The 56,561-nt window shown below is 71.6% G+C and carries 55 protein-coding genes, 1 tRNA gene and 1 riboswitch (1 of these 57 running past the window's edge); of the genes, 33 read left to right on the plus strand and 23 right to left on the minus strand.

All coding sequences use genetic code 11. The annotated features are described in order from the left end of the window. Positions 1 to 212 precede the first annotated feature (212 nt). From JK359_RS00005 to dapE, 4 genes are all read left to right on the plus strand, one after another. Positions 213 to 1,649 carry an MFS transporter gene (locus tag JK359_RS00005; RefSeq protein WP_236677104.1) on the plus strand — a complete coding sequence of 479 codons (1,437 nt, stop codon included), beginning with the start codon at positions 213 to 215 and terminating at the stop codon, positions 1,647 to 1,649. Between the two features lie 169 nt (positions 1,650 to 1,818). Next, the gene (locus tag JK359_RS00010; protein WP_201830244.1) at positions 1,819 to 3,618 is read left to right on the plus strand and encodes a DEAD/DEAH box helicase; all 1,800 of its coding nucleotides are present in this window, start codon (positions 1,819 to 1,821) and stop codon (positions 3,616 to 3,618) included. Positions 3,619 to 4,056: 438 nt separating this feature from the next. Next, positions 4,057 to 4,698, plus strand: a complete 642-nt coding sequence (locus tag JK359_RS00015) for an IclR family transcriptional regulator (RefSeq protein WP_201830246.1) — start codon at positions 4,057 to 4,059, stop codon at positions 4,696 to 4,698. A gap of 444 nt (positions 4,699 to 5,142) precedes the next feature. Continuing rightward, positions 5,143 to 6,198, plus strand: a complete 1,056-nt coding sequence (dapE, locus tag JK359_RS00020) for a succinyl-diaminopimelate desuccinylase (protein ID WP_201830251.1) — start codon at positions 5,143 to 5,145, stop codon at positions 6,196 to 6,198. On the opposite strand, the gene JK359_RS00025 is transcribed toward dapE, so the two are convergent. Next, a complete protein-coding gene (locus tag JK359_RS00025) occupies positions 6,179 to 7,729 on the minus strand; it encodes a PucR family transcriptional regulator (protein WP_201830254.1) in 1,551 nt (516 codons plus the stop codon). The genes dapE and JK359_RS00025 overlap by 20 nt on opposite strands. A gap of 101 nt (positions 7,730 to 7,830) precedes the next feature. Here JK359_RS00025 and JK359_RS00030 point away from each other — a divergent pair, with 101 nt between their 5' ends. The 3 genes from JK359_RS00030 to JK359_RS00040 are packed head-to-tail and all read left to right on the plus strand — an operon-like array spanning position 7,831 to position 10,526. Further along, a complete protein-coding gene (locus tag JK359_RS00030; RefSeq protein ID WP_201830256.1) occupies positions 7,831 to 8,595 on the plus strand; it encodes a chorismate synthase in 765 nt (254 codons plus the stop codon). Continuing rightward, positions 8,592 to 9,701 (plus strand): o-succinylbenzoate synthase, encoded by a 1,110-nt coding sequence (gene menC / locus JK359_RS00035; RefSeq protein ID WP_201830264.1) that lies wholly within the window; start codon positions 8,592 to 8,594, stop codon positions 9,699 to 9,701. Before JK359_RS00030 ends, menC begins: the two co-directional genes overlap by 4 nt. A 33-nt stretch (positions 9,702 to 9,734) precedes the next feature. Continuing rightward, complete coding sequence (locus tag JK359_RS00040) at positions 9,735 to 10,526, plus strand: S16 family serine protease (protein ID WP_201830266.1); 792 nt, start codon at positions 9,735 to 9,737, stop codon at positions 10,524 to 10,526. A 7-nt stretch (positions 10,527 to 10,533) separates the two neighbouring features. Here JK359_RS00040 and JK359_RS00045 read toward each other — a convergent pair whose 3' ends face one another. Genes JK359_RS00045 through JK359_RS00065 form a run of 5 tightly spaced genes read right to left on the minus strand, consistent with a single transcriptional unit; the run spans position 10,534 to position 14,779 of the window. Next, on the minus strand, positions 10,534 to 11,532 hold the full coding sequence (locus tag JK359_RS00045) for a glycine betaine ABC transporter substrate-binding protein (protein WP_201830268.1): 999 nt from the start codon (positions 11,530 to 11,532) through the stop codon (positions 10,534 to 10,536). Continuing rightward, positions 11,529 to 12,377, minus strand: coding sequence for an ABC transporter permease (locus tag JK359_RS00050; protein WP_201830269.1), 849 nt, complete (start codon positions 12,375 to 12,377; stop codon positions 11,529 to 11,531). The genes JK359_RS00045 and JK359_RS00050 overlap by 4 nt, the downstream gene beginning before the upstream one ends. Further along, positions 12,374 to 13,621, minus strand: a complete 1,248-nt coding sequence (locus JK359_RS00055) for a betaine/proline/choline family ABC transporter ATP-binding protein (RefSeq protein ID WP_201830271.1) — start codon at positions 13,619 to 13,621, stop codon at positions 12,374 to 12,376. Before JK359_RS00055 ends, JK359_RS00050 begins: the two co-directional genes overlap by 4 nt. Further along, a complete protein-coding gene (locus tag JK359_RS00060; RefSeq protein ID WP_201830272.1) occupies positions 13,614 to 14,261 on the minus strand; it encodes an ABC transporter permease in 648 nt (215 codons plus the stop codon). The genes JK359_RS00055 and JK359_RS00060 overlap by 8 nt, the downstream gene beginning before the upstream one ends. Before the next feature lie 38 nt (positions 14,262 to 14,299). Beyond that, complete coding sequence (locus tag JK359_RS00065) at positions 14,300 to 14,779, minus strand: Lrp/AsnC family transcriptional regulator (RefSeq protein WP_201830273.1); 480 nt, start codon at positions 14,777 to 14,779, stop codon at positions 14,300 to 14,302. A 122-nt stretch (positions 14,780 to 14,901) separates the two neighbouring features. Between JK359_RS00065 and hppD the strand changes: the two genes are divergently transcribed. Both hppD and JK359_RS00075 read left to right on the plus strand, forming a co-directional pair. Then, entirely contained in the window at positions 14,902 to 16,050 is a 1,149-nt protein-coding gene (gene hppD / locus JK359_RS00070) for a 4-hydroxyphenylpyruvate dioxygenase (protein ID WP_201830274.1), read from the plus strand. Between the two features lie 35 nt (positions 16,051 to 16,085). Beyond that, the gene (locus tag JK359_RS00075) at positions 16,086 to 16,934 is read left to right on the plus strand and encodes a phage baseplate protein (RefSeq protein WP_201830276.1); all 849 of its coding nucleotides are present in this window, start codon (positions 16,086 to 16,088) and stop codon (positions 16,932 to 16,934) included. Positions 16,935 to 17,051: 117 nt separating this feature from the next. Here the strand turns inward: JK359_RS00075 and JK359_RS00080 are convergent, their stop codons facing one another. Beyond that, positions 17,052 to 18,521 (minus strand): tetratricopeptide repeat protein, encoded by a 1,470-nt coding sequence (locus JK359_RS00080; RefSeq protein WP_201830277.1) that lies wholly within the window; start codon positions 18,519 to 18,521, stop codon positions 17,052 to 17,054. Positions 18,522 to 18,613: 92 nt separating this feature from the next. Here JK359_RS00080 and JK359_RS00085 point away from each other — a divergent pair, with 92 nt between their 5' ends. Next, complete coding sequence (locus JK359_RS00085; protein ID WP_201830283.1) at positions 18,614 to 20,020, plus strand: FAD-binding oxidoreductase; 1,407 nt, start codon at positions 18,614 to 18,616, stop codon at positions 20,018 to 20,020. Between the two features lie 14 nt (positions 20,021 to 20,034). On the opposite strand, the gene JK359_RS00090 is transcribed toward JK359_RS00085, so the two are convergent. Further along, a complete protein-coding gene (locus JK359_RS00090; RefSeq protein WP_201830285.1) occupies positions 20,035 to 20,448 on the minus strand; it encodes an SsgA family sporulation/cell division regulator in 414 nt (137 codons plus the stop codon). Between the two features lie 235 nt (positions 20,449 to 20,683). On the opposite strand from JK359_RS00090, the gene JK359_RS00095 reads away from it, so the two are divergent. Further along, positions 20,684 to 22,324 carry an RDD family protein gene (locus JK359_RS00095; protein WP_201830287.1) on the plus strand — a complete coding sequence of 547 codons (1,641 nt, stop codon included), beginning with the start codon at positions 20,684 to 20,686 and terminating at the stop codon, positions 22,322 to 22,324. 101 nt (positions 22,325 to 22,425) lie between these two features. Next, positions 22,426 to 23,214 (plus strand): RDD family protein, encoded by a 789-nt coding sequence (locus JK359_RS00100; RefSeq protein WP_201830289.1) that lies wholly within the window; start codon positions 22,426 to 22,428, stop codon positions 23,212 to 23,214. Positions 23,215 to 23,274: 60 nt separating this feature from the next. Here the strand turns inward: JK359_RS00100 and JK359_RS00105 are convergent, their stop codons facing one another. Further along, positions 23,275 to 23,511, minus strand: coding sequence for a hypothetical protein (locus JK359_RS00105; protein WP_201830291.1), 237 nt, complete (start codon positions 23,509 to 23,511; stop codon positions 23,275 to 23,277). Positions 23,512 to 23,876: 365 nt separating this feature from the next. On the opposite strand from JK359_RS00105, the gene JK359_RS00110 reads away from it, so the two are divergent. Beyond that, positions 23,877 to 26,234, plus strand: coding sequence for an immune inhibitor A domain-containing protein (locus JK359_RS00110; RefSeq protein WP_201830292.1), 2,358 nt, complete (start codon positions 23,877 to 23,879; stop codon positions 26,232 to 26,234). Between the two features lie 121 nt (positions 26,235 to 26,355). After that, entirely contained in the window at positions 26,356 to 26,688 is a 333-nt protein-coding gene (locus JK359_RS00115; RefSeq protein ID WP_201830296.1) for a hypothetical protein, read from the plus strand. A 72-nt stretch (positions 26,689 to 26,760) separates the two neighbouring features. Here JK359_RS00115 and JK359_RS00120 read toward each other — a convergent pair whose 3' ends face one another. Together JK359_RS00120 and JK359_RS00125 are read right to left on the minus strand one after the other, a co-directional pair. Further along, positions 26,761 to 27,354, minus strand: a complete 594-nt coding sequence (locus JK359_RS00120) for an isochorismatase family protein (RefSeq protein ID WP_201830300.1) — start codon at positions 27,352 to 27,354, stop codon at positions 26,761 to 26,763. A gap of 95 nt (positions 27,355 to 27,449) precedes the next feature. Beyond that, positions 27,450 to 28,796: a nicotinate phosphoribosyltransferase gene (locus JK359_RS00125; protein WP_201830304.1), complete on the minus strand. Its 1,347-nt coding sequence runs from the start codon at positions 28,794 to 28,796 to the stop codon at positions 27,450 to 27,452. A gap of 147 nt (positions 28,797 to 28,943) precedes the next feature. Between JK359_RS00125 and clpS the strand changes: the two genes are divergently transcribed. The 8 genes from clpS (at position 28,944) to JK359_RS00160 (ending at position 34,442) form a co-directional block, all read left to right on the plus strand. Next, positions 28,944 to 29,252, plus strand: coding sequence for an ATP-dependent Clp protease adapter ClpS (gene clpS / locus JK359_RS00130; RefSeq protein WP_201830306.1), 309 nt, complete (start codon positions 28,944 to 28,946; stop codon positions 29,250 to 29,252). A 12-nt stretch (positions 29,253 to 29,264) separates the two neighbouring features. Continuing rightward, the gene (locus tag JK359_RS00135; RefSeq protein WP_201830308.1) at positions 29,265 to 29,870 is read left to right on the plus strand and encodes a DUF2017 domain-containing protein; all 606 of its coding nucleotides are present in this window, start codon (positions 29,265 to 29,267) and stop codon (positions 29,868 to 29,870) included. A 395-nt stretch (positions 29,871 to 30,265) separates the two neighbouring features. Next, the gene (locus tag JK359_RS00140; protein WP_201830309.1) at positions 30,266 to 31,684 is read left to right on the plus strand and encodes an amino acid permease; all 1,419 of its coding nucleotides are present in this window, start codon (positions 30,266 to 30,268) and stop codon (positions 31,682 to 31,684) included. 133 nt (positions 31,685 to 31,817) lie between these two features. Further along, positions 31,818 to 32,240 (plus strand): M67 family metallopeptidase, encoded by a 423-nt coding sequence (locus JK359_RS00145; protein WP_201830310.1) that lies wholly within the window; start codon positions 31,818 to 31,820, stop codon positions 32,238 to 32,240. 91 nt (positions 32,241 to 32,331) lie between these two features. Next, the gene (locus JK359_RS40325) at positions 32,332 to 32,427 is read left to right on the plus strand and encodes a putative leader peptide (protein WP_350896351.1); all 96 of its coding nucleotides are present in this window, start codon (positions 32,332 to 32,334) and stop codon (positions 32,425 to 32,427) included. A gap of 124 nt (positions 32,428 to 32,551) precedes the next feature. Further along, positions 32,552 to 32,830 carry a MoaD/ThiS family protein gene (locus JK359_RS00150; RefSeq protein ID WP_201830312.1) on the plus strand — a complete coding sequence of 93 codons (279 nt, stop codon included), beginning with the start codon at positions 32,552 to 32,554 and terminating at the stop codon, positions 32,828 to 32,830. A gap of 17 nt (positions 32,831 to 32,847) precedes the next feature. Further along, positions 32,848 to 33,798: a PLP-dependent cysteine synthase family protein gene (locus JK359_RS00155; RefSeq protein WP_201830313.1), complete on the plus strand. Its 951-nt coding sequence runs from the start codon at positions 32,848 to 32,850 to the stop codon at positions 33,796 to 33,798. A gap of 182 nt (positions 33,799 to 33,980) precedes the next feature. Next, entirely contained in the window at positions 33,981 to 34,442 is a 462-nt protein-coding gene (locus JK359_RS00160) for a hypothetical protein (protein WP_201830314.1), read from the plus strand. A gap of 76 nt (positions 34,443 to 34,518) precedes the next feature. Here the strand turns inward: JK359_RS00160 and JK359_RS00165 are convergent, their stop codons facing one another. Next, entirely contained in the window at positions 34,519 to 34,977 is a 459-nt protein-coding gene (locus tag JK359_RS00165; protein WP_201830323.1) for a type II toxin-antitoxin system PemK/MazF family toxin, read from the minus strand. Between the two features lie 238 nt (positions 34,978 to 35,215). Between JK359_RS00165 and JK359_RS00170 the strand changes: the two genes are divergently transcribed. Beyond that, a complete protein-coding gene (locus JK359_RS00170) occupies positions 35,216 to 35,968 on the plus strand; it encodes an MBL fold metallo-hydrolase (RefSeq protein ID WP_201830325.1) in 753 nt (250 codons plus the stop codon). A 141-nt stretch (positions 35,969 to 36,109) separates the two neighbouring features. Here JK359_RS00170 and JK359_RS00175 read toward each other — a convergent pair whose 3' ends face one another. Together JK359_RS00175 and JK359_RS00180 are read right to left on the minus strand one after the other, a co-directional pair. Next, positions 36,110 to 37,375, minus strand: a complete 1,266-nt coding sequence (locus JK359_RS00175) for a PTS transporter subunit EIIC (RefSeq protein WP_201830329.1) — start codon at positions 37,373 to 37,375, stop codon at positions 36,110 to 36,112. 183 nt (positions 37,376 to 37,558) lie between these two features. Beyond that, positions 37,559 to 38,887 (minus strand): PTS transporter subunit EIIC, encoded by a 1,329-nt coding sequence (locus JK359_RS00180; RefSeq protein ID WP_201830330.1) that lies wholly within the window; start codon positions 38,885 to 38,887, stop codon positions 37,559 to 37,561. A gap of 184 nt (positions 38,888 to 39,071) precedes the next feature. On the opposite strand from JK359_RS00180, the gene JK359_RS00185 reads away from it, so the two are divergent. From JK359_RS00185 to JK359_RS00195, 3 genes are all read left to right on the plus strand, one after another. Further along, positions 39,072 to 39,305 carry a PTS sugar transporter subunit IIB gene (locus JK359_RS00185; protein WP_189538369.1) on the plus strand — a complete coding sequence of 78 codons (234 nt, stop codon included), beginning with the start codon at positions 39,072 to 39,074 and terminating at the stop codon, positions 39,303 to 39,305. A 77-nt stretch (positions 39,306 to 39,382) separates the two neighbouring features. Further along, positions 39,383 to 40,117, plus strand: a complete 735-nt coding sequence (gene rph, locus JK359_RS00190; protein ID WP_201830331.1) for a ribonuclease PH — start codon at positions 39,383 to 39,385, stop codon at positions 40,115 to 40,117. Between the two features lie 114 nt (positions 40,118 to 40,231). Beyond that, on the plus strand, positions 40,232 to 40,639 hold the full coding sequence (locus tag JK359_RS00195; protein ID WP_201830333.1) for a prefoldin domain-containing protein: 408 nt from the start codon (positions 40,232 to 40,234) through the stop codon (positions 40,637 to 40,639). A gap of 327 nt (positions 40,640 to 40,966) precedes the next feature. Here the strand turns inward: JK359_RS00195 and JK359_RS00200 are convergent, their stop codons facing one another. From JK359_RS00200 to JK359_RS00215, 4 genes are all read right to left on the minus strand, one after another. Continuing rightward, positions 40,967 to 41,686 (minus strand): DUF1707 SHOCT-like domain-containing protein, encoded by a 720-nt coding sequence (locus JK359_RS00200; RefSeq protein WP_201830334.1) that lies wholly within the window; start codon positions 41,684 to 41,686, stop codon positions 40,967 to 40,969. Positions 41,687 to 41,695: 9 nt separating this feature from the next. Continuing rightward, positions 41,696 to 42,658, minus strand: a complete 963-nt coding sequence (locus JK359_RS00205; protein WP_201830336.1) for an ABC transporter ATP-binding protein — start codon at positions 42,656 to 42,658, stop codon at positions 41,696 to 41,698. Between the two features lies 1 nt (position 42,659). After that, positions 42,660 to 43,481 carry an ABC transporter permease gene (locus tag JK359_RS00210; RefSeq protein ID WP_307787944.1) on the minus strand — a complete coding sequence of 274 codons (822 nt, stop codon included), beginning with the start codon at positions 43,479 to 43,481 and terminating at the stop codon, positions 42,660 to 42,662. Between the two features lie 73 nt (positions 43,482 to 43,554). Next, entirely contained in the window at positions 43,555 to 44,355 is an 801-nt protein-coding gene (locus tag JK359_RS00215; protein ID WP_201830339.1) for an ABC transporter permease, read from the minus strand. A gap of 1,407 nt (positions 44,356 to 45,762) precedes the next feature. Here JK359_RS00215 and JK359_RS00220 point away from each other — a divergent pair. Beyond that, the gene (locus JK359_RS00220; RefSeq protein ID WP_307787945.1) at positions 45,763 to 48,654 is read left to right on the plus strand and encodes a transglycosylase domain-containing protein; all 2,892 of its coding nucleotides are present in this window, start codon (positions 45,763 to 45,765) and stop codon (positions 48,652 to 48,654) included. 17 nt (positions 48,655 to 48,671) lie between these two features. Here the strand turns inward: JK359_RS00220 and JK359_RS00225 are convergent, their stop codons facing one another. The 3 genes from JK359_RS00225 to JK359_RS00235 form a co-directional block, all read right to left on the minus strand. After that, on the minus strand, positions 48,672 to 48,992 hold the full coding sequence (locus JK359_RS00225; RefSeq protein ID WP_201830341.1) for a DMT family transporter: 321 nt from the start codon (positions 48,990 to 48,992) through the stop codon (positions 48,672 to 48,674). 34 nt (positions 48,993 to 49,026) lie between these two features. Further along, a riboswitch (guanidine-III (ykkC-III) riboswitch) is annotated at positions 49,027 to 49,095 on the minus strand. 90 nt (positions 49,096 to 49,185) lie between these two features. Continuing rightward, entirely contained in the window at positions 49,186 to 49,545 is a 360-nt protein-coding gene (locus JK359_RS00230; protein ID WP_201830343.1) for a GroES family chaperonin, read from the minus strand. Between the two features lie 22 nt (positions 49,546 to 49,567). Then, complete coding sequence (locus JK359_RS00235; protein ID WP_201830345.1) at positions 49,568 to 49,897, minus strand: DUF3618 domain-containing protein; 330 nt, start codon at positions 49,895 to 49,897, stop codon at positions 49,568 to 49,570. Between the two features lie 102 nt (positions 49,898 to 49,999). Here JK359_RS00235 and bcp point away from each other — a divergent pair, with 102 nt between their 5' ends. The 4 genes from bcp to JK359_RS00255 all read left to right on the plus strand — a co-directional run bounded on the left by bcp (position 50,000) and on the right by JK359_RS00255 (position 52,025). After that, positions 50,000 to 50,467 carry a thioredoxin-dependent thiol peroxidase gene (bcp, locus tag JK359_RS00240; protein WP_201830347.1) on the plus strand — a complete coding sequence of 156 codons (468 nt, stop codon included), beginning with the start codon at positions 50,000 to 50,002 and terminating at the stop codon, positions 50,465 to 50,467. Positions 50,468 to 50,607: 140 nt separating this feature from the next. Then, positions 50,608 to 51,270, plus strand: coding sequence for an HNH endonuclease signature motif containing protein (locus JK359_RS00245; protein WP_201830349.1), 663 nt, complete (start codon positions 50,608 to 50,610; stop codon positions 51,268 to 51,270). After that, positions 51,267 to 51,935: an HNH endonuclease signature motif containing protein gene (locus tag JK359_RS00250; RefSeq protein ID WP_201830350.1), complete on the plus strand. Its 669-nt coding sequence runs from the start codon at positions 51,267 to 51,269 to the stop codon at positions 51,933 to 51,935. Before JK359_RS00245 ends, JK359_RS00250 begins: the two co-directional genes overlap by 4 nt. 15 nt (positions 51,936 to 51,950) lie before the next feature. Beyond that, positions 51,951 to 52,025: transfer RNA gene (locus JK359_RS00255), tRNA-Leu, on the plus strand. 55 nt (positions 52,026 to 52,080) lie between these two features. Here the strand turns inward: JK359_RS00255 and rdgB are convergent. Both rdgB and JK359_RS00265 read right to left on the minus strand, forming a co-directional pair. Further along, positions 52,081 to 52,683 (minus strand): RdgB/HAM1 family non-canonical purine NTP pyrophosphatase, encoded by a 603-nt coding sequence (rdgB, locus tag JK359_RS00260; protein ID WP_201830352.1) that lies wholly within the window; start codon positions 52,681 to 52,683, stop codon positions 52,081 to 52,083. 133 nt (positions 52,684 to 52,816) lie between these two features. Further along, on the minus strand, positions 52,817 to 54,244 hold the full coding sequence (locus JK359_RS00265) for an SGNH/GDSL hydrolase family protein (RefSeq protein ID WP_372445326.1): 1,428 nt from the start codon (positions 54,242 to 54,244) through the stop codon (positions 52,817 to 52,819). Between the two features lie 196 nt (positions 54,245 to 54,440). Between JK359_RS00265 and JK359_RS00270 the strand changes: the two genes are divergently transcribed. Next, a complete protein-coding gene (locus JK359_RS00270) occupies positions 54,441 to 55,754 on the plus strand; it encodes a DUF445 domain-containing protein (RefSeq protein WP_201830353.1) in 1,314 nt (437 codons plus the stop codon). Between the two features lie 88 nt (positions 55,755 to 55,842). Then, positions 55,843 to 56,561: the 5' portion of an MFS transporter gene (locus JK359_RS00275; RefSeq protein WP_201830355.1), read on the plus strand. The gene runs 823 nt beyond the window's last position; the window shows 719 of its 1,542 coding nt (coding positions 1–719); it begins with the start codon at positions 55,843 to 55,845; its stop codon lies off the right edge, out of view.

Genomic DNA, 56,561 nt, shown 5'->3' on the forward strand with positions numbered 1-56,561 from the left:
TGCAGGCGAGCCCCTGAACCACTCGGGCACACGGCCGTGTTCGTGGGACGAACGTACGGGGCCGGCGGCGAGTGGCTCAAGGGGATCGGGCGGGCTGCAACGGGACTGCCATGCGGCGTTCACGAAGGGGCCGGGGGCGTACGACCAAGGGACCAGGGGAGGTCGGACTCCTGACAGGGGTCAATGCCGGTTGCGGGCCTTACCCTGACCGCATGAGTGCCCTCGAGTCCCGTGATCCCGCCGTCCTCGCCCCACCCGCCGAGCAGGACGGCGGCGTGCTGAGCCGCTCGTACCGGGCGCTCAGCATCGGCATCGTCTCCGTCGTGCTGCTCATCGCGTTCGAGGCGACCGCCGTCGGCACGGCGATGCCCGTCGCGGCGCGGGAACTGGACGGGCTGGCGCTGTACGCGTTCGCCTTCTCCGGGTACTTCACGACCAGCCTGTTCGGGATGGTGCTCGCCGGACAGTGGTCCGACCGGCGGGGCCCGCTGGGGGCGCTCACCGCCGGCATCGGTGCCTTCGCGGCGGGCCTCGTCGTCGCCGGGACCGCACAGGTCATGTGGGTGTTCATCCTCGGGCGGGCGGTACAGGGACTGGGCGGCGGACTGGTCATCGTGGCGTTGTACGTCGTCGTCGGCCGGGCCTACCCGGAGCGGCTGCGGCCCGCGATCATGGCGGCGTTCGCGGCCGGCTGGGTCGTACCGTCCATCGTCGGCCCCCTCGCCTCCGGCGCCGTCACCGAGCACCTCGGCTGGCGCTGGGTCTTCCTCGGCATCCCGGCCCTCGTCGTCTTCCCGCTCGCCCTCGCCCTGCCGCAGATACGGCGGCGGGCCTCGGGCCCGGTGGACGAGGAGACCGGCGCCGGCACCTTCGACCGGCGGCGGATCCGGCTCGCCCTCGCGATCTCCCTCGGCGCCGGGCTGCTCCAGTACGCCGCCCAGGACCTGCGCCCCCTCTCCCTTCTCCCGGGGCTGGCCGGTGCCGCGCTGCTCGTGCCCGCCGTCCTCGGACTGCTGCCGCCCGGCACCTACCGGGCCGCCCGCGGTCTGCCCTCCGTCGTGCTGCTGCGTGGGCTGTCCGCCGGTTCCTTCATCGCCGCCGAGTCCTTCGTGCCGCTGATGCTGGTCACCCAGCGCGGGATGTCGCCCACCCTCGCCGGGTTCTCGCTGGCGGCGGGCGGCGGCACCTGGGCGCTGGGGTCGTTCGTGCAGTCCCGGCCGCGCGTGGCGCCGTACCGGGAACGGCTGATGACCACGGGCATGCTGCTGGTCGCCGCCGCGATCGTCACCGCGCCGAGCGTGCTCGTGCACTCCGTGCCGGTGTGGACCGTCGCCGTGGCCTGGGGCGTCGGCTGCTTCGGGATGGGGCTGGTGCTCTCCTCCACCAGCGTGTTGCTGCTGCAGTTGTCCGCCCCCGAGGAGGCCGGTACCAACTCGGCCGCCCTCCAGATCTCCGACGCGCTCTCCAACGTCGTCCTGCTGGCGGCGGCCGGCGCCGCCTTCGCGGCTCTGGGCGGCGGCAGCACGGCGGCCGGCACCGCCGCCACGGCCGACGGCAGCCGTCCCGCCGCCTATGCCGCCGTCTTCCTGCCGATGGCGGTGGTCGCGCTGGCGGGAGCCTGGGTGACGCGGCGACTGCGCCGGCCGTGAGGACGCCGGAGCGAGGCCGCGGTGCTGGCGGGACGGCGGCGGCTGCTGTGACGTGGGTCCCACCCGCGGGCGACCCGGGGTCGTTCGCGGGTTGACCGCGGGACTGCGCCGGTAGGGTGGCCCGGTTGTCATACGTAGCCGAGCCGCCCGACCCTGATCCACGGAGACCGTGACTACCACCGCCGCTTCCTCCGCTCACTCCCACCACCTCTCGCCCGCGTTCCCGGGCCGTGCCCCCTGGGGTACCGCCAGCAAGCTGCGTGCCTGGCAGCAGGGGGCGATGGAGAAGTACATCCAGGAACAGCCGCGTGACTTCCTCGCCGTCGCCACGCCCGGCGCCGGCAAGACGACCTTCGCGCTGACGCTGGCCTCCTGGCTGCTGCACCACCATGTCGTGCAGCAGGTGACGGTGGTCGCGCCCACCGAGCACCTGAAGAAGCAGTGGGCGGAAGCGGCCGCCCGGATAGGGATCAAGCTGGATCCCGAGTACAGCGCGGGACCGCTCGGCAGGGAGTACGACGGGGTCGCCGTGACGTACGCCGGTGTCGGTGTACGGCCCATGCTGCACCGCAACCGCGTGGAGCAGCGCAAGACCCTCGTGATCCTGGACGAGATCCACCACGCCGGTGACTCCAAGTCCTGGGGCGAGGCGTGTCTGGAGGCCTTCGAGCCGGCGACGCGGCGGCTGGCGCTGACCGGTACGCCGTTCCGGTCCGACACCAACCCCATCCCCTTCGTGACGTACGAGGAGGACAACGCCGGCATCCGCCGCTCCGCCGCCGACTACACGTACGGCTACGGGTCCGCGCTCGGCGACGGCGTCGTCCGGCCCGTCATCTTCCTCTCCTACAGCGGCAACATGCGCTGGCGCACCAAGGCCGGTGACGAGATCGCCGCCCGGCTCGGCGAGCCGATGACCAAGGACGCGGTCAGCCAGGCCTGGCGTACGGCCCTCGACCCGCGCGGCGAGTGGATGCCGAGCGTGCTGCGCGCAGCCGACCAGCGGCTGACCGAGGTCAGGAAGGCCATCCCGGACGCGGGTGCGCTCGTCATCGCCTCCGACCAGGATTCCGCGCGCGCGTACGCCAAGCTGATCCGGGAGATCACGGGGACGAAGGCGACGCTCGTGCTCTCCGACGACGCCGGTGCGTCGAAGAAGATCGACGAGTTCAGTGACAGCGACGACCGGTGGATGGTCGCCGTGCGGATGGTGTCCGAGGGCGTCGACGTGCCGCGGCTCGCGGTCGGCGTCTACGCGACCACCATTTCGACCCCGCTGTTCTTCGCGCAGGCCGTCGGGCGTTTCGTGCGGTCCCGGCGGCGCGGCGAGACCGCGTCGGTGTTCCTGCCGACCGTGCCCGATCTGCTGACCTTCGCCAACGAGATGGAGGTGGAGCGGGACCACGCCCTCGACAAGCCGAAGAAGGAGGGCGAGGAGGACCCGTACGCCGAATCCGAGAAGGAGATGGAGGAGGCGAACCAGCAGCAGGACGAGGACACCGGTGAGCAGGACATGCTGCCCTTCGAGGCGCTGGAGTCCGACGCCGTGTTCGACCGGGTGCTTTACGACGGCGCCGAGTTCGGCATGCAGGCCCACCCCGGGAGCGAGGAGGAGCAGGACTACCTGGGGATTCCGGGGCTGCTGGAGCCCGAGCAGGTGCAGTTGCTGCTGCAGAAGCGGCAGGCTCGGCAGATCGCGCACAGCCGGAAGAAGCCGGACAGTGAGGCGGACCTGCTGGAGCTGCCGGCCGAGCGGCGGCCGGTGGTCACGCACAAGGAGCTGATGGAGCTGCGGAAGCAGCTGAACACGTTGGTCAGCGCGTACGTGCATCAGAGCGGTAAGCCGCACGGGGTGATCCACACCGAGCTGCGGCGGCTGTGCGGGGGGCCGCCGAGTGCGGAGGCCACGGCGGGGCAGTTGCGGCAGCGGATCGACAAGGTGCGGGAGTGGGCCACGCGCATGCGGTGACCCCGCCTGTGCCCACCCACCCACCGACTCGGCCGGTCGACAGGCGCCCCCCACGGGGCTTCGCCCCGGACCCCGACGACGGCTTCGCCCCGGCCCGGGCGTGACTGCGGCTTCGCTCCGGGCCAACGGAAAGTCGGGCTGTTCGCTTTGGTTCGGGTGTTTGTTCGGTGTGCGTATCCGGACGAATGGAGGCAGGCCGGATCTGGCCTTGCCCGGATTCTGGACGAAGACTTCCGCTCAGCGAACCGGCTTCGCTACTGTCCCGCTACGCACACGCCCCGTGGCAGCGCCGCCGCGGAGCGCAGCCGTGAAGCGACTAGGCCCGCAGCCGCCGGGCCGTTCTGCCGATCGGCGGCCTCTGAAGCGCGTCGCCGACGGGACTCGGTGACGCATCGCCGCTCGGGGTCCGCCGACCTCACCACCAAAGGAGTGGGCGTCGTGACCGCGGAGACCTCTCAGACGCTCGACCGGGGACTGCGTGTCCTCAAACTGCTGGCCGACACGGACCACGGGCTGACCGTCACCGAGTTGTCCACCAAACTGGGTGTGAACCGGACCGTGGTGTACCGGTTGCTGGCCACGCTGGAGCAGCACGCGCTCGTACGCCGGGACCTGGGCGGCCGGGCCCGCGTCGGACTCGGGGTGCTGCGGCTCGGGCGGCAGGTGCATCCGCTGGTACGGGAGGCTGCGCTGCCCGCGCTGCGGTCGCTGGCCGAGGACATAGGGGCGACGGCACACCTGACGCTCGTCGACGGGAGCGAGGCGCTGGCCGTTGCGGTGGTGGAGCCGACGTGGACCGACTATCACGTGGCCTACCGGGCCGGGTTCCGGCATCCGCTGGACCGGGGCGCGGCGGGCAAGGCGATCCTCGCCGCGCGGCAGTCGCCGTCCGCCGATCCCGGGTTCACGCTGACGCACGGTGAGCTGGAGGCCGGCGCGAGCGGGGCTGCCGCCCCGTTGGTCGGGGTCACCGGGGTCGAGGGCAGCGTGGGTGTGGTGATGCTGGCGGACGCGGTGCCGGAGCGGGTGGGGGCGCGCGTGGTCGAGGCGGCACGAGAGGTCGCGGAAGCCCTCCGCTGACCCAGACGCCCGGCACGCCCACGACAGTGAGCGGCCGGGCAGCGCCCCGAAGGGTCGCGGGGAACTGCGCGACCAGCCACCCCCGACCCGCACCCGGCCACGCCGCGCCGTCCACGACAGTAAGCCCCCGAAGGGGCGCGGGGAACTGCGCGCCCGGCCACCCCCGACCCGCACCCGGCAACGGCGTCACGTCACCACCTGCTCGCCCGCCCGGCCATCCCCGACCGCACCCGGCAACGGCGTCACGTCACCACCCCCCTTGGCCGCCCAGCCAACCCCATCCCCCACTCTTTGGCCGATCGGCACACCCCCTCGGTCTTCCCGGTTGCGCATCATCAAAGGCACGCCCGGATGCTCGCCGGACTACAGCGTCCGCGGCCTCCACGGTCCGCCGTGCCCGGTGCGTCAGTTCGCCGTACGCCCAGCCCGAGGAAGACCACCGGTATGGCCCCTCTCGATCTCACCGCCGACGTCGTCAGCCTGACCCGGGCCCTCGTCGACCTGCCCTCCGAGAGCGGGCAGGAGGGTCGTATCGCGGACGCCGTCGAAGAGGCCCTCGGTGCCCTGGCCCACCTCACCGTGGACCGCGTCGGCAACTCCGTCATCGCCCGCACCGACCTCGGCCGGCCCGAACGCGTGTTGCTGGCGGGGCACTTGGACACCGTGCCGGCCGCCGGGAACCTGCCCTCCCGGCTCGCCGGCGGCCGGGTGTACGGGCTCGGTGCCTGTGACATGAAAGGCGGGGTCGCGGTCGGCCTGCGCCTCGCCGCGACCCTGCCGGAGACCGCCCGTGACGTCACCTACGTGTTCTACGAGTGCGAGGAGGTCGAGGGGGAGCGCAACGGGCTGGGGCGGATCGCCGCCGCCCGGCCGGGGCTGCTGGAGGAGGCCGGCCTCGCCGTCCTCATGGAACCGTCCGACGCCGGTGTCGAGGCCGGCTGTCAGGGCATCCTCACCGCGGACATCGTGATCGAGGGCGCCCGCGCGCACACCGCCCGCGCCTGGCAGGGCGTCAACGCCGCGCACAGGGCGGGACGGGTGCTGCAGCGGCTCGACGCGCACGTCCCGGAGCGGGTCGTGGTCGACGGCCTGGAGTACCGGGAGGGGCTCGGCGCCGTCGCCGTACGCGCCGGGGTCGCCGGGAACGTCGTGCCCGACGAGTGTGTCGTGACCGTCAACTGCCGCTTCGCCCCCAGCCGTTCGGCCGCGGAGGCGGAGGCGTACGTGCGCGGGCTCTTCCCGGAGTACGAGGTCCGGGTCACCGAGGTCGTCGCCGGTGCGCTGCCCCACCTGGACCGGGTCGGCGGCCTCGTCGCGGCGCTGGGCGCCGAGCCGCGCCCCAAGCTCGGGTGGACGGACGTGGCGCGGTTCGCGGCGTTGGGTGTGCCCGCCCTCAACTACGGTCCCGGTGATCCCTCGCTGGCGCACACGGCGGGCGAGTACGTGCCCGTCGGCCATCTCGGACGGTGTGAGGCCGGGCTCAGGGCGTGGCTCCGCTGAGCCCTGCCAGCACCCGCAGCTGGAGCCAGAGCACCAGGCTCTCGTCGGGGTCGTCCAGGTCGATCCCGGTGTGCTGCTGGACCTGCCGGAGACGGTAGCGGCAGGTGTTGGGGTGCACGGCCAGCAGCCTGGCCGCGCCCGCCATGTCACAGCCCGCGTCGAACCAGCACACCAGCGTGCGGGCGTACTCGGTGCCGTGCCGGGCGTCGTACGCCAGCACCCGCCGCCAGCCGCCCGCGCTCAACTCCCGCCGCTCGGACATCACCTCGGACAGGCGCAGCAGGGTCACCCGGGCCCGGACCTCGTCCACCTCGGCCACCGGCAGGTCCGCGTCCAGCACGCGCAGCACCAGGTCCGCGTCCGCCCGGGAGTCCGCGAGCCCCTCCGCGCCCGGCACCATCTCGCCCAGCGCCGCCCGCACCGGCACCCGCAGCGCGAGTCCCGCCCGGCCCACGATGTCCTCGGCGAGCCCGCGGTGCCGCTCGCCGGGGCCGGGCAGCACCGCGTACACGACTCCGTCCACCAGCACGCACGCGTGCCGGCCGTACCGGGCCTCGCACTGCAGGCGTACGACGTCCAGCAGGCGCAGCGCGGTGCGTTCGGCGTCCGGGACGCTCGCGGCGGAGCCCGGCACGAAGGCCGCCACCCGGGCGGGACCGCCGACACCCAGGCGCGCGGCGGCCGTCGCGGCGTCATCGGCCGTGCCGTCCAGCAGCCGGTGCAGCAGCTCGCTGCCCCGGTGCCGGACCAGCTCCCGCGCGGCACGCGCCCGCAGGAGCAGCAGCGCGGCGGTGGAGGCACCCTGGGCGAGGGTGTCCTCGGCGTCCGGGACGAGCGAGCCGCCGTCGACGACCCAGATCGAGCCGAGGGTCTCCCCGCCGGCCCGTACCGCCGTCGCCAGCCGGGGCAGGTCCGCATCGGTCAGGGCGGGCAGCCGCACCGGCCGGTCGGCCGCGAACATGCGCCGGTACTGCTCGGTGTTCATGGCGCTGACCGGCACCTGCCGGCCGAGGATGCCCTGCCGGCGGTCCTCGTCCACCGGCTGGCCGGGGACCGTGGAGTAGGCGAGGATCCGCTGCCGGGCGTCCTCGATCGCGGTGGCCCCGCCGGTCGCCGTGGCGATCGCGTCGGCCAGCGCGAACAGGTCGCCCAGCCCGGTGTCGGCGCCCGCGGCGGGCCGGGCGGCGATGGCCGAGGCCAGCAGCAGATGGACGTGGTGCCAGGCCGCGTCCTCGGCGACCGACAGCAGGGCCACGCCGTGCGCCTCCGCCTGGGCGGCCGGGGCGCCCTCGCCCCGCACCACCACCCCGGTCAGCCCGGCCTGCGCCGCCGCCCGCAGCAGCGGCCCCGCCTCCGCCGCCCGCACCCCGACCGCCAGCAGCAGCGCCCCGGGCATCCGGGGCAACGGGTCCCGGCCGTCGTACAGCACCGCCTCGGTGACCGGCGCCGCGGGGCCGGCCGGGGCCGCGTGCACGCGCAGGGCGGGACCGCCGACGACGTCCAGGAGGTCGCCGAGGGTGCAGGTGTCCATGAGTGCCCCCAGTCGGTGGTTGGCGGATGGTGCAACGAACCTTGGCATCCGTTGGCCGGATGCACAACACGTATGCCCGCGGGGCCTCACAGACTCGTGCCATGGCAGCAGGAACGACGACCGACCGGGTCACCGTACGTACCGTCCACGACGTCGCGGGGCTCGCGGCCGTCGCCGACCACTTCAGCGACGTCTGGCGCACCCCCCGCTCCGCACCGCCGTACCCGGCCGAGGTGCTGCACAGCCTGGTGCACGCCGGCGGCGCGGTGCACGCGGTCTACTCCGGCCGGCGGCTGGCCGGAGCCGCGGTGGCCGTCCTCGGCGCGGAGCACAGTACGTACTCGCTGGTGGCCGCCGCCGAGCGGGGACTCGGGCATCCACTGAAGCTGGCCCAGCGGGACTGGGCCGCCGGCCTCGGCGCCCGCACCATGCGCTGGACCTTCGATCCGCTGGTCGGCCGCAACGCCCGCTTCAACCTGGACAAGCTCGGCGCCGCCGGCACCGACTACCTGGTCGATTTCTACGGCCCCATGACCGACGGCGTGAACGACGGCGACGAGAGCGACCGGCTGGCGGTGACCTGGGACCTGACGGCGCCGGCCGCGCCGTACAGCGCCGCACCTCAGGGGCCCGTGGTGTGCAGCGCGCCCGACGGCGGGCCCCTCGCCCGGCGCCACGGCCGGCACCTGTGGTGCCGGGTCCCGCAGGACGTCGTCGCGCTGCGCGCCGCCGACCCGGCGCTGGCGCTGCGCTGGCGGCGGGAGGTGCGCCACGTGTTCCTGGACGCCTTCCTGGAGGACTTCCGGGTCACCGGGATGTCCCGCGACGGCTGGTACACCCTGCACCGGACGGAGGAGGCCGCGTGAAGCTGGAGCGCGTGGAGATCGTGCACGTGGCGATCCCCCTGGTCACCCCGTTCCGTACGTCCTTCGGGACCATGACGGCCAAGGACACCTTCCTGCTGCACGTCGTGACGGACGAGGCCGAGGGCTGGTCGGAGTTCGCGGCAGACCCCGAACCGCTGTACTGCCCGGAGTTCGTCGCCGGCGCCGAGATCGTGCTGCGCGACTTCCTGCTGCCGCGCGCGGCAGCGCTGCCGCGGCTCACCACGGCCGCGCTCGGCCCGGCGGTGGCGAAGATCAAGGGGCACGAGCTGGCGAAGGCGGCCCTGGAGACGGCCGTGCTGGACGCCGAGCTGCGGGCGCACGGCATGTCGCTCGCGACGTACCTCGGCGCCGTGCACGACCGGGTCCCCGCCGGGGTCTCGATCGGGATCAGGAACTCGGTCGCCGAACTGCTGGACGACGTCGAGCGCCATCTCGACGAGGGGTACGTGCGCATCAAGCTGAAGATCGAACCCGGCTGGGACGTCGAGCCGGTACGGGCCGTCCGTGAGCGCTTCGGCGACGACCTCCCCCTCCAGGTCGACGCCAACACCGCCTACACCCTCGCCGACGCCGAGCACCTGCGGCACCTGGACGCGTTCGGACTGCTCCTGATCGAGGAGCCGCTGGAGGAGAACAACCTGCACGCGCACGCCCGGCTCCAGCAGCGCCTGGCCACCCCCGTCTGCCTGGACGAGTCCCTGCACCATGCCCGCGACACCGCCGCCGCGATCGCCATGGACGCCTGCCGGGTGGTGAACGTCAAGCCCGCCCGGGTCGGCGGCTACCTGGAGGCCCGCCGGGTCCACGACGTGGCCCACGCCCACGGGGTGCCGGTGTGGTGCGGCGGCATGCTGGAGACCGGTGTCGGCCGGGCCCCGAACCTGGCGCTCGCGGCCCTGCCCGGCTGCACCCTCCCCGGGGACACCTCCGCCTCCGCCCGGTACTTCGCCGAGGACATCACCGAGCCGTTCGTCCTGCAGGACGGCCACCTCCCGGTGCCGGCCGGGCCCGGCATCGGCGTCGAGCCCCTGCCGGAGGCCCTGCGCCGGTTCACGCGGGAGCGGCGGGACCTGTACGCGGCATAAGGGCACCACCGGTGGTCACGTTAGATTGATGACGTGCTCTCTCGTCTCACGCGTCCCCAGGCCGTAGCCGTCTGCGCGGTGCCCGTCGTGGCCCTGCTGGCCACCGCGGCGCTCGCGCCGCTGCCGTTCTCGGTGGCCCAGCCCGGAACGACGGCGAACGTGCTCGGCGCCGACAAGGGCACCCAGGTGATCACCGTCTCCGGGGCGCCGGTCCGCAGGACCAGCGGCCAGCTGCGCATGGTCACGATCGTGGCCACCGGCCCGGAGGCCACGGTGACCCTCGGTGACGTCGTCGGCAACTGGTTCCGCAGCGACCGGGCCGTCATGCCGCGCGACGCGGTCTACCCCAGCGGCGACGACGTCAAGGAGATCGAGAAGTACAACCTGGCCCAGATGGACGAGTCCCAGCACAACGCCACCCAGGCGGCGCTGAAGTACCTCGGGCTCAGCGCCGGCAAGGTCAAGGTCGATCTGAAGCTCGCCGACGTCGGGGGTCCCAGTGCGGGACTGCTGTTCACCCTCGGCATCATCGACAAGCTGGACGGCGACGGCAGCGGCGGCGACCTCACTGGGGGCCGCACCATCGCCGGTACGGGCACCATCGACCCCTCCGGCAAGGTCGGCGCGGTCGGCGGGGTGGCCTTGAAGACGCAGGCCGCGCGCCGGGACGGGGCCACCGTGTTCCTGGTCCCGAAGGCGGAGTGCGCGGACGCCCAGTCGGAACTGCCCAAGGGCCTGCGGCTGGTGCCGGTGACCACCGTGAAGAGCGCGGTCGACGCCCTGGTGGCGCTGGAGAAGGGCAAGGGGCCGGTGCCGAGCTGCTGAGGCCGGCCTACTTCACGAAGCCCTCCTGCTTCATCCAGTCCAGCGCCACCTGGTGCGGGTCCTCGCCGTCGACGTCCACCTCGGCGTTGAGGGTCTGCGCGACCGTGTTGTCCAGCTTCCTGGTGACGGGCTCGATCACGCTCGCGATGGCCGGCCACCGCCGGAGCACCTCGGTGTTGACCACGGGCGTCGCGTTGTAGTTGGGGAAGAACTTCTTGTCGTCCTCCATCAGCACCAGGTGCATCGACTTGATGCGGCCGTCGGTGGTGAACACCTCCCCGTAGGTGCAACTGCCCTTGGCCACCTGGGTGTAGATGATCCCGGTGTCCATCTGTGTGACGTTCCGGGCCGGCAGGCTCATGCCGTACGCCTTCTCCAGGCCGGGCAGCCCGTCGGCCCGGTTCGCGAACTCGCCCTCCACGCACAGGGTGACGGCGCCCGGGTCCTTCTTCGACAGCTCGGCGACCTCGGACAGCGTCCGCGTGCGGTACTTCCGGAAGCCGGCCCGGTTCATGGCGAGGGCGTAGGTGTTGTCGAGCCGCGACGGCGGCAGCCAGGTCAGCCCGTTCTTCCGGTCGGCGTCCCGCACGGCCCGCCACTGCTCCTGCGGATCGGGAATGGGCCTGCTGTTGCCCAGATAGGTGATCCAGCCGGTGCCCGTGTACTCGAACAGGGCGTCCGCGTCACCCTTCCTGACCGCCTCCCGGGACCCGATGGAGCCCTGGATCCCGGTCCGGTCGAGGACGTCCGCGCCGGCCGCCTGCAAGGCGATCCCCATGATCGCGCCGAGGATCAGCTGCTCGGTGAACTCCTTGGAGGTAACCGTGAGGTGGGCGCCCTTCAACGGCAGACCCTGCCCGATCGTGCCCGGTCCGACGTCGTCGACCATGGGGGAGCCGCTGGTCAGCCCGCAGCCGGACGGTACGACGAGCAGCCCGGCCAGCAGCAGGCGGGTACGGCGCCTGCGCCGTGCCGAGGAGGCCCGGCGGGCCGGGGCGCCTGTCATGTGTCCACCTCCAGGCCACGCGGCCGCAGCAGCACTTCCGCCAGCGAGGCCAGCCAGTCCACCAGCAGCGCCAGCGCCACGGTCAGGACCGAGCCGAGCACCAGCACCGGCATGCGCTGGGTGGTGATGCCGGTGGTGATCAGCGTGCCGAGGCCGCCGCCCCCGCCGAAGGTGGCCAGCGTCGCCGTACCGACGTTGAGGACCAGCGCCGTGCGGACGCCGGCGAGGATCAGCGGGACGGCGAGGGGGAGTTCGATCCGGCCGAGCACACCCAGCGGGGACATGCCGATGCCGCGGGCCGCCTCCAGCAGGAGCGGGTCGTTGGCCTTCAGACCGGTGATCGTGTTGGAGAGCACCGGGAGGACGGCGTAGACGACGATGCCGATCAGGGCCGCCTTCGTACCGGTGCCCAGCCAGATGACCAGCAGCGCCAGCAGGCCGATCGCCGGGGTCGCCTGGCCCATGTTGGCGACCGTCATGGCAGCCGGGGTGGCCCAGCGGAACGCCCGCCGGGTCAGGACGATACCCAGCGGGATGGCGATGATCAGCACGAAGAAGGTGGAGATCACCGTCAGCTGCACGTGCTGCCACAGCGCCTCGGAGACCTGGCCGCCCGACAGCGCGTTCGCGGAGATCGTGTCCAGCTGCGCCTGCCGGAACCACAGCCAGGTCGCGAGGAGCAGGGCGATCAGGAACGCGGGCAGCACGGTCAGCCGCTGCCAGGACAGCCGGCGTCCGGGCGGGCGCTGCGGCGGGGGCGGCGCCTCCTGCTCGGCCTCGCCCTCGTCACGGAAGGCGAGCCCCTTCACCTCGTGCTCGCCCTCCGGGCGCCGGGCGGTGCTCACGCCTTCTTCTCCCCGGCGTCGCCCTCCTGCTCGAAGTGGGTCTGCCGGGACCGGGCCTCCTCCAGCTCGTGCTGGTGCTCCATGGCCTCGAGCCGGTCGGCCTCCAGCAGCTCGTGCACGGAGTTCATCAGCGTCTCCATGTCGACCACCCCGATGAACTCGCCGCGCCGCCCGGTCACCGCGACCCGGCCGGCGTTGTCGGTGAGGACGGCCTCCAGCGCGTCCCGGAGGGTGGCGTCCCGGGTCACCGTGTCGTGCACCAGCGTGCCCGCGCGGGCGAGCGAGCCGCGGGCCCGCATCAGGTCGCCGCGCCGCAGCCACTTGTAGGGGCGGCGGCGCCGGTCGAGGAGCAGGATCTCGTTGGTGCCGCCGTCACGCAGGTACCCGAAGATCTGCTGGAGCGGGGTGTCCACGGTCACCGTCGGGTAGCCCCGCATCTCCACGTCCCGCACCCGGGTCAGGTTGAGCCGCTTCAGGGCCGCGCCGGCGCCCACGAAACCGGAGACGAAGTCGTCGGCGGGATTGGTGAGGATCGCCTCGGGGGTGTCGAACTGGGCGATGTGCGAGCGTTCGCGCAGCACCGCGATCCGGTCGCCCAGTTTGATCGCCTCGTCGAAGTCATGGGTGACGAACACGATCGTCTTGTGCAGTTCGCGCTGGAGCCGGATCAGCTCGTCCTGGAGGTGGTCGCGGGTGATCGGGTCGACCGCGCCGAACGGCTCGTCCATGAGCAGCACCGGCGGGTCGGCGGCGAGCGCCCGGGCCACGCCGACGCGCTGCTGCTGGCCGCCGGAGAGCTGACGCGGATAGCGGCCGTGGAACTCGCCGGGGTCGAGGCCGACCAGGTCCAGCATCTCCTCCACCCGCTGCCGGAGCCGGGACTTCGGCCACCCGGTCATCCTGGGCACGAGCGCGATGTTCTGGGCGACGGTCATGTGCGGGAAGAGCCCCGAGGACTGGATGGCGTACCCGACCTTGCGGCGCAGCTTCACCGGGTCGATGCCGGTGACGTCCTCACCGCCGATCCGGATGCGCCCGCCGGTCGGTTCGATCAGCCGGTTGATCATCTTGAGCGTGGTGGACTTCCCGCAGCCGGACGGGCCGACGAAGACGACCGTCTCGCCCGCCTTGATCTCCATGTTCACCCGGTCCACGGCCGGCTGCGCACTGCCCGGGTACCGCTTGGTCAGGCCCTCCAGCTCGATCGTGGCGCCGTGCGTGGCGGTGGGGGCCGGCTCAGCCACGGATCCCCCTCGGAATGGTCAGCCGTCCGATCAGCACGTACGCGGCGTCGAACAGCAGGGCGAGGATGACGATCCCGAGCGTGCCGGCGAGCACCTGGTTCAGTGCGTTCCTGCTGCCCAGGGAGGCGAGCCCGCGGAAGATCTCGTTGCCGAGTCCGGGGCCGGAGGCGTAGGCGGCGACCGCGGCGATGCCCATCAGCATCTGGGTGGAGACGCGGATGCCCGTCAGGATCGGCGGCCAGGCCAGCGGCAGCTCCACCCGCGCCAGCCGCATCGGGCCGGACATGCCGATCCCGCGGGCCGCGTCCACCAGTGCCGGGTCCACTCCGCGCAGGCCGACGATCGCGTTGCGCACGATCGGCAGCAGCCCGTACAGGGTCAGGGCGATCACCGTGGGCGGCACGCCCAGACCGACGACCGGGATGAGCAGACCGATGAACGCGAGCGAGGGGACGGTGAGGATGCTGGAGGTGGCGGTGGTGGCGAGATTGCCGGCCCATGCGGAGCGATAGGTGGCGATTCCGGTGAGCACACCGGTGACGGTCGCCAGGACCATGCACTGGAAGACCGCACTGGCGTGCTGGAAGGCGTCCGTGAGCAGCTGCTGGTGACGGCTGCCCAGGTACTCCCAGAAGCTCACCCGCGCTCACCCCCAGGTTCGGCTGCGTCCGGCGTCGGCTAGGTCCCTGCGCTGTCCGCGGCCGCCTGTTCCACCAGCGGGATGATCCGCAGCGGAACGGGGTTCTCCATGACGATCGTCGTGGAGGCCCGGACGATGCCATCAAAGCCGACGACCCGGTCGATCACCCGCTGGAGATCGGCGTTCGAGCGGGCCACCAGCCGGCACAGCATGTCGCCGCTGCCGGTGGTGGTCAGCAGCTCCAGCACCTCCGGCACGGTCGCCAAGTGGGCCCGCACGTCGGCCCCTTGACCCTGCCGGATCTGGAGCGTGGCGAAGGCGGTGACCGGGTAGCCGAGGGCCGCCGGGTCCACCTGGGGTCCGAAGCCGCGGATGACTCCGTTCGACTGAAGCCGGTCCAGCCGCGCCTGTACGGTCCCGCGCGCCACACCGAGCCGCCGGGACATCTCCAGCACCCCGATGCGCGGCTCCCGGGCGAGCAGCACGATGATGCGCCCGTCCAGATGATCGATCGCCATGAGACCCCCTGAGATGGTCACCCTGTACAGAAAGGCTGTCGATACGGCCGTATCACTGGTCACATTGCCCAGTGAATGTGGAAACTATTGCGCACCTTGCAGAGCAGAGCGAGTCTTCCGCTATGACGCAGACCACAGACCACACTCCCGACGCGACCGCCCGGCAGGCCGACCCCTTCCCGGTCAAGGGAATGGACGCGGTCGTCTTCGCCGTGGGCAACGCCAAGCAGGCGGCGCACTACTACTCCACCGCCTTCGGCATGCGACTGGTCGCCTACTCCGGACCGGAGAACGGCAGCCGCGAGACCGCGAGCTACGTGCTGGAGAACGGCTCCGCCCGCTTCGTCCTCACCTCGGTGATCAAGCCGGCCAGCACCTGGGGCCACTTCCTCGCAAAGCACGTCGCCGAGCACGGCGACGGCGTCATCGACCTGGCCATCGAGGTGCCGGACGCCCGCCGCGCGTACGCCTACGCGATCGAGCACGGCGCCCGCTCGGTCGCCGAGCCGTACGAGGTGAAGGACGAGCACGGCACGGTCGTCCTCGCCGCCATCGCCACCTACGGCGACACCCGCCACACCCTGGTCGACCGCTCCGGCTACGACGGCCCCTACCTCCCCGGCTACACCGCCGCGAAGCCGCTCGTCGAACCGCCCGCCCAGCGCACCTTCCAGGCCGTCGACCACTGCGTCGGCAACGTCGAACTCGGCCGGATGAACGAGTGGGTCGCGTTCTACAACAAGGTCATGGGCTTCACGAACATGAAGGAGTTCGTGGGCGACGACATCGCCACCGAGTACAGCGCGCTGATGTCGAAGGTCGTCGCGGACGGCACCCTGAAGGTGAAGTTCCCGATCAACGAGCCCGCGATCGCCAAGAAGAAGTCCCAGATCGACGAGTACCTGGAGTTCTACGGCGGCGCCGGTGTCCAGCACATCGCGCTCAACACCAACGACATCGTGCAGACGGTCCGCACGATGCGCGCGGCCGGTGTCGAGTTCCTGGACACCCCCGACTCGTACTACGACACCCTCGGCGAGTGGGTCGGCGACACGCGCGTGCCGATCGAGACCCTGCGCGAGCTGAAGATCCTGGCCGACCGCGACGAGGACGGCTACCTGCTGCAGATCTTCACCAAGCCGGTCCAGGACCGGCCGACGGTGTTCTTCGAACTCATCGAGCGGCACGGTTCGATGGGCTTCGGCAAGGGCAACTTCAAGGCACTGTTCGAGGCGATCGAACGCGAGCAGGCCAAGCGGGGCAACCTGTAACCGACGGTCCCCCCGCCGGACGCCCAGGGGGGACCGTGGAGCAGCGCATCGACCTCGCCGCACCGGCCGTCCGCTGGCTGCGGCAGCTGGACACCCTGCGCGAACCCACGGTCCTCCAGTCCTTCGCCTTCGACGAGGTCCACCACCACCTCTACGTCCTGCAGCTCGTCCGGGGCGGCCGGGACGCCGGCGACCTGTGCCTCAACCGCCTGGACCACGCGGGCAGACGCCTCGGCCACATGTACCTGAAGGGCTTCGGGCACGGCGTGAGCATGGGCGTCCAGCACGACGCCGACGGCACGGTGTGGATCTGGACCGAGGCGGACGCCGCGGGCGGATACGGCCGGGGCGTCACCCGCTTCCGGTTCGCCGGCGGCGCCACCCGCACACCGCGGGACGTCCGGGTCCGCCACCCGATAGCCGGCTCACACGCCAACCAGCCCGGCATCTGCCCGGCCACCGGACGCATCGCCGTCCGCCACCGGACGGGTGGCACCCCGCGCTACCGCGTCTGGGACCTGGCCGCGTTCACCGCCCGCGAGTACGGCTCCCCGCTCGCCGACTTCCCGCAGACCGGTGCCCACCCCGACCCGGACGTCCCCTTCCAGGGGTTCGCCCTGCACGGCGACCATCTCTACCAGCTCGCCGGATCCGCCTACGACCCGCGGACCAACCCGCCCGCCGGCCACGGCAACACGTACCTGTCCTGTCTGGACATCCGCACCGGCGAACTCATCGCCCGCCACCGCACGCAAGCGGCACGCTCCCTCGACCTCCGGGAACCGGAGGGCCTCGCCGTCCGCCACACCGGCACCCCGCGCCTGTACGTGGGCTTCGCGTCCGGGCGGGCGGGGGCACGGAAGTTCTCGATCTACTACAAGTGACCCTCACCCGCCCCGAGAGGGCCCCGGCCGTTCCGAACGGTGATCGGCCGCCCCGACGGCCCCGACGGCCTCGGCGACTGCGATTGGGCCGGGGCCGCTCCGAACGGTCCCCGGCCGCTACAAGTGGTCCTCGGGCAGCTCGTCCTCCGGCGGTTCGCCCAGCGCCCGCAGTGCCGCCCGCGCCGCCGGTACCCGCAGCGGCGAGAAGTACGGGTTGATCCGCAGCGCCTCCTGGAGATGCCGCCGCGCGGGGCCGTCCTGCTCCAGCTCCGCCTCGATCACACCCCGGTGGAACGCGTACAGCGCGCTGCGCACCCCGCCGCCCTTCGCCTTGTCCGTCGCGACGGACGCGTAGGTCAGCGCCTCCTGGTCCTCCCCGGCCCGGTGCAGCGCCCAGCCCAGCGCGTCGGCCACCTCGATGCCCGGCTGGCGCTGCCACTCCTCCCGCAACCGCTCCACACCGTCCACCGGCTCCCCGTGGTCCGCCTCGAACCGGCCGATCAGCAGCTCCTCGTCGACCCCGGCCGCCACCTGCCGCCGCACCTCGGCCTTCATCCGGGTGTACTGCTCCTCGGCGAGCTGTTCCTGCCCCAGCGACTCGTACAGCTCGCCCAGCTCCATGAGGTCCGCCGGGTCCGGCTGCTTCGCCAGTGCGGTCCGGTACGCGGCCAGCGCCTCCGTCGTGCGCCCCAGCGCGGCCAGCGTCCGCGCCCGCCCGGCCGGCGCCGCCCGCTGGTCGGGGTCGAGGCGTACCGCGGCCTCGAAGTGCCGCAGCGCCTCCGGCAGGTCACCTCGGTCCCAGGCCAGTTGGCCGACCCCGGTCAGCCAGGCGGCCTGCTCGGCCGGAGTGCGGGCGGCGGCCGCCGCGTCCGTCAGCTGGGCCACCGCGTCCTCGCGCCAGCCCCGGTCCTGGTACACCGCCGCGGCCCGCGCCATCACGGCCGGCCGCGCCGCCGCGTCGGTGCGCAGCCCCATCAGCTTGTCCAGTGTGGAGCGGGCGTTCTTGTAGTCGCCCAGCCCGGTGTAGGCGTCGATCAGCGGCGCGTACGCCGTCCACCGCTTCGGCGCCGCCTTCAGTGCCTGCTCGCCGTACTGTTTCGCCGCCGGAAAGTCCCGGCGGGCGAGCGCCAGCGCGGTCAGGCCGTCCAGCGCCTCGGTGTTCCGTTCCCCGCGCACGTCCAGCGAGGTGCGCAGCGCCCGGTCGGCCCGCGGATAGTCGGTCGCGTCGCCGGTGCGGCGCCCGCGCTCCACGTATGCCGAACCCAGCACCGCCCACGCGCGGGCGTCCCGCGGCTGGGCCCGCACCCGCTGCTCCTGCCGTCCGATGAGCGTCGTGAGGCCCGGCAGGCCGGCCGGTACCCCGTACGTCACCGCCGTCAGCGTCTGCGGCTGTGCCCGCGGACCCGGGGCGGGTGGCGGGGCCAGGCGTTCCTGCCGCTCCTGCGGCAGCAGCATCAGCACCGCGCCGGCGACGACTCCGCCCGCCAGCGCGCTGACCAGCACCCGGCGCAGCAGCCGCCGGCGCTGCCGCGGGGCGGGCGGCTCGGGGAGCAGCGACGCACCCGGCGCCCGGAGTCGGTTGTCCATGGGGCTCACTGTGCGTCAATACGACGAGCACATCCGGGTGGCCCAAGGGCGGCGCGGGCGGGGTTCACACCGATGGCCGCGAGTGCGAACCTGTGATCATGAGCCGTATCGAAGCGCCGCGCGACGAGGCAGCAGGCAACCTCACCGACCGGCTCCTGGCCGGCCTGCCGGCCGAGGCCGTCCTGACCGACCCCGACGTCACCGCCTCCTACGCCAATGACATGGCGAGCTTCTGCCCGGCGGGCGCCCCCGCCGTCGTCGTGCTGCCCCGCACGGTCGGACAGGTGCAGCACGTCATGCGCACCGCCACCGAACTGCGGGTGCCGGTGGTCCCGCAGGGCGCCCGCACCGGTCTGTCCGGCGGCGCCAACGCCAGCGACGGCTGCATCGTGCTGTCCCTGACCCGGATGGACCGCATCCTGGAGATCAGCCCCGTCGACCGGATCGCCGTGGTCGAACCGGGCGTCGTCAACGCGGCCCTCTCCCGCGCCGTCGAGGAGCACGGCCTGTACTACCCGCCGGACCCCTCCAGCTGGGAGACCTGCACCATCGGCGGCAACATCGGCACGGCCTCCGGCGGCCTGTGCTGCGTCAAGTACGGCGTGACCGCCGAGTACGTGCTCGGCCTGGACGTCGTACTCGCCGACGGCCGCCTGATGTCCACCGGCCGCCGCACGGCCAAGGGCGTCGCGGGCTACGACCTCACCCGGCTCTTCGTGGGCTCCGAGGGCTCGCTCGGCATCGTGGTCCGGGCGGTGCTGGCGCTGAAGCCCAAGCCGCCGCAGCAGCTGGTCGTGGCCGCCGAGTTCGCCTCCGCTGCCGCCGCCTGCGACGCCGTCTGCCGCATCATGGCGGGGGGACACGTCCCCTCCCTCCTCGAACTGATGGACCGTACGACCGTCAAGGCCGTCAACGACCTCGCCCGCATGGGTCTGCCGGAGACCACCGAGGCGCTGCTGCTGGCCGCCTTCGACACCCCGGACCCCGCCGCCGACCTCGCCGCGGTCGGCGCCCTGTGCGAGGCGGCCGGTGCCACCCAGGTCGTGCCCGCCGAGGACGCCGCCGAGTCCGAACTGCTCCTCCAGGCCCGGCGGCTCTCGCTGACCGCGCTGGAGGCGGTCAAGGGCACGACGATGATCGACGACGTGTGCGTGCCCCGGTCGCAGCTCGGCGCCATGCTGGAGGGCGTCGAGCGGATCGCCGCCAAGTACGACCTCACCATCGGCCTGTGCGCGCACGCCGGGGACGGCAACACCCACCCCACGGTGTGCTTCGACGCGCACGACCCCGACGAGTCCCGGCGGGCCCGCGAGTCCTTCGACGAGATCATGGCCCTCGGCCTGGAACTCGGCGGCACCATCACCGGCGAACACGGTGTCGGCGTGCTGAAGAAGGAGTGGCTGGCCCGCGAGATCGGCCCGGTCGGGGTGGAGATGCAGCGGGCGGTGAAGCAGGTCTTCGACCCGCTGGGCATCCTCAACCCCGGCAAGCTCTTCTGAGTGCCCGGCCGGGGTCACCGGGCGAGCAGCTGGTCGAGCGCGTCGTCGATGCCCAGCTGCCCGCCCTCCGTCCCCGGCGGCACCAGACGCAGCGTGCGCTCCAGCCAGGCCGAGACCTGCGGCACCGGCGCCTCCAGCAGCGCGTCGCCCTCGGGTGAACTCAGCGCCATCAGTACGACGCCGTGCCCCTCGGCCTTGGCCGGCCACACCCGCACGTCCCCGTTCCCGCACGGCCGGAACACCCCCTCCACCAGCAGCTCGCGGGCGAACGTCCAGTCGACGGGGTGCTCGGAGTTGATGTGGAAGGAGATGTGGACGGCGTAGGGGTCGTCGGAGCGGTAGCCGAGCCGGGCCGGGACCGGGACGCTGCGCTCCGGCGACAGAATCAGCCTCAGCTCCAGTTCCCGCTCCACCACGGTGTGCTGCATGACCTGTGTCTCCCTTCGGTTCGGGGCCGCTCGGAACGGGCCCGCACGGGTGGAGAGCGGGCCGGGGCCGTGCCATTACGCGGGTTCGGGGATTTTCTTTTCGCGGGCCCGTGACACCGTGGTGCCGTGTTGCCCGGAAAGGGGCGGGTCCGGCGGGACTGGCGGTGGGGCATGCCCGCGTCTGATAGATGTGGAGGCCCCCATCCCACCCCCGAGCAGATACGGGACGACGGACATGAGCGCCCCAACCCCGGCCCCAGGTGACGACCGGCCCCGCGAGGGCTACTACCCGGACCCGTCCATCCCCGGTTACGTCCGGTACTGGAACGGCGCCTCCTGGGTGCCCGGCACCAGCCGCCCGGCGCCGCAGGACGGCGAGCCGCTCACCCCGCCCCCGGGCGTCCGGCCCGCGCCCCCGTCCGTGGAGGAGACGGGCCCCCACTTCTTCGACGAGGACCCGGCCGACCCGCTCCGGCAGGACCCTGCCGCCCAGCAGGGGCACCCCGGCCGGTCCGGCGAGTGGGCGCAGCAGGGCCGTTCCGCCCAGGCGGCCCAGGGCGGCCAGGGTGCGCAGTGGGCTCCGGCGGGCGGGGCCTGGCCGGCCGACCCCCGGGTGCCGGCGGACTCGCCGGGCCACTCCGAGGGCCGTGCCACCAGCCGCACCGACGGCACCGCGACGATCCCCCCGGCGGAGAGCGACGCCCCGGACCCCGGCACCTTCATCTTCCGGCGGCCGATCCCGGGCCCCGCGGCCCGCACCGACGACGGCACGATGACCTTCCGGCCGGTTCCGCCCGGGCCGTCCGGCGGGGGCGGCCCCTCCGGTGCCGAGGGCACTCCGCCCGGCGGGTCCGGCCCGGCCGGCTTCGGCGCGCAGGGACCGGTCGGCGCGCCCTCCCCGTCGTCCGCGGGTCCGTCGGCCGCCGCCCCGCCGTCCTCCGCCCCGGCCGGGAACCCCGGCTTCGGTGCCGGCAAGGCGGCCGCGGCCCGCGCCACCACGCCGGCTCCCCGGGCTCCCGAGGCACCGGCCGACGCTGCGGGGACGCCCCACGTACCGAAGCCCGCGCCGGCCCCGCACGGCGGACAGCCCTCACCGGCCGCCGCCACCCCGTCCGTGCCCCAGCAGGCGGGACCCCAGCAGGCGGGACCGCGGCCGGCCGGATTCCAGCAGCCGGGACTTCCGCAGCCGGGACTTCAGCAGCCGGGACTTCAGCAGGCCGGAGCCCAGCAGGCCGCTGCTTCCGCCACCCCCTTGACCAGCGGCCCCGGTGGCGGCCAGGCCTCGTGGGCGCAGCAGGTGCACCGGCTGGCCGGCGGCGGCGACGAGCAGCCGGTGGCGCCGTGGAAGCCACCGGTGGAGGACCCGTTCCAGGCCGCGGCACGCCGGCAGGCCGCCGCCAGGCCCGCCGGACTCGGCAGGCGGCTCGCGGCCCGGCTGATCGACGTGCTCGCCGTGGGCGCGCTGACCGCCGCCGCTGCCGTCCCGCTCGGCATCCGCGCCGTGGACCACGTCCAGGAGAAGATCGACGCGGCCCGGCTGTCCGGCCGCGAGGTCACCGTCTGGCTGCTCGACGGCACCACCGGCACCAGCCTCGGCATCGTCCTCGCCGTCCTGCTCCTGGCCGGCGTGCTCTGCGAGGTGCTGCCCACCGTCAAGTGGGGCCGGACCCTCGGCAAGAAGCTGTGCGGCCTGGAGGTCCGCGACATCGAGGCGCACGAGCCGCCGACGTTCGGCCCGGCGCTGCGCCGCTGGCTGGTGTTCAGCGTGCCGGGGCTGCTCGGCATCGGGCTCGTGGGCGTGCTGTGGTGCCTGTTCGACCGGCCCTGGCGTCAGTGCTGGCACGACAAGGCGGCCCACACGTTCGTCGCGGGCTGACGCCGGGCGCCGCGGCGCCGGGCTGACGCCGGGCGCTGCGGCGTACTCCGTACGGCCGCCCGCGGGATGCGGAACCGGGGTACCCGGGTTCCACTCGGGCCATGAGCAGCGAACCGCCCCCCGGCTCCGGAGAGCAGCCACCGGAGGACGACCCGTTCCGGAAGCGGCCCCCGTCGGAGCAGGGGCCGGGCTCGCCGTACGACACCCCGACCGGCGGCACCGAACCGCCCCCGACCGGCGGCACCGAACCGCCCCCGCCCGGCGGCACCGAACCGCCCCGGTACGGCGGCGGTCCGTACGGTGGCGGTGGCCCACCGGGCGGTTCGCCGTACGGTGATTCCCCGTACGGCGGGGGTCCCGGCGCCCCCTATCCGGGCGGCCCGTACGGGGCCGGCGGTCCCCAGGGCGGTGGTTATCCCGGTGACCCGCTGGCCGGCATGCCGCCGCTCGCCGACACCGGCCGGCGCATCGTCGCCCGGCTCATCGACCTGATCCTGGTCGGCATCGTCGCGTTCCTGGTCCTCGTGCCGCTGTGGCTGTCGGTGAGCGAATCCGACACCGACCTGGTCGTGACCGGGAAGGGCTTCGTGGTCACGGTGGTGAGCACGGTGCTCTACGTCGCCTACGACACCCTCACCACCGCCAAGTGGGGGCGGACGCTGGGCAAGAAGCTGCTGAGCCTGCGGGTGGCCAACCTGACCGACGGTTCCACCCCCACCGCGCGGACCTCGTTCGTGCGCGCCCTCGTGCTGTGGGGCCCGTCCGTCGTGCCCTGCTGCTTCTTCAGCCTGTGGTGGATCGTCTCGTCGGCCTGGAGCTTCTTCGACAAGCCGTACAAGCAAGGCATCCACGACAAGGCTGCCAGGACGGTCGTGGTCAGTACGGGTTGACCCCGTGCTCGAGCGGCGGGCCCGTCACGGTCACGGGCCCGCCGCTCACGCACGAGCCGTTCACAGGGTGGTGGGGACCCGTTCGTTCTCCTGGGCGGTCCCGGCCGGCGCCTCGGCCGCGCGTGGCTTCGGGACCGGCACCGTCATGGCCACCAGCAGCCCGAGTGCGAGTGCGGCGACGGCGATGACGGCGATCCCGGTGCCCGAACTCGTCTGGGACAGCAGCAGCATGGCGAGCGTCGAGAAGATCACGGTGCAGGAACCGTAGGCGAGCTGTGCGGCGGTCGGACGAGGCATGGCAATCGTGTCCTCGGCAGTCTTCGGGTGTGGGATGTGCCGTGGGGCTCTCTTGGCCTGCATGCCCGAGCGGGACGCCGGGTAAGCGTGACCTAACCCACCGTACCGGGTGCACGGGGGGCGCACGGAGTCACCGCCCCCTCAAGGGGGAGGGCTCCAGCGCCCGTTGAGGACGCGGCTACCTGTTCGTAAAACGAACGCCACCTCCGCATAGTGCACTTGTCCTGCTCAAGTCAAGGTCTGTCTTTTCTGCTAAACCTCTAGTCAAATGTCGTCACTTGATTACACGCGTTGATCGTGCGCGCACGGATCCTCCATGACCCGGAACCCCCTGTCCGTGTGCGCGGCGCGGGGGAGGAACTCAAGTGACCAGTAGATCCTGGACGTTCAGATCCGCGGCCATCGGTGTCGCGCTCGCGGCGGCCTCCGCCACGTTCGCCACCTTCGCCGTCGCGGAGGCGAGCCCCCAGTCCCGGTCCGCGGCCGTCAACCGGCACGACCCGGCCGGGGTGAAGCAGCAGAAGCACGACCTCGACGGCCCGCTGAGCAAGACGCAGGACGCCCAGCGCGAGGAGGCCCTGAACCAGCTCATAGCCGGCAAGGCCACCGCGCAGGACCGCAACGGCTCCAAGGTCGTCAAGCTCAAGAGCCGCAAGGGCGAGAGCAAGTACGTCGAGCTGAGCCGGGAGAAGACCGACAAGATCTTCACGATCCTGGTGGAGTTCGGGAACCAGACCGACCCGAAGTACGGGGGCACGGCCGGCCCGCTGCACAACAAGATAGCCAAGCCGGACCGCAAGAAGGACAACTCCACGGCCTGGCAGAAGGACTACGGCAAGAAGCACTACCAGGACCTCTACTTCGGGACCGGTAAGAAGACCGAGTCGCTGAAGAAGTACTACGAGAAGCAGTCCTCGGGCCGCTACTCGGTCTCCGGCGAGGTCACCGACTGGGTCAAGGTCCCGTACAACGAGGCGCGCTACGGCAACAACGCCTGCGGTCAGACCAACTGCCCGAGCGTGTGGAACGTCGTCAGCGACGGCCTCAGCTCCTGGGTCGCCCAGCAGAAGAAGGCCGGCAAGTCCGACGCCGACATCAAGAAGACCCTGGCCAAGTACGACCAGTGGGACCGTTACGACTTCGACGGCGACGGCAACTTCAACGAGCCCGACGGATACGTCGACCACTTCCAGATCGTGCACGCCGGTGAGGACGAGTCCGCGGGCGGCGGCGCCCAGGGCAAGGACGCGATCTGGGCCCACCGCTGGTACGCCTTCGGCACGGACGCCGGCGCCACCGGCCCCGAGAACAACAAGCTCGGTGGCACCCAGGTCGGCAACACCGGCGTCTGGGTCGGCGACTACACCATCCAGCCGGAGAACGGCGGCCTCGGCGTCTTCGCCCACGAGTACGGCCACGACCTCGGTCTGCCGGACGAGTACGACACCGCCGGCGGCGACAACTCCACCGGTTTCTGGACCCTGATGTCGTCCGGTTCCTGGCTCGGCACGGGCAAGGAGTCCATCGGCGACCTGCCCGGCGACATGAACGCCTGGGACAAGCTGCAGCTGGGCTGGCTGAACTACGACACCGCCAAGGCCGGCAAGCAGTCCACGCACAAGCTGGGCCCCGCCGAGTACAACACCTGGGACAAGCAGGCCCTCCTGGTGACCCTGCCGGACAAGGCCGTCACCACCACCATCACCCAGCCCGCCGAGGGCGCGAACCAGTGGTGGAGCGGCAGCGGCAACGACCTGAAGAACACGCTGACCCGCTCGGTCGACCTGACCGGCAAGTCGTCGGCGAAGCTGGACCTCGACGGCTGGTGGGCCACCGAGGAAGGCTACGACTACGTCTACACCGAGGTGTCGACGGACGGCGGCGCCAACTGGACCGCCCTGGACGGCACCGCGGACGGCCAGGCCATCCCGCGTGACGCCAGCGGCAAGCCGGCGCTGACCGGCTTCTCGCAGACGCACAAGAAGCTGTCGTTCCCGCTGGACGCCTACGCGGGCAAGAAGGTCGACCTGCGCTTCCGTTACGCCACCGACGGCGGTGTCGCGGAGAACGGCTTCACGGCCGACCAGATCACCGTGACCGCCGACGGCACCCCGGTCTTCTCGGACAACGCCGAGACGCCGGACGCCGCTTGGACCGCGAACGGCTTCTCCCGCATCGGCGCGTCCTTCACCAAGGACTACAAGCAGTACTACATCGCCGAGAACCGCCAGTACCAGTCGTACGACAAGACCCTCAAGGTCGGCCCGTACAACTTCGGTTTCGCCTCGCGCCCGGACTGGGTGGAGCACTACCCGTACCAGAACGGCCTGCTGATCTGGAAGTGGGACACCTCCCAGGCGGACGACAACACCAACGAGACCAACGGCCACCCGGGCACCGGTCTGATCCTGCCGGTCGACTCGCACTGGAAGGCGCTGAAGTGGGCCGACGGCACGCTGCTGCGCAACCGCGTCCAGGCGTACGACTCCCCGTTCAGCCTCTACGGCACGGACGGCATCACCCTGCACAAGGCCGACGTCGCGCTGAAGATCAAGGGCTCGAAGGGTGTCTCGGTCTTCAACGACCACACCAGCACCTACTACGACCCGTCGAACCCGACGGGCGGGGTGAAGGTCACTGACACCAACACCAAGATCACGATCGTCAAGGAGGCCAAGGACGGCTCGACGATCTCGCTCAAGGTCGGTCCCGCGGTCAAGTAGTTCTTAAAACCGCAGGTCAGAAGCGTATCGGCGGCAACCCCTTGGCGGGTTGCCGCCGATCGTGTTTAGGTGCGTCCTGTGGACCGCTTATTGACACCGACCGGAACGGGGATGTGACCGCATGGCCGCAGGAGGCTTCTGCAAGCTGCCGAACGGCACGGTGGTGGTGGCGTTGAACCTGCCGAGTCCGGCCGGCGGACCGGCCGGGGTGCGGGTGCTCGTGCACGCCCAGAACCGGGCCCGTGCCCTGACCCGGCTGCGCAACCTGGGGCTGCGCGCGGTGTACCTGCGGGGCAACGCGGAGCCTCCGACGCCGGACGAGATCACGGCGGTGCTGCACCATCCCGACGGGCTGATATGGCGCACGGCCCCGGACAACGGTGTCACCGTGACGGAGCTGTGGCATCCCATCCGGGCGCTCCTGCGCAGACCGCCGGTGGTGCAGCAGGGGTGACGTGCCGGCGAGGGCCGGAGGCGCGGGTACGCCGGCCGCGCCCCCGGGCCGGCCTCGCCTCCGGGGGTTCCGCTAGCCGCTGACGACGGGCTTGCCCGTCACTTCCACGCCGGCTGCCCTCAGCTCCTCCAGGGCCCGCTCGGTGGTCCCTGCCGCCACTCCGGCCGTCAGGTCGAGCAGCACGTGGGTGCGGAAGCCCTCCCTCGCCGCGTCCAGGGCCGTGGCCCGCACACAGTGGTCCGTGGCGATCCCGACGATGTCCACCTCGCTGATCTCCCGGGCGCGGAGCCATTCGGCCAGCGGGGTGCCGTTCTCGTCGCTGCCCTCGAAGCCGCTGTACGCCGCCGAGTACTCGCCCTTGGAGAACACCGCGTCCACCGCGCCGGAGGCGACCGCGGGGGCGAAGTTCGGGTGGAAGCCCACGCCCTCCGTGCCCGCGACGCAGTGCGCGGGCCAGGAGCGGACGTAGTCGGGGTTGTCCGCGAAGTGGCCGCCGGGCGCGATGTGGTGGTCGCGGGTGGCCACCACGTGCCGGTACCCCGTGCCCGCCGCCTGACCGATCAGCTCGGTGACGGCCGCGGCGACGTCCGCACCGCCGGCCACCGCGAGGCTGCCCCCCTCGCAGAAGTCGTTCTGCACGTCTACGACGATCAAGGCGCGGCGCATGGTGAGTGTCCTTCGACTGAGGGTCAAGTAACTGAGCCTAGAGAATTCCGGGCTCCCGCGGGAGGGGGCGTCGAGGGGCGGACGGTGGTCCCGCTCTAGCTACCCGAGCGCCCGTGGACGTACTCCGTCGGGAGCACGGGTTCTCCCCGGGACAGCTGGGTCGCCGAGAGCGGCAGGTTCGCGCGGGCCGCGATGTGCCGGTCCCGGGGCACGTCCAGCGGCTCCCGGGCGACCACCTCGCCGCCCTCGACCAGCCGGACCAGCAGCTGCCGGTCGGACAGTGCGGCCGGCACCGGTCCGGTGCCGATGACCTCGGCCTCCGCGAAGCCCTCCGCGTCCAGCCGGCGCGCGGCCCACTTGCGCCCCCCGACGGACGTCTTGCCGCCGGTCGACTTCTTCGCGACCGGCACCAGCGGCGCGTCGGGGCCGGTGGTCTCGGCGCGGGCGACGAGCTTGTAGACCATGGAGGCGGTCGGGTGCCCCGAGCCGGTGACCAGCTGGGTGCCGACGCCGTACGCGTCCACCGGCGCGGCGGCCAGCGAGGCGATGGCGTACTCGTCGAGGTCGGAGGTCACGACGATCTTCGTGTTCGTCGCGCCCAGCTCGTCCAGCTGGTGGCGCACCCGGTGGGCCACCAGCAGCAGGTCGCCGGAGTCGATGCGCACGGCGCCCAGCTCCGGTCCGGCCACCTCCACCGCCGTGCGGACGGCCTCGGTGACGTCGTAGGTGTCCACCAGCAGCGTCGTACCGCGGCCGAGGGTGTCCACCTGGGCCTGGAAGGCGTCCCGCTCGCGGTCGTGGAGCAGGGTGAAGGCGTGGGCGGAGGTGCCGACGGTCGGGATGCCGTAGCGGAAGCCGGCGGCCAGGTCGGAGGTGGTCGCGAAGCCGCCGATGTACGCGGCGCGGGCGGCGGCCACGGCGGCCAGCTCGTGGGTGCGGCGGGCACCCATCTCGATCAGCGGGCGCCCGCCGGCGGCGGAGGCCATGCGGGACGCCGCGGCGGCGACCGCCGAGTCGTGGTTGAGGATGGAGAGGATCACGGTCTCCAGCAGGACGCACTCGGCGAAGCTGCCCTCGACGCGCATGATCGGGGAGCCCGGGAAGTACACCTCGCCCTCGGGGTAACCCCAGATGTCGCCGCTGAAGCGGTAGCCGGCGAGCCACTTCAGGGTCTCCTCGTCGACGATCTTCCGCTCGCGCAGGAAGCCGAGGACGTCCTCGTCGAAGCGGAAGTTCTCCACCGCGTCCAGGACCCGCCCGGTGCCGGCCACCACGCCGTAGCGGCGTCCTTCGGGCAGCCGCCGCGTGAAGACCTCGAACACGCTCCGCCGTTCGGCCGTACCCGCCTTCAGCGCGGCCTGCAGCATGGTCAGCTCGTACTGGTCCGTGAAGAGCGCCGTCGACGGGACTTCCACCGGCAGCCCAAGGTCCGCCACGTTCACCGTTACCTCCCCTAGCTCGTGCCCGACCGGGTACCCCGGGACCCGCCGGGGGTACGGGACCGTCCCCCGGCAGGTGCGGCATGACGACTGATCGTACCCCCTTTTCGTCGGTGTGACGATTTATCGGGGCCGTGGCAGCATGGCTGTGTGACGTCACCCGCGCCCGTAGAGATCGAACGCACCGAGTCGGCGGAGGAGGTCTTCGCCGTACCCGAGCCCGACGTCCCCTGGGTCACGATCGTGCACAACGACCCGGTCAACCTGATGAGCTATGTGACCTACGTCTTCCAGGCGTACTTCGGCTACAGCAAGGACAAGGCCACCAAGCTCATGCTCGATGTCCACCACAAGGGCCGGGCGGTCGTCTCCAGCGGCAGCCGCGAGGAGATGGAGCGCGACGTGCAGGCGATGCACGGCTACGGTCTGTGGGCCACCCTCCAGCAGGACCGGAAGTAGCGACCGACTCACATGCCCGGACATTTCGAACCGCTCCCCGGCGGCGGCGCGGCCGTCGCGCTCGACGACGTCGAGATCTCCATCATCCGGTCGCTGGCAGTCCAGCTGCTGGAGCTGATCGGCCCGGGCCCCGGCGCCGACACTCCCGACGACCCGCTCGCGGAGCTGTTCGCCGAGGGGCCGAGCGAGCCGCCCGCCGACCCGGTCCTCAAGAGGCTCTTCCCGGACGCCTACGTCGATCCGGAGCAGGCCGCCGGTTCCTCCGCCGAGGCCGAGGAGCGGCGGGCGCACTCCGCCGAGTTCCGCCGCTTCACCGAGAACGACCTCAGGGCCGGCAAGCGGGAGAACGCGCTCGCCGTGATCCGCACTCTCGACGCGCTCGCCCCGGTGGACGAGGGCGGGGCGGTGCTCAAGCTGTCCCCCGAGGAGTCCCGGCAGTGGCTCGGCGCCCTCAACGACCTCCGGCTGGCCATCGGCTCCCGCCTGGAGATCACCGACGAGGACGACACCGACCTCCTCTACCGGCTCCCGGAGGAGGACCCGCGCAAGCCGATGGTGCTGGCCTATCTGTGGCTGGGCGGACTCCAGGAAACCCTGGTGGCGACCCTGATCTCCTAGGGCGTCGGCCGGTGGACCGGGGGAGCGGCAGCGCTTTCGCCGGGGTTCACCCCATTTACGGTGTACGAGTGTTCGCTCAGCGGACGCTCAAATCCGGATAACGATCCCGTCACCGTTGCGGCCTGGTTTGACGCATTTGAGCGTTCTTTGTCCGCTTTTACCTATGGGGTGCGTCACAACCCGTCTGTGTGATCAGTATTGCGGCCGTGATAAATCTTCACGACCGCCCGGCCAACACCACCCATGTTCGGCCGGGTGCGCCACCGAGCCGACGACCGTCGGCCAGGCACGGGCGAGCTTGAGAAAGCCGCCCAGCTCCATCAATCCGGGGGGATCGAAACCCGATCCGAGGCCGACGAAAGGCCTGGGTCGGCATGGAGAAAGGCGCACCACTCATGGCCTCTGAGAAGGTCACCACCGCCCCTGAGGAGGGGTACGAGCGAGGGCTCGGCAGCCGTCAGGTCCAGATGATCGCCATCGGCGGCGCCATCGGCGTCGGCCTGTTCCTGGGCGCCGGGGCCAACATCGCCAAGGCAGGTCCCAGCCTGATCCTGATGTACGCCCTCGCGGGCGTGATCATCTTCTTCATCATGCGGGCCTTGGGCGAGCTGCTGCTGTACCGCCCGGTCTCCGGCTCGTTCGCCGAGTACTCCCGGGAGTTCCTCGGCCCGTTCTTCGGTTACTTCACCGGCTGGACGTACTGGCTGATGTGGGTCGTGACCGGCATGGCCGAACTGACGGCCGCCGCGATCTACGTCAACTACTGGTTCCCGTCCGTCCCGCAGTGGGTGACGGCGCTGGTCTTCCTGGTGGTCCTGTTCGTGGCCAACCTGATCTCGGTGAAGCTGTTCGGCGAGATCGAGTTCTGGTTCTCCATGGTCAAGGTGACCGCGCTCATCGGCATGATCGTGATCGGTCTCGGTGTGCTCACCTTCGGGTTCAGCGCCGCCGGTGACACCGCCACGGTGACGAACCTGTGGCAGTTCGACGGCTTCTTCCCCAAGGGCATCGGCTCCTCCCTGATGACCCTCCAGGGCGTGATGTTCGCCTACCTCGCCGTCGAGCTGGTCGGCGTCACCGCGGGCGAGTCCGAGGACCCGGAGAAGACCCTCCCCAAGGCGATCAACACCCTGCCCTGGCGCATCGCCCTGTTCTACGTCGGTGCCCTCTCGGTCATCCTGTGCGTGGTGAAGTGGACGCAGTTCGCCGAGGGCGTCAGCCCCTTCGTGAAGGCGTTCGCGGTCATCGGCATCCCGGCCGGCGCCGGCATCGTGAACTTCGTGGTGCTCACCGCGGCCCTGTCGTCCTGTAACTCGGGCATGTACTCCACGGGCCGCATGCTGCGCACCCTCGCGGACAACGGCGAGGCCCCGCGCGTCTTCTCCAAGCTGTCCTCCACGAAGACCCCGGCGCTCGGCATCACCGTCTCGGTGGCCTTCATGGGCATCGGCGTGATCCTCAACTACATCGTCCCGGAGAAGGCGTTCGGCTACGTCACCTCCGTCGCCACCGCGGCCGGCATCTGGACCTGGCTGATGATCCTCGTCAGCCACGTCCTCTACCGCCGCGCGGTCGACGCGGGCCGGCTGCCCGCCAGCTCCTTCCCGGCGCCGGGCGGTGCGAAGTGCTCGTACGTCGCCATCGCGTTCCTGCTGTTCGTCACCGGCCTGATCGCATACGATGCCGACTCCCGCGTCTGCCTGTACGTCATGGCGGTCTGGGCCGTGGCGCTCGGCATCGGCTGGCTGGTCCTGAAGTCCCGCACCCCCGAGGTCACGAGCCGCCGGGAGCCGGAGTTCGAGAACGTGGGCTGACCCCCTCCACGGACGTCCGGCCGCCGGGAGCACTCGTGGCGCCCCCGGCGGCCGCCGCTCAGGACGTCCACCATGTGGGCCGCCTCGTACCATCCACCGGTACGGGGCGGCCCCACTGCTTATCCTGACGGACATGCTGACCATCACCCAGGCCCTCGTCGACCAGATCGTCGCGCACGCGCGCAAGGACCACCCCGACGAGGCGTGCGGCGTCGTCGCGGGCCCGGCCGGCTCGGACCGCCCCGAGCGCTTCATCCCGATGCTGAACGCCGCCATGTCGCCCACCTTCTACGAGTTCGACTCGGGCGACCTGCTCAAGCTCTACCGCGAGATGGACGACCGCGACGAGGAACCCGTGGTCATCTACCACTCCCACACCGCGACCGAGGCCTACCCGTCCCGCACGGACATCTCCTACGCCAACGAGCCCGGCGCCCACTACGTCCTCGTCTCCACCGCCGACACCGACGGCCTCGGCGACTTCCAGTTCCGCTCGTTCCGCATCCTGGAGGGCGAGGTCACGGAGGAGGACGTGAAGATCGTCGAGGCCTACTGAGCCCGCTCCCGGTCCCGGGATACGGGCAGCGGCCATCCAGCATGCGAGATCACATTCCGGGGACCGGACCGGGAATCGATACGATGAGCCCATGGTTCTGAACGACGTGAGCGACAAGACGCCGAGCGTGCTGCTCGTGGCGCGGCTGCACGTCGACCTGTGCAGGCTGAACAGCGCCATCTGTTGACGTTCCCCGCCGCCGTACGGCCGTGTGCCGCGGCGCCGCCCCCGTGCCGGATGCCCGGGGGGACCCCAGTCGCGCCGCCGCGCGCACACCACCCGACGAACCCTTCCGACAGGAGTCCGCCACCATGGCCATCGAGGTCCGCATCCCCACCATCCTCCGCACGTACACGGACGGCCAGAAGGCGGTGGAGGGCAGCGGGAACACCCTCGCCGACCTCTTCGCCGACCTCGAGACCCGGCACGCGGGCATCCAGGCCCGCATCGTGGACGACGGCAAGCTGCGCCGGTTCGTCAACGTGTACCTGAACGACGAGGACGTCCGCTTCATCGACGGCATCGACACCAAGCTGTCCGACGGCGACACCGTGACGATCCTGCCGGCCGTCGCCGGCGGCATGCGCTGATCGGCCGCTGAGCAGCGATGCGCTACGACTCCCCGCTGGCCGCGTTGGGCAACACCCCCCTGGTGCGCCTGCCGCGGCTGTCGCCGTCCCCGGACGTCCGTGTCTGGGCCAAGCTGGAGGACCGCAACCCCACCGGCTCGGTCAAGGACCGGCCCGCGCTGCACATGATCGAGCAGGCGGAGAAGGACGGCCGGCTCACCCCGGGCTGCACGATCCTCGAGCCCACCTCCGGCAACACCGGCATCTCCCTCGCCATGGCGGCCAAGCTGAAGGGCTACCGCATGGTGTGCGTGATGCCCGAGAACACCTCGCAGGAGCGGCGGGACCTGCTCGGCATGTGGGGCGCCGAGATCATCTCCTCGCCGGCCGCCGGCGGCTCCAACACCGCCGTGCGGGTGGCCAAGGAACTGGCCGCCGAGCACCCCGACTGGGTCATGCTCTACCAGTACGGCAACCCGGACAACGCGGGCGCCCACTACGCCACGACCGGCCCGGAGATCCTCGCCGACCTCCCCTCCATCACCCACTTCGTCGCCGGTCTCGGCACCACGGGCACCCTGATGGGTGTCGGCCGCTACCTGCGCGAGCACAAGCCCGACGTGAAGATCGTCGCGGCCGAACCGCGCTACGACGACCTGGTGTACGGGCTCAGGAACCTCGACGAGGGCTTCGTGCCGGAGCTGTACGACGCCTCCGTGCTCACCACCCGCTTCTCGGTCGGCTCCGCCGACGCGGTCACCCGCACCCGGGAACTCCTCCAGCAGGAGGGCATCTTCGCGGGCGTCTCCACCGGCGCGGCCCTGCACGCGGCGATCGGCGTGGGCAGGAAGGCGGTCCAGGCGGGGGAGAGCGCCGACATCGTCTTCGTGGTGGCCGACGGCGGCTGGAAGTACCTCTCCACCGGCGTCTACACGGCGGCCACCACCGAGGAGGCCATCGAGACGCTCCACGGCCAGCTCTGGGCCTGAGTCCGGCCGGCGACGCGTCCGCCGCGCGTCGCCCGCGCCCGCCCCGGGCCGCACCGCCACCCCGTCCCGCCCCCTTTGGCGAGGGGGCGGACGTGTGGGATCCGTTTGCTCGGGTGGTACGTCACATCTGCACCAGGCACCGGGCCGGCCGGCCCGGCAGCAGACGGCAGAAAGGCGGACCCATGCGCCGTACGACGCCCCTCGCCCTCGCGGCGGCAGCGCTGCTCCTCGCGGGCTGCGGCTCCCAGCAGGACTCCGGGAGCAGCGACAAGGTGTCCGCGCCGCCCCGCAGTGCCACACCGTCTCCCACCCGGTCCGGCGGCGGGTGCACCGCCCACGTCGAGCTGTCCGCCGCCGACCACGGCCGCACCGTCTGCGTGACCGGCGGCGGCGAGGTCCGGCTCACCCTGGACGGCACCAGGACCCGCCCCTGGAAGCCGGTCACCGCCGACGGCAGCGGACTGAAGGCCATCAACGCGGGCTTCGTGCTCCAGCCGGGTGACGCCACGGCCGCGTACCAGGCGGTGGCCGCCGGCACCGTGCGCCTCACGTCCTCGCGCCCGCTGTGCGCCGAGCCCACCGCGCCGGGCCAGGTGTCCTGCAAGGGCATCGAGGAGTGGGCGGTCACCGTCCGGGTGAGCTAGGGCCTCTCCTTCGGATCTTGCCGGGGCCGGCCGGAAGGCATCGTCGCCCGGTGCCGGTCTGATCCGGAAGGAAGCCCTAGCCGGCCAGGTGCCGCACCTGGTCCCACAGGACCGGGTCGACCACGCCCACCCGGCGCCGGAAGCCCTCCACCGGCACCTCGCGCAGCTCGTCGGTCTGCAGGAAGCTGGGCCGCCCCTGGGCGTCGCCGACGGCGCCGGGCGGCAGCGGGATCACCCCGCTGCGCTCGTCGTGGTACTTGCTGGTGATCTTCGCGACCGTCGCCCGGTCGCCGCGCACGGCCAGCACCAGGCAGGGCCGGTCCTTCACCACGGCCCGGTCCTCGTACGGCACGTTCGCCCACCAGATGTCCCCGGGGGTCGGCCGGGGCGCATGCCCTGTACGGGTGCCCGCGCGTCCGGGCGGGCGCAGCCGGCGTCCGCCCGGCCGGCGGCCCCGGCCCCAGCCGTCGACGAGCGTGGCGACCAGCGCGAGCAGTACCACCGCCGCGAGCGCCAGCCACCAGGACGTGTCCATACGACGACGTTACCGGCGCGCGCCGCACATCGCGCGCCCTCTCGTCATCCTTGTGCGCCCCCGGTCCAGCCGAACCGGTGACAGCACAGGTGAGTTCGCCCACAACGGCCCCTGGTGGAGGAGCGACCCGTGCTTTTGCGCCTTACGCTCGACAAACCGCACGACCCCCGACAGCCCTCATCCCGAGCGGCTCTCCGTCCCCGCCCACCGCTTTCCCGCCAACGGAGGTTTCTGCTTCATGAAGCTCACCGTCGTCGGCTGCTCGGGGTCGTTCCCGTCCGCGGAATCGGCCTGTTCGAGCTACCTCGTCGAGGCCGACGGCTTCCGGCTGCTTCTCGACATGGGCAACGGCGCCCTGGGCGAGCTGCAGCGCCACTGCGGTCTCTACGACCTCGACGCGATCTTCCTCAGCCATCTGCACGCCGACCACTGCATCGACATGCTCGCCTACTTCGTCGCGCGGTACTACCGCCACGAAGGAGGCCGCTGCGCCCCGATGCCCGTCTACGGACCCGAGGGCACCGAGCACCGGCTGACCACCGCCTACGCGGACACCCCCTCCGCCTCCTCCATGAGCGAGGTCTTCGACTTCCACACGGTCAAGCCGTCCACGTTCGAGATCGGGCCGTTCACCGTGCACACCGAGCGGGTCCGCCACCCGGTGGAGGCGTACGCCATCCGCCTCGAGCACGGCGGGAAGTCCCTGACGTACTCCGGCGACACGGGCGTGACCGAGGCGCTGGACGAGCTGGCCCGGGACACCGACCTGTTCCTGTGCGAGGCCGCGTTCACGCACGGCAAGGAGAGCATCCCCGACCTGCACCTCAACGGCCGCGAGGCGGGTGAGACGGCGGCCCGGGCGAGCGCCCGCCGCCTGGTCCTCACCCACATCCCGCCGTGGACCGATCCCGGCATCAACCTGCGGGACGCCCGCGAGGTCTTCGCCGGACCGGTGCACCTGGCCGCGCCGCGGCAGACGTACGAGATCTGACCCCGGCACCACGAAGGCCCGGCCCCGGCGCAACGCAGACCCCGGTACCTGGAGGGCCCGGCCCCCGCGCAACGCAGGCCCCGGTACCAGGAAGGCCCCGGAACCTGCTGGTTCCGGGGCCTGCGTGATGTAGTGGCCGGACTACTTGGCCTCTGCCTTCTGCAGTTCCTCGAGTTCCTCGTCGGACTCACGGCCCGGCGTGGGCAGGTTGAACCTGGTGATCGCGAAGCGGAAGACCACGTAGTACACGGCACCGAAGCAGAGGCCGACCAGGGCCAGGCCCCATGGGTTGCTCGCGATGCCCAGGTTCAGCCCGAAGTCGATCGCTCCGGCGGAGAAGCCGAATCCGTCCCTCATGCCCAGCGCCCAGGTCAGCGCCATGGAGATGCCGGTGAGCACCGCGTGGATGGCGTACAGGACCGGCGCGATGAACATGAACGTGAACTCGATGGGCTCGGTGACACCCGTGACGAAGGACGTCAGCGCGAGCGAGAACATCATGCCGCCGACCACCGCGCGGCGCTCCGGACGGGCGCAGTGCACGATCGCGAGGCAGGCCGCGGGCAGACCGAACATCATGATCGGGAAGAAGCCGGTCATGAACTGGCCCGCGTGCGGGTCGCCGGCCAGGAAGCGCGCGATGTCGCCGCTCTTGCCGTGGTAGTCGCCCGCCTGGAGCCAGGGGAAGGAGTTCAGCAGGTGGTGCATGCCGATCGGGATCAGCGCACGGTTGGCGACACCGAAGATGCCCGCGCCGACGGCACCCGACTTGACCAGCCACTCACCGAAGTTGTGCAGGCCCGTGCCGAGGACCGGCCAGATGTATCCGAAGACGATGCCGAGGACCAGGCCCGCGAGCGCCGACAGGATCGGCACCAGCCGGCGGCCACCGAAGAAGCCCGCCCAGTCCGGCAGCTTCGTGCGGTAGAACCGCTGGTAGAGCAGTGCGACGGCGAGGCCCATCACCACACCGCCGAGGACCTTGGCGTCGGCCGGGGCGTCCATCATGACGACCTTGCCGTCGACGGGCGTCGGCACCTTCGGCAGGTTCTCGTCGGTGAACGTGCCGAGGACGTTCTTGAAGACCAGGTAGCCGACGACCGCGGCGAGCGCCGTCGAGCCGTCCGACTTCTTCGCGAAGCCGATCGCGATGCCCACGGCGAACAGCAGCGGCATGTTGTCCAGGATCGCGTTGCCGCCGGCCGCCATGAAGGAGGCGATCTTCGTCAGGAAGGCCGGGAAGGAGGGGCGGCCCAGCATGTCGGTGTTGCCGAGGCGCACCAGCAGCGCGGCGGCCGGCAGCACGGCCACCGGCAGCATCAGGCTGCGGCCGATGCGCTGCAGAACAGCCATCGCGCCCGGGCCCTTCTTCTTCTGGGCCGCGGGAGCGGCGCTGGCCGTGGTCACAACTTCCTCCAGTGGGCAAGGCGCCGCCCGGGAACCGAGGAAGGTGGACGGCAGCGTCTCTGGTCTACACCACCCAGTGGTGTAGACCTGTTGTAGCACGATGAAGGCGGGATAAGGAACCCGCGAATCCGCTACCGCGGCGCTACGCCCCGTACCCGCCCGCGCGGGCGCCCGAGCGGTGCCTCACTTCACGTTGTCCCGCTCCATCTCCTGCGCCACCTCGGCCGGTTCCCGTCCCGGTGTCTTCAGGTCGAACCGCGTGATCGCGAACCGGAACACGGCGTAATAGACGGCCGCGAAGCACAGCCCGATCGGAACGATCAGCCACGGCTTCGTCGCCAGCTGCCAGTTGATGACGTAGTCGATCAGACCGGCCGAGAAACTGAAGCCGTCGTGCACCCCGAGCGCCCAGGTCACCGCCATCGAGACACCGGTGAGCACCGCGTGCACGGCGTACAGCGCGGGCGCGATGAACAGGAACGAGTACTCGAGGGGCTCGGTGATGCCGGTCACGAACGAGGTCAGCGCGACAGAGAGCATCAGGCCGCCGACCTCCTTACGGCGCTCCGGCCGGGCGCAGTGGGTGATGGCGAGCGCGGCGGCCGGCAGCGCGAACATCATGATCGGGAAGAAGCCCGAGGTGAACTGGCCGGCCTGCGGGTCGCCCTGCAGGAACATGTTGATGTCGCCGTGCACCACCGTGCCGTCCGGCTTGATGTAACTGCCGAACTGGAACCAGATGGGCACGTTGAGGAACTGGTGCAGGCCGATCACGAGCAGGGCCCGGTTGGCGACGCCGAAGAGGCCCGCGCCCCAGGAGCCCGCGTCCCGAAGCCACTGGCTGAAGCTCTCCAGCGCGCCGCCGACCGGCGGCCAGACCCACAGGCACAGCACCGCGAAGACGATGGCGACGAACGACATGATGATCGGCACCAGCCGGCGCCCGTTGAAGAAGCCCAGCCAGTCCACCAGCCTGGTGCGGTGGAAACGGACCCAGAAGAAGGCCGTCAGCAGGCCCATGACGATGCCGCCGAAGACGCCCGGGTTCTGGAAGACGAAGGGCGTCACCTGGTCTGCGCCCGTCCGCACGACGACCTGGCAGCCGACGTCCTTGATCTCCTTCGCACCGCCGGGGCACGCCTCGGGGAACTGCTGCAGGACGGTGTAGTAGACGAGGAAGCCGGCCACCGCCGCGAGCGCGGTCGAACCGTCGGACTTCCTCGCCATGCCGATCGCGACACCCACGCAGAACAGCAGGGGCAGGCCGAGGGAGCCGTCGAGCAGCGCCCCGCCCGCACCCTTCATCACCTTCGAGACGGCGGTCCAGCCGAGACCGTCGTCCCCGAACACGTCGGGCTGCCCCAGCCGGTTCAGGATGCCCGCCGCCGGCAGCACCGCGATCGGCAGCTGGAGACTCCGCCCCATCTTCTGCAGCCCCTGGAACGCAACGTTCCAGCGCTCCCGGGCCGGAGGGGCGGTCTTCCCGGTGCTGCCTGCGCTCTCGGCGCTCATGGGCGTCCTCCGGCCACTCGACTCCGACGCGGTTTGGCGACCGTCCCCGCGGTGGTGTAGACCAGTTGGCGGACGGTTCCGCTGTCGTGATCGCCATCATTCGGCACGCACGGCATGACCGCTCGCGAAGATGGGCCAACTGTGGGTTACTGCGACAAAGCGGTTCGGATCAGGGAGAAGCAACATGGCCAGCAAGGCTGAGAAGATCGTCGCCGGGCTCGGGGGCATCGACAACATCGAGGAGATCGAGGGCTGCATCACCCGGCTGCGCACCGAGGTGTCCGACCCCGACCTGGTCGACGAAGCCGCCCTGAAGGCCGCCGGCGCCCACGGCGTCGTCAAGATGGGCACCGCCATCCAGGTCGTCATCGGCACCGACGCCGACCCGATCGCCGCGGAGATCGAAGACATGATGTGAGCCCGCGGGCTCACCACCGAGGGGCTCTTCCCGAGGCGGGAGGAGCCCCTTCCATATGTACGGCTAGGCTCATCGGCATGTCTCGCATCGACGGCCGTACCCCCGAACAGCTCCGCCCGGTCACCATCGAACGCGGCTGGAGCAAGCACGCCGAGGGCTCCGTCCTCGTCTCCTTCGGCGACACCAAGGTCTTCTGCACCGCCTCCGTCACCGAAGGCGTCCCGCGCTGGCGCAAGGGCAGCGGCGAAGGCTGGGTCACCGCGGAGTACGCCATGCTGCCCCGCGCCACCAACACCCGCGGCGACCGCGAGTCCGTCAAGGGCAAGATCGGCGGCCGCACCCACGAGATCTCCCGGCTCATCGGCCGCTCCCTGCGCGCCGTCATCGACTACAAGGCGCTCGGCGAGAACACCATCGTCCTCGACTGCGACGTCCTCCAGGCCGACGGCGGCACGCGTACCGCCGCGATCACCGGCGCCTACGTCGCCCTCGCCGACGCCGTCGCCTGGGCCCAGGGCAAGAAGCTCGTCAAGGCCGGCCGCCAGCCCCTCACCGGCACCGTCGCCGCCGTCTCCGTCGGCATCGTCGGCGGTGTCCCGCTGCTCGACCTCTGCTACGAGGAGGACGTGCGCGCCGAGACCGACATGAACGTCGTCTGCACCGGCGACGGCCGCTTCGTCGAGGTCCAGGGCACCGCCGAGGCCCAGCCCTTCGCCCGCGCGGAACTCGACGCCCTGCTCGACCTCGCCGTCGGCGGCTGCACCGAACTGGCCACGATCCAGCAGGCGGCGCTCGCGAGCACGCGCGCGTAAAGAAAACCCCAAGACCGCGGGCAACCCGCCGGGCCTCCCCGTCGTCCATGTGGATACGGGCGTACGTGCAGCCAGCGTGCGCCCGGTCAGCCGTACCAGGGGAGGGAACACATCATGGCCGCCAGTCGACGTTCACGCCGGGGCCGCGTCACCGCCATAGCCGCCGTCGTGGCCGCCGCCGCGCTCACCGCCGGTCTCACCACCGGCTGCGACGCCGTGAACAAGGCCCTGGACTGCGTGCAGACCGCCGACACCATCGCCGACAGCGTCACCGAGCTTCAGCAGGCGGTGGAGAACGCCGCGAACGATCCCTCCCAGGCCGACGCCTCGCTCGACTCCATCGACAAGAGTCTGCGGAAGATCGGCGACAAGACGGACGACGCCGACGTCAACAAGGCGGTCGACGACCTGAACAAGGCCGTGGACAACGTGCGTACGGCGATCAAGAACGGGGACAGCGCGCCGGACGTCAGGCCGGTGACCGACGCGGCGGGGGAGCTGACCAAGGTGTGCACGTCGTAGAGGGCACCGCTTCGGGGGCGCCGTTCGGGGGCGGCGTCGTGGGTCCCTGCGGATGCGTCGTGGCCGTTCGCGCAGTTCCCCGCGCCCCTTCAGGGGTGCCGTTCGGGGTCTCTGCGGGTGTGACGTGGCCGTTCGCGCAGTTCCTCGCGCCCCTTCAGGGGTGCCGTTCGGGGTCTCTGCGGGTGTGACGTGGCCGTTCGCGCAGTTCCTCGCGCCCCTTCAGGGGTGCCGTTCGGGGTCTCTGCGGGTGTGATGTGGCTGGGCGCGTGGTTCCTCGCGCCCCTTCGAGGTGCTGGGCGCGCGGTTCCTTGCGCTCGTTCGGGGGCGTCAGTCGTTCTCGTCGGGGGTGTGGTGCAGCTCGTGGCGTTCTCGTCTGCGGTCCAGGCGCTCCTGCCGGCGCTGTTCGCGCAGGCGCCGGCGTTCGGCGCGGGGGAGTTTGCGGGTCACGCCCACGCCGCCCCAGAAGGCGAAACCGCTGATGATCACCCGGGGGGCGGCCGGGTCGACGGGGCCGTCGTCCCGCGGGTGTTCGAAGCCGCCCATGATGCCGATGCCGCGGACGACCACCTCGACACCCGGCTCCACGGTCACCTGCAAGCCGCCCATGACCGCCACACAGCGGATCTCGACCTCGCGGTCCGCGAAGTCCGCCTCGCGCAGGTCGATCTCGCCGCCGCCCATGAACGCGAAGCAGCTGAACCGCTTCGGCACCGTCCAGCGGCCCCTGCGCTCGAATCCCGACAGGATCGCGACCCCGCCCGTCGAGGAACCCTCGCCCCCGACGACCCGCGAGGCCCAACTCCCCCTCTCCGCCGGATGCTTGACGAAAGAGACCGGAACCGGCGGCGCCACCGCACCGCCCGCCGGCAGATCGCGGGTCAACGGCGCCAGCTCACCGTACGTCCGCGCCTTGTACGCCGCCTCCAGCCGCTCCTCGAACTCGTCCATGTCGAGCCGCCCCTCGGCCAGGGCGTCCCGCAGGACCTCGGCGACCCGCTCACGGTCGGCGTCGGACGCCCGGAGGTCCGGGGCTGCGTCGTCGCTCATGCCCGCAGCCTACGAGACCGCCTTCTCCGCGTACATCCTGGCGATGACCGCCTCGATGTCCGGCTCCCGCACCGACAGGTCCAGCAGCGGATAGCGGGCCGCCAGATCCGCCACCAGCGGTGCCGCCGACTGCCCCGCCGGGAACGCCAGCCACTGCCGCGCCCCCTCGACCTTCACCACCCGCGCCGCCGTCACCTCCACCGGCGGCAGCTCCCGCTCCAGGTCCACCACCAGCGTCCGCTCGCTCTCCCCGGCCTCGTGCAGCCCGGCCAGCGTGCCGTCGTACACCAGCCGCCCGTGGTCGATCACCATCACCCGCGAGCACAACTGCTCGATGTCCTGCAGGTCGTGGGTGGTCAGCAGCACGGTCGTGCCGCGCTCGGTGTTCAGTTCCCGCAGGAAGTCCCGCACCTTGGTCTTCGACACGACGTCCAGACCGATCGTCGGCTCGTCCAGGTACAGCACCTCCGGATCGTGCAGCAGGGCCGCCGCGATGTCACCGCGCATCCGCTGCCCCAGTGACAGCTGCCGCACCGGAACGTCCAGCAGGCCGCCCAGGTCCAGCAGTTCCACCAGACGGTCCAGGTTCTCCCGGTAACGGGCGTCCGGGATGCGGTACATGCGGTGCGCCAGCCGGTACGAGTCGATCAGCGGCAGGTCCCACCACAGCGTGGTCCGCTGCCCGAAGACGACACCGATGCGGTGCGCGAGACGCATCCGCTCCCGCGAGGGGTCGATGCCCGCGACGCGCAGCCGCCCGCCGCTCGGCGTCAGGATCCCCGTCAGCATCTTGATCGTGGTCGACTTCCCGGCGCCGTTCGGCCCGATGTACCCCACCATCTCCCCGCGCGCCACGGTGAACGACAGCGCGTCCACCGCCCGCACCTCGCGCCGCTCCCGCTTGAGGAACCCGGTCTTCCGGCGCACCTCGAAGACCTTCTCCACGTTCTCCAGTGCAATGAAGTCGCTCACCCTAGCTCCCTGTGCTGCGGTACGAACGAAGTCCCGCCCGCCAGGCCAGCCCCGCCAGCGCACAACACCCGGCCGCCACCAGCGGGGATGCGAACGCGGCCCACTCCGGCACGTCCAGCGGATACGGCCGGCCCAGCACATAGCTCGCGGGCAGCCAGTTGACGAAGGCCAGCGGCAGGACGAACGTCACCCCGCGCACCAGCTCCTTCGCGAACACCGTCGGTGGATACTGCAACAGCGTCGTACCGCCGTAGGTGAAGGAGTTCTGCACCTCCGAGGCGTCGTGCGCCACGAACTGGAACGCCGCCCCCGCCACGAACACCGCGCAGAAGATCGCGCAGCCGCTCAGCAGCATCACCGGCATCAGCAGCAGCCTCGCCGCCGTCCAGTCGATGTCCACCCGGGTCAGCGACCAGCCCAGCACCAGCGTCCCCTGCGTCACCCGGCCCAGCCGCCGCAGCGCGAACCGGTCGGCCGCCACCTGCGCCAGCACCGGCGCCGGCCGCACCAGCAGCGTGTCCAGCGTGCCGTCCCGCACCCGCCGCCCCAGCCGCTCCATCGAGCCGATCGCCAGATCCGCCACCCCGAAGGGCACCGCGGACAGCCCGTACAGGAACGCCACCTCCGGCAGCGTGTAGCCGCCCAGCGCATCCACCCGGGAGAACATCAGCATGATCGCGACGAAGTCGAAGAAGGTCGCCGCGAAGTTCCCGAACGTGGTCATCGCGAAGGACGCACGGTAGGCCATCGTCGACCGCACCCACATCGCCGCGATCAGCCGGTACGCCCGCACCGCCTCCACCACGCGGCCCGGTGGCGTCACCCGGCCCGGCCGCGTGTCCTGGCCCGTGGGCTCGCCCTTGCCCGGTCGCGTCCCCGGCGCCGGCGGGCTCTCCTCAGCCACCCTGCACCACCACCCGGCGCGTCGCCGCCGACTGCACCAGTCGCCCGGCACCCAGCAGCACCACCGCCCACGTCGCCTGGAAGAGATACGTCCGCAGCGGCTCCCCCCGGCCCAGCAGGACGTCCGCCGGCGCCTGCAGCAGTGACGACCACGGCAGGGCCCGTACGACCTCGCCCAGGGCGCCCGGGAACACGTTCAGCGGCAGCAGCATCCCGGAGCAGAAGTACCCCAGCAGCCACGCCATCTGGGCCACCCCCATGCCGTCCAGCAGCCAGAACGCGGTCAGCGCCACCAGGTAACGGATGCCGAAGCCGACCAGCATCGCGAGCAGGACCGCGCCGAGGAACGCGACCCAGGTGCCGGCGTCGGCCGGCAGGTACACCGGGAAACACAGCGCGCCGAACAGGAACGGGAACAGTCCCCGGGCCACCAGCTGGAAGAACGCCCGGCCCAGATCCGCGGCCAGCCACCACAGCTGCAGGTCGGCCGGCCGGTACAGGTCGATCACCACATCCCCCGTACGGATGCGTTCCATCAGCTCTTCCTCGACGCCGCCGCCCCCGATCGCGAGCGTCGACAGCAGCGCCTGCGCCAGCCACACGTAGGTCACGACCTGCGCCTGGTCGTACCCGCCGAGGTGCGGCCTCTCGTCCCACAGCGCGCGGTACGTGTATACGAAGATCAGACCGAAGACGGTGTTCGTGAACACCCCTGCCGCAGTGGCGGCCCGGTAGGTCGCGTACCGTCGGAACCCCCCTGCCGCGACGGCCGTGTACAACCGTCCCGCACCCACACCAGTCGACCTCCTCGGACCGCTCGACACCGAAGCGCGGGAGCGTAGTCCGGGGGCTCGACGGCCGGCAACGCGTTTTCCGGCCGGAAGCGGCCGGAATCCGGGAACGGAACACCGGGCGCGAGAGTCTTCAAACAGGGGGAGCGCAGAAGGCGTACGAGGCGTACGGGAACGTACGACGCGAAACAGGAGTCCGTGCACGACATGAGCGACGAGCCGCAGCCGCAGCAGCCGACAGACGGCGTGGCGCCGGAAAAGCCGCTGCCGGCTGAAGGGCCCGGGAACCCGGGGGGCCCCGAGGAAGCGGCCACCGAGCCGCGCGAGGCCACGATCAGCCCTGCCCCGGGGAAGGGACCCGCCGGTCCGGCCCGGCCCGGGAAGCGCACCGAGGGCACCGAGTCCACCCGCGAGGGTGACCAGGGAACGCCGGAACGCGGTACCGGCCGGCCCCGGCCGACCGACGCCGGCTCACCGTCCCGCGACACCGCCGGTCCGGCGGCGCACGACCGCACCGCCTCCATCGCCCGCGCCCGCCAGGCGTCCCACGACGCCCGAACGGAACGGACGAGGCCGGGGGCCACGGGATCCGACGCCGACACGACGGACAGCGGCACCGGGTCCGTGCAGAGCCTTGGCAGCACCGGGTCCGCGCAGGGCAGTGGGGGCTCCGGGTCCGCGCAGGGCAGTGGCGGCTCCGGGTCCGTGCAGAGCCGTGGCGGCTCCGAGTCCGCGCAGAGCCGTGGGGGCTCCGCGTCCGGCGGCGCCCCGGCCAAGCGGCGCGATGCTGCTGCCTCCGCTGGTGCTTCGGCGTCGGGCGGCGGTGGTTCCGCTGCTGGTGGTGCTTCGGTCAAGGGGGACGGTGCTTTCGCCTCCGGCGGCGCTTCGGCCTCGGGCGGCGGCGCTTCGGCCTCGGGCGGCGGTGCTTCCGCTGCTGGTGGTGCTTCGGCGTCGGGCGGCCGCGGTTCCGCTTCTGGTGGTGCTTCGGCCAAGGGCGGCGGTGCTTCCGCCTCCGCAGCGCAGGCTCAGTCGCCCGAGAGCACCCAGGTGCTCCGGCGCATCACCCCGCCCCGGGAGCCCCAGGCCTCCGGGGCCGGCTCCGCGTCCTCGGCGCAGTCCGGCAAGGGCGGCCGGCAGGACCGGACCGACAAGCCGGCCGGTGCCGCCCAGGCGCCCGGAAAGTCAGCCGGTGCCGCTCAGGGCTCCGACAAGCCGGCCGGTGCCGCCCAGGGCTCCGGTGACGCAGGGGCGCCCGAGACCACGCAGGTGCTCCGGCGTATCGGCGCGCCCCGCTCGGGCGAGCCGGACGGTGCCCCCTCGGCCTCCGCGGCTTCCTCCGCATCCTCTGCCTCCGCCTCCACCTCCTCGGCGGGCGAGCCGAAGTCCGCCGGACGCACTCCCCGGACTTCCGTGCCCCGCCCCGGCGGCCCGAAGCGCGCCGCCCAGGCCACCGGCGCCAACGCCGCCGACACCGCAGGCACCGCCGACACCGCAGGCACGGCCGGTGCCCCCGCGCCAGGCTCCCCAGCCGCCGCACGAGCCGCCCGCGCCGCCCGCGCGGCCGGTTCTGCGGGCGCCAAGGGCGCTGCGGGTGCCGCGGGTGCCGCCGGGGCGGCCGGTGCCGCGGCCGCCAAGCCCGGTGCCGGAGCCGCAGCGGGCGCCGCAGCCGCCGGAGCCGGTGCTGCCGCCGGCGCCGCCGCCCGCGCCGCCTCCGCGTCCCCCTCCGGAACCGGAGCCACCTCCCGTACCGGAGCCACCTCCCGTACCGGAGCCACCCCTGGTACCGGGGCCACCCCTGGTACCGGGGCCACCCCTCGTACCGGGGTCACACCCCGTACCGGCCCCAATGCCGGCCCCCGGCCCGGCGCGCCCGGCGCTTCCGAGGCCGAGACCACCGCCCTCGCCGCCGCGGACGGCGGGACCGCCGACGGCAACGGCGGCGGCAAGGGCAGCGGCAAGGCCAAGGCCAAGAAGGGCAAGCGGCCCAAGCGGACCGGCTGGCGGCGACTCCTGCCGACCTGGCGCATGGTGCTCGGCACCTTCGTCGTCGGCCTCCTCCTGCTCGTCGGCCTCTTCTTCGTCGGCTACTCCCTCGTGAAGATCCCGCCGGCCAACGCGTTCGCGACCAAGCAGAGCAACGTCTACCTCTACGCCGACGGCTCCCAGCTGGCCCGGGACGGTGAGGTCAACCGCGAGAACGTCAGCCTCGCCCAGGTCTCCAAGGCCGCCCAGCACGCCGTACTGGCCGCCGAGGACCGCGACTTCTACACCGAGTCCGCCGTCGACCCCAAGGCCATGATCCGGGCCGGCTGGAACACTGCCACCGGCAAGGGCAAGCAGTCCGGCTCGACGATCACCCAGCAGTACGTGAAGAACTACTACCTGGCCCAGGAACAGACGGTCACCCGCAAGGCCAAGGAATTCTTCATCGCGATCAAGCTCGACCAGAACAAGTCCAAGGACGAGATCTTCGAGGGCTACCTCAACACCAGCTACTTCGGCCGCAACGCCTACGGCATCCAGGCCGCCGCCCAGGCCTACTACGGCCGCGACGCCGTCGACCTCGATCCGGCCCGCGCCGCCTACCTCGCCGCGCTCGTCAACGCGCCGAGCGAGTACGACGTCGTCGCCCACCCCGAGAACAAGAAGGCCGCCCTCGCCCGCTGGAACTACGTCCTGAACGGCATGGTCGCCAAGGGCTGGCTCAGCGAGTCCGAGCGCGCCGGCATGAAGTTCCCGATGCCCAAGGAGCAGACCGTCTCCACCGGCATGTCCGGCCAGCGCGGCTACCTCGTCGAGGCGGTCAAGCAGTACCTGATCACCAACAACATCATTGACGCCGACCACCTTGCGCTCGGCGGCTACCGCATCACCACCACCATCCAGAAGAACCGGCAGGACGCCTTCGTCAAGGCGGTCGACGACCAGCTGATCTCCAAGCTGGACAAGAAGAACCGCAAGGCCGACACCTACGTCCGGGCCGGCGGCGCCTCCGTCGACCCCAAGACCGGCAAGGTCGTCGCCATGTACGGCGGCATCGACTACGTGAAGCAGTACACCAACGGCGCCACCCGCGGTGACTTCCAGGTCGGCTCCACCTTCAAACCGTTCGTGTTCACCTCCGCCGTGGAGAACGGGTCCACCACCCAGGACGGCCGCACCATCACCCCGAACACCGTCTACGACGGCACCAACAAGCGCCCCGTCCAGGGCTGGAGCGGCGGCGCCTACGCCCCCGAGAACGAGGACCAGCACTCCTACGGCAACATCACCGTCCGCAAGGCCACCGACTCGTCGGTGAACTCGGTGTACGCACAGATGGCCGTCGACGTCGGCCCCGACAAGGTCAAGCAGACCGCGATCGACCTCGGCGTCCCCTCCGACACCCCCGACCTCCAGCCGTACCCGTCCGTCGCCCTCGGCACCGCAACCGCCAGCGTCCTGGACATGGCGGAGGCCTACGCCACGCTCGCCAACCACGGCAAGCACGGCACGTACACCCTGGTCGAGAAGATCACCAAGCAGGGCGCCGAGGAGGTCAAGCTGCCCGGGCAGAGGGTCAAGCAGGCCGTCAGCCGCGAGGCCGCCGACACCACCACCTCCGTCCTGCAGAGCGTGGTCCAGAGCGGCACCGCCACCGCCGCACTGGAGGCCGGCCGCCCCGCGGCCGGCAAGACCGGCACCGCCGAGAACGACACCGCCGCCTGGTTCGCCGGCTACACCCCCGACCTGGCCACGGTCGTCTCCGTCATGGGCCAGGACCCGGTCACGGCCAAGCACATGCCCCTGTACGGCGCCCTCGGCGAGGCCCGCATGAACGGCGGCGGCCCGCCCACCAAGATCTGGGCGCAGTACACGCGCAACGCCCTGAAGGGCAAGCCGGCCGGCGAGTTCCACCTCGAACTCCAGGAAGGCGCCGACCGGATCCAGGAACCCCCCGCCACCAGCACGACCCAGCCCGGCACCGACCCCGGCCAGAACACCGGCGGCACCGCCACCGACGGCGGCCAGGACGACGGCGGCGCCACCGCCACCCCGACCGACGGCGGCACCACCGGCACCCCCACCGACGGCGGCCCGACCACCGACGGCGGCACCACCACAGGCGGGGACCAGACCACCGGCGGTGACCAGACCACCGGCGGCACGACCGACGGCGGCGCCACCACCGGAGGCGGCACCACGGACGGCGGCACCACCGGCGGGGACACCGGCACCGGAGGCGGCACACCGGGCGGCGGAACCGACGCCGGCGGCACCACCGGCACCATCGCAGGACCCGGAGGCGGCCCCGGCACCTGACCCGCCGGGCCCGCGGCTCAGTGACCGCTGGTCGCCTTCAGCCCCACCACGGCGACCAGCAGCAGACACACGAAGAAGACCCGGGCGGCGGTGACCGGCTCCCCCAGCACCACCATGCCGAGCACCGCCGCACCGGCCGCACCGATCCCCACCCACACGCCGTACGCCGTACCGATGGGCAGGGACTTCGCGGCGTACGACAGCAGAACCATGCTCGCGACGATGCCGGCGCCGGTGAACACACTGGGAACCAGCCGGGTGAACCCCTCGCTGTACTTCATCCCGATCGACCAGCCGACCTCGAGCAGACCGGCGACGACAAGCAGAACCCAGGCCATGACAGGCACCTCCGAGACGCGGCGACTCTTCTCCGGTGCGTCGTCTTTGCCTTCGACCCGGTACGGCGCGTCTCGTCGGGCTCACTTCCGAACATAGCAAAAGCACGACAAGAGGGCCGGTGACCATCGTCACCGGCCCTCTCGCCCATTCCTTCACGGGCACCGCCCGTGCCGCACTGGCACGGGCACCGCCTCACAGATAAAGACCCGTGGAATCCTCGGACCCCTCGAACCGGTCCGCGGCGACGGCGTGCAGATCACGCTCGCGCATCAGCACGTACGCCACACCCCGCACCTCGACCTCCGCCCGGTCCTCCGGATCGAACAGGACGCGATCGCCCGGCTCCACCGTCCGGACGTTCTGACCGACCGCGACGACCGCGGCCCAGGCCAGCCGCCGCCCCACCGCCGCCGTGGCGGGAATCAGGATGCCGCCCCCCGACCGACGCTCGCCCTCACCGGTCTCCTGCCGCACGAGAACCCGGTCGTGCAGCATCCGGATGGGCAGCTTGTCGTGATGGGGGGTGCTGTGCTCATTTCTGTTGGCGCTCACGCCTTGAACCTACCTGCCCCGATCAGTCCTTGCGCCGCCGGGCCCCGAGGGCCAGCAGCCCGACCACACCCACGACGACCAGCGCGACCGGCACGACCCGCTCCAGCCGGGGAGCGCCCTCGTCGTCCACGAACCGGGCCCGTACATCGCTCACCACCCGGTTGACCTGCACATAGGCCCGCCCGACCGTGTGATCGATATTCGCGACGACCTTGGCCTTCGCATCCCCGACGATCGTCTTCGGGTGCACCCGCACCCCGATCTCGTCGAGCGTCTCGGCCAGCACTTCACGGCGACGCTTGATGTCCGCCTCGATCTGCGCCGGGGTTCTGGTGTCCGACGTGTCCGCCACCGTACGGCCTCCGAAGTCTGCCGAATCTGCTCCTGCTGTTCCGGACAGTCTGTCAGCTCATGCCCGCGCCGCACCGCAAGGCCCCCCGGTTACGCTAGTCCGATGAGCGAGCGACTCCAGCCCGGGGACGTTGCCCCCGCCTTCACCCTCCCCGACGCCGACGGCAACGAGGTGTCCCTGTCGGACCACAAGGGCCGCAAGGTCATCGTCTACTTCTACCCGGCCGCCCTGACCCCCGGCTGCACCAAGCAGGCCTGCGACTTCACCGACAACCTGGAGGTCCTGGCCTCCGCCGGCTACGACGTCATCGGCGTCTCGCCCGACAAGCCGGAGAAGCTCGCGAAGTTCCGTGAGAAGGAGTCCCTGAAGGTCACGCTCGTGGCCGACCCCGACAAGCAGGTCCTGGAGGCGTACGGCGCCTTCGGCGAGAAGAAGCTCTACGGCAAGACGGTCGTCGGTGTCATCCGCTCCACGGTCGTCGTGGACGAGGAGGGCAAGGTCGAGCGGGCCCTCTACAACGTCAAGGCCACCGGCCACGTCGCCAAGATCCTCAAGGACCTGGGCATCTGACCTCCGGCCCCCACCGCTCCCCGGCCCGCACCGGCTCACCCCGGCCGCGGGCCGTTCTCATACCCCGGGGCGTGACTGTCCGATAAACGGTTCGTTACTCCGTACGGACAGCGAACGCCTGCCCGGAACGGAGAAGACCGATGGGGGCCAGCGCCTACACCAGGGAGCGCCTGGAAACAGCGGCACGAGAATCACGAACACTGTCACAGGCACTGGAGAGGCTGGGGGTGGATCCGAGGAGCTGGAAGCGGCGGTACGTCTATGAGCGGATGAAGAAGCTAGAAGTGGACGTCTCGCATTTCGAACCCGAGGGAGTGAAGTGGACGAGGGAGATCCTCGAACCGGTGGTTGCCCGGTCCGCGAGCGTCAACGAGGTTCTGCGGCGGCTCGGGCTCGATCCGGTCGGCGGCCATCACACGAACATCTCGCGGCGCATCAAGGCCTACGGTCTGGACACCTCCCATTTCACACCGGCGGTCCGCACGGAGCGGCAGAGGTACAACCAGCGTCGCCGCAGCGCTGAAGAAATCCTCGTCGAGAGCACGGCCGAGAATGCCAGGCGTATGCCGAGCGGCCGTCTCAAGCGGGCGATGCGTGAGCTGGGTGTGGAGGAGCGCTGCGCCCTGTGCGGAACCGAGGCGACCTGGCTCGGAGAACCGCTGCCGCTCGAGGTCGACCACATCGATGGCAACTGGCGGAACAACCGCTTGGACAACCTGCGGTTGCTCTGCCCCAACTGCCACTCGGCCACGGATACTTATCGTGGGCGGGCGAAGGGGCGCGTCAGGGGTTACGCCTCGTGACCAGCGGCGGGCAGTACAGCTATGAGCGCCTGGCCGAAGCAGCCGCGAAGTGCGCCGACATCGACGAAGTGATCGCATTCCTGGGAGTACGGCTGTACCGCAACTTACGGCGGTACCTGTACGGGCGCTTCGAGCACTTCGGTATCGACGTCTCGCACTTTCCTCGTCGGCGAAATTCCGGAGGGCCACCTCCGAAACCGGCGACGGAAGAGCTGCGCCGCGCCGTCGAGTCGGCGACTTCCATCGCCGGTGCTCTTCGCGCGCTGGGCAAGCCGTGCAACGGTCGATACCGCACGCTGTTCCATCAGTGGGCGGCGGAGGACGGCCTGGACACCGCCCACTTCCTGGGGCAGGCACAGCGGGGCAGGCCGAGCGGGACCGCCAAGCGGGCTGAAGAGGTTCTGGTACGGCACGACCGCAAGAACCGGACGAAGACCCTGCTGCTCCGGCGCGCGCTCCGCGACATCGGCGTACCTGAAAAGTGTGCGAAGTGCGGGGTCGGGTCCGAGTGGCTCGGCAAGCCCATGACCCTGGAGATCGATCACATCAACGGGGACTGGCGCGACGATCGGCGCGAGAACCTGCGGTTGCTCTGCCCCAATTGCCACGCGATCACCAGCACATGGTGCAGAGGAGGTCGACGAGCGGTACGAAGCGCCCAGTAGAGTATGCAGGGCTGAGGGCCCGTACCCCAGCTGGCAAGAGGGCGCCGGTTTAGGTCCGGTGTGTCGTGGGTTCGAGTCCCACCGGGCCCACGGAAAACAGGCCCCGCACCTTTGGATTCAAGGGTGCGGGGCCCGTCTATGAGCCTCAGCCCAACAGGTCCCGCACCACCGGTACCAGCGCCCGGAACGCCTTCCCCCGATGGCTGATCGCGTTCTTCTCGTCCGGGCTCAGCTCGGCGCACGTCCGGCTCTCGCCCTCCGGCTGGAGCACCGGGTCGTAGCCGAACCCGTTCGTACCGGCGGGCGCGTGCCGCAGCACGCCCCGCAGCCGTCCCTCGACCACCCGCTGCGTGCCGTCCGGCAGGGCCAGGGCGGCCGCGCACGCGAAGTGTGCCGCCCGGTGCTCCTCCGCGATGTCGGACAGCTGGGCGAGCAGCAGGTCGAGGTTGGCCTTGTCGTCGCCGTGACGGCCGGCCCAGCGGGCGGAGAAGATGCCGGGGGCGCCGCCCAGCACGTCGACGCAGAGGCCGGAGTCGTCGGCGACGGCGGGGAGGCCGGTGGCCTGGGCCAGGGCGTGCGCCTTGAGCAGGGCGTTCTCGGCGAAGGTGACGCCGGTCTCCCTGACGTCGGGGATATCGGGGTAGGCGTCGGCGCCGATGAGTTCGTGGGGCAGCCCGGCTTCGGCGAGGATCGCCCTCAGCTCGGTGATCTTTCCGGCGTTGCGGGTGGCGAGGATCAAGCGGGTCATGACGGCCAGTATTCCTCGCCGTCCCGACACCCGCCCCACCCCCGCCCGGCCGGCCCCACCCCCGCCCGGCTGGCTCCGCCCTCGCCGGCCGGCCACACCCGTGCCCGGCCGGCCCCGGCCGGGCCCCCGGCGTCTACAGCTCCGCCTGTCCCGCTCCCTTCAGGGTGTTCAGGTCGAAGGTCTCGGCCATCTGGGCGAAGCCCAGGTCGCTGGGGTGGAGGTGGTCGCCGGAGTCGTAGTCGGGGCGCAGGCGGCGGGGGTCGTAGGGGTCGTGGAGGGCCCGGTCGAAGTCAGCGACCGCGTCGTAGACGCCGCCGGCCCGGATGGCGGCGTTGACCTGCTGCCGTACGGCCTCGCGGGCCGGGGTATAGCCGCGGTGGCCCTTGAAGGGCATGAGGGTGGCGCCGACGACCTTCAGGCCGCGGGCGTGGGCCTGGCGGACGAGGGTGCGCAGGCCGGTGACGATGCGGTCGGGGTCGGCGAGTTCGGGGTTGCGCAGGATGTCGTTGACGCCGAGGTCGATGACGACGGCCCTGACGTTGGTGCGGGAGAGCGCGTCGCGGCCGAAGCGGCCGAGGCCGCTCTCGTTCTCGGCGACGGGCGTCCGTCCCGTACGGGTCTGTTCGAGTGCGTCGGGGAGGCCGAGGCCGTCGGCGAGGACCTGGTTGCCGCTGATGCCTTCGTTGACGACGCTGTAGCGCGGGAGTTGCTGCCCGCTCTCGAGGGCGCTGCGCAGGCGGCCGGAGAGGATGTCGGGCCAGCGGCGGTTGGCGCCGGTGGTGGAGGTGATGCCGTCGGTTATGGAGTCGCCGAAGGCGACGACGGTGCCGTCGGCCTCGTTGCTGAGGACGTCCAGGGCCGTCACGTACCGCCAGTACGGGGTCTGTTGGGTGTAGGGGGTGCCGGTGGAGTCCTCGGTGCGGTCGCCGTCGGCGACGTAGGAGAGCTGGCGGGCGTGGGGGTGGTAGGTGACCGGTCCTGAGGGGGTGGGGGAGTAGGTGGTGACGAGGACGTCGGTGCCGTGCGGGACGGTGAGGCGTACGGCGTCGCTGACGGTTTGTCCGCCGGCGGGTATGACGACGCTGGGGCTGCCGTCGAAGGTGAGCCGCCGCATCGTTTCTGCGTCGGCTGCGGCGGTGCCGTCGCCGGTGGCGAGGGCGAGGGTGGCGTGCGAGATGGTGAGCGCTGACCGGCCGTAGAGGTTGGACAGCGTGATCCGGGCACTCGTACCGCCGGTGGCGGCGTGGACGACGTTGCGGACGGAGCGGCCCGCCATGCCGGTCGCCTCGGTTCCGGGTTCGCCGCCGACGGGGGCGGTGGCCCAGGCGCCGACCCAGGTGCCGGTGGAGGCGGGGGCGGCGTTGGAGTCGCCGTGGGGGCGGTTGTCGGTGAGGGCGCTGCGGGGGGTGCCGGCATCGGCCGCGACGGTGAAGTAGATGGCGGCGGACAGGACCACGACCAGCGCGACGAGCGCGCTCAGGACGACCCGGTGTTTTGCGGGGGCGGCAGGTACGAACTGCTCCGCGGCGGGCCCCGCGCCCCCGTCATGACGCTTGGTCACGCTTGTGTTGTTCTCCTCGGGAGATGGGAGCCTGAGGCTCCGATCTTGCTGACTCCATGATGCGTCATGGGTCGGAGAGGTCTGACAGGACCCTGCCCATAACCCCCCTCGGACAGACGCCGGGAACTCCTGATCCGTTCCGGGAGTCGGTCAGGAAGGGACAATTGTGTGCGGGATCACCGAACGGGTGGAGCTGATGGAACCTACCGAGACGGGTACACCGGGGCGGGTGGCGTCGTACCGCACGATGACGGCGTTCACCCCGGCCGACGAGGAGCGCCGGCGCGGGGTGCGGCGGATGAAGCTCACGGCTGCGGGCCTGCTGCTGTTGGTGTCCGTGATCTATGTCCTGGCGAAGACGGCCGGGCACGCTGGGGCCGGTGCCTGGACCGGCTATGTGGCGGCGGCGGCCGAGGCGGGCATGGTGGGCGCGCTCGCCGACTGGTTCGCGGTCACGGCTCTGTTCCGGCATCCGCTCGGGCTGCCCATCCCGCACACCGCGATCATCCCGACCAAGAAGGACCAGCTGGGTGTCTCGCTGGGCGAGTTCGTGGGGGAGAACTTCCTCTCCCAGGACGTCGTGCGGCAGCGGTTGCGGGCGGTGGGGATCGGCAGCCGGCTCGGGGCCTGGCTGGCGGAGCCGGAGCACGCGGACCGGGTGACGGCGGAGCTGGCGACGGCTGTCCGGGGTGCGCTGACGGTGCTGCGGGACGCGGATGTGCAGGCGGTGGTCGGTGAGGCGGTCACCCGGCGGGCGAATGTGCAGGAGGTCGCGCCGGGCATCGGCAAGATGCTGGAGCGGATCGTCGCGGACGGCGGGCACCGGCGGGCGGTGGATCTGGTGGTGTCCCGGGCGCACGACTGGCTGGTGCTGCACCGAGACGATGTGATGGTGGCCGTGGAGGGCGGTGCGCCGGGCTGGACCCCGCGGTTCGTGGACCGGAAGGTCGGTGAGCGGGTCTACAAGGAGCTGTTGCGGTTCGTCACCGAGATGCGGGACATGCCGTCGCATCCGGCGCGCGGGGCGCTGGACCGCTTCCTGCACGATTTCGCCTCCGACCTGCAGTCCGACACGGACACACGGGCGCGGGTGGAGCGGCTGAAGGGCGAGGTGCTGGGCCGGGGCGAGGTGCAGGATCTGATCGCGTCGGCGTGGACGGCGGTACGGTCGATGATCGTGGCGGCCGCGGAGGACGAGCGCAGTGAGCTGCGGCTGCGGGTGCGGGCCGCGTTGCTGTCGCTGGGGTCGCGGATGGCGACCGAGCCGAAGGTGCAGGAGAAGGTGGACAGCTGGGTGGAGGGTGCGGCGGTGCACGTGGTGACGACGTACCGCAAGGAGATCACCTCGCTGATCACCGAGACCGTGGCGGGCTGGGACGCCGAGCACACCACCCGGAAGATCGAGGCGCACATCGGCCGTGACCTGCAGTTCATTCGGATCAACGGCACGGTGGTGGGTTCCCTGGCGGGTTTGCTGATCTACGTGGTGTCGCGCGGGCTGGGGGTGTGAGCGGACCACTTCGGCTGCGGGGTAGGACCGGACTACTTCCGGCAGGGCCGGGGCACCCGGTATCCGTCCTTCAAGGAGGAGGGAGCCCATGAGCACTGCATCCGAAGCGTCGTCGCCGGACTCGGGCCGGACCATCACGACCGACATCCCCGCCCGCCTCGACCGGCTGCCCTGGTCCCGCTGGCACTGGACGATCGTGATCGGTCTGGGCACGGTGTGGATCCTGGACGGTCTGGAGGTCACGGTCGTCGGCAACATCGCCGGCCGGCTGTCGGAGCCCGGCAGCGGGCTGGCGATCAGCTCGGGGCAGGTGACGGGCACCGCCGCCGCGCTGTACGTGGCGGGTGCCTGCTCGGGCGCGCTGTTCTGGGGCCGGCTGACGGACCGCTTCGGACGCAAGAACCTGTTCATGATCACGCTGGCGGTGTATCTGGCGGCGACCGCGCTGACGGCCGTCTCGTGGGAGGCGTGGTGGTTCTTCCTGTTCCGCTTCCTGACCGGTTTCGGTATCGGCGGTGAGTACGCGGCCATCAACTCCGCGATCGACGAGCTGATCCCGGCGGACTACCGCGGCCGGGTGGACCTGCTCATCAACGGCAGCTTCTGGCTGGGTGCGGTGGGCGGCTCGCTGCTGTCGATCGTCGCGCTCGACACCGGTCTGCTGGCCGCGAACGTCGGCTGGCGTCTTACCTTCGCGCTCGGCGCCGTACTCGCCCTCGTCATCCTGCTCGTACGGCGGCACGTCCCGGAGAGTCCGCGGTGGCTGCTGATCCACGGCCGGGACCGGGAGGCGGAGGAGATCGTCTC

It is taken from the genome of Streptomyces actinomycinicus, from assembly GCF_016741775.1.
Lineage (GTDB): Bacteria > Actinomycetota > Actinomycetes > Streptomycetales > Streptomycetaceae > Streptomyces > Streptomyces actinomycinicus.

Coding starts and splice junctions, on each gene's coding strand:
- JK359_RS00150 (WP_201830312.1), top strand. CDS start 32,552: ATGGCCATCGAGGTCCGCATCCCCACCATCCTCCGCACGTACACGGAC.
- JK359_RS00095 (WP_201830287.1), top strand. CDS start 20,684: ATGAGCGCCCCAACCCCGGCCCCAGGTGACGACCGGCCCCGCGAGGGC.
- JK359_RS00270 (WP_201830353.1), top strand. CDS start 54,441: ATGGAACCTACCGAGACGGGTACACCGGGGCGGGTGGCGTCGTACCGC.
- JK359_RS00005 (WP_236677104.1), top strand. CDS start 213: ATGAGTGCCCTCGAGTCCCGTGATCCCGCCGTCCTCGCCCCACCCGCC.
- JK359_RS00065 (WP_201830273.1), bottom strand. CDS start 14,779: ATGGCGATCGATCATCTGGACGGGCGCATCATCGTGCTGCTCGCCCGG.
- JK359_RS00105 (WP_201830291.1), bottom strand. CDS start 23,511: ATGCCTCGTCCGACCGCCGCACAGCTCGCCTACGGTTCCTGCACCGTG.
- JK359_RS00165 (WP_201830323.1), bottom strand. CDS start 34,977: ATGGACACGTCCTGGTGGCTGGCGCTCGCGGCGGTGGTACTGCTCGCG.
- JK359_RS00120 (WP_201830300.1), bottom strand. CDS start 27,354: ATGCGCCGCGCCTTGATCGTCGTAGACGTGCAGAACGACTTCTGCGAG.
- JK359_RS00185 (WP_189538369.1), top strand. CDS start 39,072: ATGGCCAGCAAGGCTGAGAAGATCGTCGCCGGGCTCGGGGGCATCGAC.
- JK359_RS00100 (WP_201830289.1), top strand. CDS start 22,426: ATGAGCAGCGAACCGCCCCCCGGCTCCGGAGAGCAGCCACCGGAGGAC.
- JK359_RS00245 (WP_201830349.1), top strand. CDS start 50,608: ATGGGGGCCAGCGCCTACACCAGGGAGCGCCTGGAAACAGCGGCACGA.
- JK359_RS00080 (WP_201830277.1), bottom strand. CDS start 18,521: ATGGACAACCGACTCCGGGCGCCGGGTGCGTCGCTGCTCCCCGAGCCG.
- JK359_RS00030 (WP_201830256.1), top strand. CDS start 7,831: ATGGCAGCAGGAACGACGACCGACCGGGTCACCGTACGTACCGTCCAC.
- rdgB (WP_201830352.1), bottom strand. CDS start 52,683: ATGACCCGCTTGATCCTCGCCACCCGCAACGCCGGAAAGATCACCGAG.
- bcp (WP_201830347.1), top strand. CDS start 50,000: ATGAGCGAGCGACTCCAGCCCGGGGACGTTGCCCCCGCCTTCACCCTC.
- rph (WP_201830331.1), top strand. CDS start 39,383: ATGTCTCGCATCGACGGCCGTACCCCCGAACAGCTCCGCCCGGTCACC.
- JK359_RS00025 (WP_201830254.1), bottom strand. CDS start 7,729: ATGGACACCTGCACCCTCGGCGACCTCCTGGACGTCGTCGGCGGTCCC.
- JK359_RS00155 (WP_201830313.1), top strand. CDS start 32,848: ATGCGCTACGACTCCCCGCTGGCCGCGTTGGGCAACACCCCCCTGGTG.
- JK359_RS00225 (WP_201830341.1), bottom strand. CDS start 48,992: ATGGCCTGGGTTCTGCTTGTCGTCGCCGGTCTGCTCGAGGTCGGCTGG.
- JK359_RS00180 (WP_201830330.1), bottom strand. CDS start 38,887: ATGAGCGCCGAGAGCGCAGGCAGCACCGGGAAGACCGCCCCTCCGGCC.
- JK359_RS40325 (WP_350896351.1), top strand. CDS start 32,332: ATGGTTCTGAACGACGTGAGCGACAAGACGCCGAGCGTGCTGCTCGTG.
- JK359_RS00115 (WP_201830296.1), top strand. CDS start 26,356: ATGGCCGCAGGAGGCTTCTGCAAGCTGCCGAACGGCACGGTGGTGGTG.
- JK359_RS00145 (WP_201830310.1), top strand. CDS start 31,818: ATGCTGACCATCACCCAGGCCCTCGTCGACCAGATCGTCGCGCACGCG.
- hppD (WP_201830274.1), top strand. CDS start 14,902: ATGACGCAGACCACAGACCACACTCCCGACGCGACCGCCCGGCAGGCC.
- JK359_RS00140 (WP_201830309.1), top strand. CDS start 30,266: ATGGCCTCTGAGAAGGTCACCACCGCCCCTGAGGAGGGGTACGAGCGA.
- JK359_RS00160 (WP_201830314.1), top strand. CDS start 33,981: ATGCGCCGTACGACGCCCCTCGCCCTCGCGGCGGCAGCGCTGCTCCTC.
- JK359_RS00200 (WP_201830334.1), bottom strand. CDS start 41,686: ATGAGCGACGACGCAGCCCCGGACCTCCGGGCGTCCGACGCCGACCGT.
- JK359_RS00045 (WP_201830268.1), bottom strand. CDS start 11,532: ATGACAGGCGCCCCGGCCCGCCGGGCCTCCTCGGCACGGCGCAGGCGC.
- JK359_RS00170 (WP_201830325.1), top strand. CDS start 35,216: ATGAAGCTCACCGTCGTCGGCTGCTCGGGGTCGTTCCCGTCCGCGGAA.
- JK359_RS00195 (WP_201830333.1), top strand. CDS start 40,232: ATGGCCGCCAGTCGACGTTCACGCCGGGGCCGCGTCACCGCCATAGCC.
- JK359_RS00135 (WP_201830308.1), top strand. CDS start 29,265: ATGCCCGGACATTTCGAACCGCTCCCCGGCGGCGGCGCGGCCGTCGCG.
- JK359_RS00090 (WP_201830285.1), bottom strand. CDS start 20,448: ATGCAGCACACCGTGGTGGAGCGGGAACTGGAGCTGAGGCTGATTCTG.
- dapE (WP_201830251.1), top strand. CDS start 5,143: ATGGCCCCTCTCGATCTCACCGCCGACGTCGTCAGCCTGACCCGGGCC.